Source organism: Streptomyces sp. NPDC052107, assembly GCF_040680215.1.
In the GTDB taxonomy this organism is placed as follows: domain Bacteria; phylum Actinomycetota; class Actinomycetes; order Streptomycetales; family Streptomycetaceae; genus Streptomyces.
This window is the reverse complement of the sequence record NZ_JBFAWG010000001.1, coordinates 115,808-172,780: the sequence shown is the minus strand read 5'-3', so window position 1 is coordinate 172,780 and position 56,973 is coordinate 115,808. Positions and strand designations below refer to the sequence as shown.

Genomic DNA, 56,973 nt, shown 5'->3' with positions numbered 1-56,973 from the left:
GCGGACGACGTACGCCTTCTCCAGGACGACCTTGACGCCGTTGCGGGTGTCGTAGCCGGGTTTGCCGGTGGTGACGGGGATCCGCTTGACGTCCTGGCCGTTCTTGTAGAACGTCAGCTGGTGCGCCGCGGCGTCGGTGACGGCCTCGATCCGGTCACCGATGGTGAGCTTCAGCGGCTTGGACGGGCCGCCCCACAGCCGGTCGCTGATCTTGATGCCGTCCAGGTTGCTGTGCACCGTGATGGTGGCGTGGGTGGGCCAGTACTCCTGGGGCCGGTAGTGGAGTTCCTTGTCGCTCACCCAGTACCAGGCTCCCTGCACGGCCGGCGTGGAGTCCACGCGGAGGGCGCGCTCCACGATGGCGCGCTGCGCCTTGTCCTTGACCTCCTGGTCGAGTTGGGCGGTGATGGGCTGGCCGACGCCGTACTGGCCCGCCTTCGGCCCGAAGGTGACGGTCAGGCGCTTCCTGCTGCTGGGCCGGCTGGTGTCGAACGCGAAGACCTTGCGGCCGGGCGCGCCGTCGTCGTCCTCGGTGCTCACCGCGACCGTGTAGTGGGTGTTGGCGGCCAGCGGGGCGGTGCTGTGCCATCTGCTGCCGTCGGCGGCGAGTTCGCCCGCCACATAGCGCCCTGCGGAGTCCTGGACGGTGACGTCGGTGATGCGGTCGTCACCCTCGGCGGTGATCTCCAGGGGCTTGTCCGGATCGGCCCGCTTCCCCGCTTCGGTGGGGCCGTTGAAGGAGACTATGTCCGCCGCGTCGTACGGCTTGGCCGACAGTGGGTTGCTGTCGTCCGAACCGCAGGCGGTGACGCACGCGCCGAGCGCGGTCACCAGCAGGGCGCAGCTGACGACGGTGCGGGTCCGCGGAGTGTGGTTCATACCATCACGCTATGAGGCGCTGACCCTATTGGCGCGGTGAGTAACCCGTCCGGGCGACCAATACTGTGGCAAACGCACGAAAGCGCCCGTACGACCTGCGGAAAAGCCGGAAGCCCGGACCCTCCTGAGAGAGGGTCCGGGCTTCCGGTGCGTGCACGCGAGTGCTACTGGGTGCGGTTCTCACCGTGGTAGTACTCGAACACCCAGCCGAACAGACCGACCACGATGAACGGGGCGGAGAAGTAGATCAGCCACCAGCCGACCGCGATGCTGAGGAAGGCGATCGCACCGCCGAAGCCCAGCATGAGCGGCTGCCAGCTGTGCGGGCTGTAGAAACCCAGCTCGCCCGCGTCGTCCGCGACGTCGGCCTCCTTGTCGTCCTGGGCGCCCGCGTCGACCCGCCGGGCGGTGAAGCCCAGGTAGAAGCCGATCATGACGCTCAGGCCGAAGGCCAGGAACAGTGCGGTGGTACCGGCCGGCTCCTTCGACCACACGCCATACACGATGGCCATGATCAGGAGGAAGAAGCTCAGCCAGATGAACATCCGGCCCTGGATCTTCACTTGCCGGCCTCCTTGCTGCCCGCGATGGCGGTGCCGTGACCGCTGTGCGCGAGCTGCTCGAGCGCGGCGATCTCAGGGTGGTGCAGGTCGAACGCCGGGGATTCGCTGCGGATCCGCGGCAGGGTGAGGAAGTTGTGCCGCGGCGGCGGGCAGGACGTGGCCCACTCCAGCGAACGGCCGTAGCCCCACGGGTCGTCCACGCCGACCGGCTTGCCGTACTTGGCCGTCTTCCAGACGTTGTAGAGGAACGGCAGGATCGACAGGCCGAGCAGGAAGGAGCAGATGGTGGAGACCGTGTTCAGGGCGGTGAAGCCGTCGGCCGCCAGGTAGTCGGCGTAACGACGCGGCATGCCCTCGGCACCCAGCCAGTGCTGGACCAGGAAGGTGCCGTGGAAGCCGACGAACAGCGTCCAGAACGTGATCTTGCCGAGGCGCTCGTCCAGCATCTTGCCGGTGAACTTCGGCCACCAGAAGTGGAAGCCGGAGAACATCGCGAAGACGACCGTACCGAAGACCACGTAGTGGAAGTGGGCCACCACGAAGTACGAGTCCGAGACGTGGAAGTCCATCGGCGGCGAGGCCAGGATGACACCGGTCAGACCACCGAACGTGAAGGTGATCAGGAAGCCGGTCGCCCAGAGCATCGGCGTCTCGAAGGACAGCGAGCCCTTCCACATCGTGCCGATCCAGTTGAAGAACTTCACACCGGTCGGCACGGCGATCAGGAACGTCATGAAGGAGAAGAACGGCAGCAGCACACCACCGGTGACGTACATGTGGTGGGCCCACACGGTCACGGACAGACCGGCGATCGCGATGGTCGCGGCGATCAGGCCCATGTAGCCGAACATCGGCTTACGGGAGAACACCGGGATGACTTCGCTGATGATGCCGAAGAACGGCAGGGCGATGATGTACACCTCGGGGTGTCCGAAGAACCAGAAGAGGTGTTGCCACAGCAGGGCTCCGCCGTTGGTGGCGTCGAAGACGTGGGCGCCGAACTTGCGGTCCGCCTCCAGGGCGAACAGCGCGGCCGCGAGGACCGGGAAGGCCAGCAGGACCAGGACGGCGGTCAGCAGCACGTTCCACACGAAGATCGGCATGCGGAACATGGTCATGCCCGGGGCGCGCATGCAGATGATCGTGGTGATGAAGTTGACCGCGCCGAGGATGGTGCCGAATCCGGAGAAGGCCAGACCCATGATCCACATGTCGGCGCCGATGCCCGGCGAGCGGACCGCGTCCGACAGCGGGGAGTAGGCGAACCAGCCGAAGTCGGCGGCGCCGTCCGGGGTGAGGAAGCCGCCGACCGCGATCGTCGAGCCGAACAGGTACAGCCAGTAGGCGAACATGTTCAGGCGGGGGAAGGCGACGTCCGGGGCACCGATCTGGAGCGGCATGATCCAGTTGGTGAAGCCGGCGAACAGCGGCGTCGCGAACATCAGCAGCATGATCGTGCCGTGCATCGTGAACGCCTGGTTGAACTGCTCGTTCGACATGATCTGCAGGCCCGGCCGGGCCAGCTCGGCGCGCATGAGCAGCGCCATCACGCCACCGATCAGGAAGAACGCGAACGACGTCGCAAGGTACATCGTCCCGATCGTCTTGTGGTCGGTGGTCGTCAGCCACTTCACCACGACATTGCCGGGCTGCTTGCGCCTGACCGGCAGCTCGTCCGCGAACGCGCCTTCAGCTGCCGCGGCACCCTGGGGTTCGTTGAGGATGCTCACAGGTTGTTCGTCTCCCGGTTCTTCTCGTGGCTCGTCTGCGCGATGCCGGCGGGAACGTAACCGGTCTGCCCCTTCTTGGCGAGGTCCTGGAGGTGCTTCTGGTACGCCGCCGGGGAGACGACCTTCACGTTGAACAGCATCCGGGAGTGGTCGACGCCGCAGAGCTCGGCGCACTTGCCGAGGAAGGTGCCCTCATGGTTCGGGGTCACCTGGAAGGCGTTGGTGTGGCCCGGGATGACGTCCTGCTTCATCAGGAACGGCACCACCCAGAAGGAGTGGATGACGTCACGCGAGGTGAGGATGAAGCGGACGGTCTGGCCCTTGGGCAGCCAGAGCGTCGGACCGGGGTTGCCGGTCTGCGGGTTCCGCGTGGCCGGCGTACCGACGTCGTAGACACCACCGGCGTTCGCCGGGAACTGGTTCTTGAACCGGTCCGGAATGGCGTCCAGGTTCTTGTCGGTCTTGGCGTCGCCGGAGACACCGGGGACGTTCGCGACGTAGTTGAAGCCCCAGCTCCACTGGAAGCCGACCACGTTGACCGTGACGTCGGGCTTCTTGTCGAGGCTGAGGAGCTTCGTCTCGTCCCGGGCCGTGAAGTAGAAGAGCACCGAGATGATGATGATCGGGACCACCGTGTACAGGGCCTCGATCGGCATGTTGTACCGGGTCTGCGGAGGTACCTCGACCTTGGTGCGGCTGCGCCGGTGGAACATGGCGCTCCACAGGATCAGGCCCCACACCAGCACGCCGACGGCGAGCGCGGCAGCCCAGGAGCCCTGCCACAGGGAGAGGATCCGCGGAGCCTCTTCCGTGGTGGGGGTGGGCATGCCAAGGCGGGGGAAGTCCTTGTATGTGCAACCGGTTGCGGTCGCCAGGACCAGGCCCGCGGTCATTGCCTGCAGCAGCTTCCGCCGCATCGGGCGCCGCGGCGAGCGGTCGGAGCCGTTGGGACTCACGTAGCGCCTTCCCGAGAGTCTCGCCCGCGCGGTCGGCTGCGGCCTTCTTCTCGCTGGTCGGTCGCCGCCCTGCGTCGGGCAGGGGTTTGGATGTTTATGCGGACCAAACCCTAGCCCACCCTCTCCGAGGGTTCGCGGGGAGGGGTGCCTACTGGAGTGGGTGGTTCGCTGAATTGGCGGCCGCGGGCCCGTCGCGGCTGGTCGCGCCCCAAGGCGGAGCCGTAATTGACACAGCCCCGCGCCCCTGGGCCGGCTCCCTCCGCGGGGGTCTTAACGTTGCCGTATGGCCTACTTTGACGCTGCCTCCGCCGTTCCTCTCCATCCCGTTGCCCGTCAGGCGCTGTTGGCCTCTCTGGATGAGGGATGGGCGGATCCCGCGCGGCTGTATCGGGAGGGCCGTAAGGCTCGCATGCTGCTGGACGCTGCCCGCGAGGCGACCGCCGAGGCGCTCGGGTGCCGGGCGGACGAGGTGGTGTTCACATCGTCCGGTACGCGGGCCGTACACACGGGTGTCACGGGGGCGTTGGCCGGTCGGCGCCGGATCGGATCCCACCTGATCGTGTCAGCCGTCGAACACTCCTCCGTCCTCCATGCGGCGGAGGTGTTCGAGTCGGACGGTGGGACGGTCACCCAAGTGGCGGTCAACCGGGCCGGAACCGTCGAACCCACCGCCTACGCGGCCGCGCTCCGCCCGGACACGGCGCTGGCGGTGCTCCAGTCGGCCAACCACGAGGTGGGGACCGTGCAGCCGGTCGCCGAGGTGGCCGAGGTGTGCCGGGCCGCCGGGGTGCCGCTGCTGGTGGACGCGGCGCAGTCGCTGGGGTGGGGGCCGGTCGAGGGTGCCTGGTCGCTGCTCGCGGCCAGCGCGCACAAGTGGGGCGGGCCCTCGGGGGTCGGGCTGCTCGTCGTACGCAAGGGGGTGCGGTTCGCCGCCCAAGGGCCCGTCGACGAACGGGAGTCGGGGCGGGCGCCCGGGTTCGAGAACCTCCCGGCGATCGTGGCGGCCGTGGCCTCCCTGCGGGCGGTGCGGGCCGAGGCGGCCCAGGAGGCGGTACGGCTGCGGGCGCTGACGGAGCGGATCCGGACGCGGGTGCCGCAGCTGGTGCCGGACGTGGAGGTCGTCGGCGACCCCGAGCGCCGGCTGCCCGGGATCGTCACCTTCTCCTGCCTCTACGTCGACGGCGAGGCGCTGCTGCACGAGCTGGACCGGGAGGGCTTCTCCGTCTCCTCCGGTTCCTCCTGCACGAGCAGCACGCTGACGCCGAGCCATGTCCTGAAGGCGATGGGCGTGCTGACCGAGGGCAACGTACGGGTGTCCCTGCCGACGGGGACGGCCGAGGAGGACGTGGAGCGGTTCCTGGCGGTGCTGCCGGGGGCGGTGGCGGGGGTCCGGGAGAAGCTGGGCGCACCGGCGGCACCGGCCGCCCGGCAGGGTCCCGGGGAAGTGCTCGTCGACTCCCTGGGCAAGCGGTGCCCGATCCCGGTCATCGAGCTGGCGAAGGTGTTCGGTGACGTGCCGGTGGGTGGGACGGTGCGGGTGCTGTCCGACGACGAGGCCGCCCGCCTGGACATCCCGGCGTGGTGCGAGATGCGGGGGCAGGAGTACGTCGGGGAGGAGCCGGCGGAGAGGGGTACGGCGTATCTGGTACGCCGGGTCAGCTGAGCGCCCGAAGGGGCGGGGGGCTGTGTCGACATGCGGCTACCGCCGCGTGTGCGCGACCAGCCCCCACGCACCCGCACCCGACATCGGCGCGGCCTGGGCCGACGCGTGGTCGGACGCCGGCCTCACCGGAGGTGAGCCCGCACTTCCTCCCCGGCCTCGTCCCCGTACGCCTTCACGAACCGCTCCATGAAGTGGCCCCGCTGCAGCCGGTACTCCTGCGTGCCCACCGTCTCGATGACGAGCGTCGCCAGCATGCAGCCCACCTGAGCGGCGCGCTCCAGCGGGACACCCCAGGCCAGTCCCGACAGGAACCCGGCACGGAAGGCGTCGCCGACACCCGTGGGGTCGGCCTTGCGCTCCTCCTCGGGGCAGCCGACCTCGATGGGGTCCTCACCGACCCGCTCGATGCGCACGCCGCGCGAGCCGAGCGTGGTGACGCGGTGGCCGACCTTGGCCAGGATCTCGGCGTCGCTCCAGCCGGTCTTGGACTCGATGAGGCCCTTCTCGTACTCGTTGGAGAACAGGTACGTCGCCCCGTCCAGCAGCACCCGGATCTCGTCGCCGTCCATCCGGGCGATCTGCTGGGAGAAGTCGGCGGCGAAGGGGATCGCGCGGGAGCGGCACTCCTCCGTGTGGCGGAGCATCCCCTCCGGGTCGTCGGCGCCGATGAGGACCAGGTCCAGGCCGCCCACGCGGTCGGCGACGGTCTTCAGCTCGATGAGGCGGGCCTCGCTCATCGCGCCGGTGTAGAACGAGCCGATCTGGTTGTGGTCGGCGTCGGTGGTGCACACGAAGCGCGCGGTGTGCAGGGTCTCGGAGATCCGGACCGAGTCGGTGTCCACGCCGTGGCGGTCGAGCCAGGCCCGGTATTCGTCGAAGTCGAAGCCGGCGGCACCGACCAGGATCGGCTTGGTGCCGAGCTGGCCCATGCCGAAGGCGATGTTCGCGCCGACGCCGCCCCGGCGCACGTCCAGGTTGTCGACGAGGAAGGAGAGCGAAACCGTGTGCAGTTGGTCCGCGACGAACTGGTCGGCGAAACGACCGGGGAAGGTCATGAGGTGGTCAGTGGCGATGGAGCCGGTGACTGCGATGCGCACGACGGGGAATCTCCTGCGGGAGGCTGGGTTGACAGTTCACGCTACCGGGTCGGCCGCTCACTCTGCAGCTGTCGAAACTACCCGATAGTAGATCTTTCTTCACGACCAGGAGCAGGCCTACGGTGCGGTCATGACGAACCTCAAGTTCCGCCACACCGCCCCCGCCGGCCTCGGGAGCGACCCGGAGGGCGACCTCGCGTCACTGCGCGGCGACTGCGCCCGGATGGCTCCGCACTGGGCGGTCCCCGAGCACGCCGAGCCCCGGCCGGTGCCGCCGTCCCTGATCCACGGCGTGACCGTGCCGGCGCGGTCCGCGCGGCTGCTGGACGCGATGTCCGACTACGGCGACTGACACGCGGGGCGCATTCCGCAGGGAACCGCACGCTCCCCTTGCGCGTCCCATCGCCGTCCCCCAGGCGGGGGAGGCGGGATACGACCAGCGAGGAGCGATGCGGTGAACACCGAGCGACCCGAGAACCGCGAGCACCCCGAGGGCTCCGAGCACACCGAGAACGCGGAGAGCGCCGGGAGCGCGGGGAGCCCGGAGGGCGTCGAGGGCTCCGGGAAGCCCGAGCCTGGGGCCGCTACGGCGGACGGCGCCGGCGCACCCGAGGGCCATGAGGGCGGGCAGGCCGGCCGGCGGCGGTCGCGGCTCGTCGTCGTCTCCGTCGCCGCCGCCGTACTGCTGGTCGGCGGCGGCGGCGCATACCTCGCGGCGAGCGGCGACTCCGGCGGCCGTACGGGCGGTCCGGGCGCGGCCGGCCCCGGCGCCACTCCCCCGCCGCTCGCGCTGGACGGTTGGACCGGCACGGAAGGCATCGCCCCGGGCGAGCCGAACCCGTACGGCGCCACGTACGTCGCCCACGGCGAGCTGCCGGCCGGCCCCGGCTCCGCGGCGGTGTACGTGCCGAAGGGCGAGGTCGGCGAGGACGCGGTGGCCCGGCTGGCCGAGGCGCTGGGCGTCGACGGCACACCGGTGGCCGAGGGCCGGATCTGGCGGGTCGGCGGCAAGGACGGCTCCGGGCCGAGCCTGACGGTGAACCGGGACGCGCCGGGCAGCTGGACGTTCAGCCGGTACGCGCCGGGCACCGACGACTGCGCGAAGGGTGTCCTTTGCACGCACGACCCGATGGGCCCGACCGGCGCCCCGGTCAGCGTGCGGAAGGCGACCGAGGCGGCCGCGCCGGTGCTGAAGGCGGCGGGGCTGGACGACGCGAAGATCGACGCGAGCCAGGCCATGGGGAGCCGGCGGGTCGTGAACGCCGACCCGGTGGTCGGCGGGCTGCCGACGTACGGCTGGACGACCGGCCTGACCGTGGACCAGCAGGGCGAGCTGGTCGGCGGGCACGGGCTGCTCGGGGCACCGGTGAAGGGCGACACGTATCCCGTGCTGAGCGCCGCGAGGACGCTGAAGCTGATGAACGCGGCGCCGAGGAGCGACCACCGCATGGGGATCGGCGGCTGTGCCAGTCCGGTGCCGCTGAAGAACCGGCTGGAGCAGCCCTGCGGCGGGTCCACGGGGGTGCCGAAGCAGGGGGCGGACCCGGGACGGGACGCGATCACCCTGGAGAAGGCGGTGTTCGGGCTGGCCGCGCACTCCGTCGCCGGGCGGCAGACGCTGGTGCCGTCCTGGCTGTTCGAGGTGCGGGAGCCTGCCGGCCAGGGCGCGTCGACGGTTGCGTACCCGGCGGTCGATCCCCGGTATGTGGCGTCGCCGGCCACTCCCTCGGCTCCGCCGGCTTCCGGGACGCCCACGACCCGGACGGTGAAGGTCACCGGCTACACGGCCGAGGACCGGGACCTGACCGTGAGCTTCTACGGCGGGGTGTGTGCCGACTACACGGTGGCGGCGAAGGAGAGCGGCGAGCGGGTGACCGTGAGCGTCGCCGAGCACCGCTGGCCGGACAAGGTGTGCGTGCTGATCGCCAAGGAGTACGTGAAGACCGTGCGGTTGGCTGCGCCGCTGGACGGGCGGGCGGTGGTCGGTGACGACGGCAGCCGCATTCCGCAGGGCAAGCCGGGCGCGTTGCGGGGAGGGCGCTGACGGTTCGCGCCGCGCGGAGGGCGGTGGCGGTCGTCGGGCGTCTGCGGGTTCGTTGTGGCTGGTCGCACAGTTCCCCGCGTCCCTTCGGGGCGCGCTGCGGCTCAGCCCGCTGACATACGCCGACGGCGGCACCCCGGGCAGGGAGCGCCGCCGTCGGCAAACCGTCAGACCTGGGTCCTTCGGCTCAGCTGAAGGAGTCGCCGCAGGCGCAGGAGCCGGTCGCGTTCGGGTTGTCGATCGTGAACCCCTGCTTCTCGATCGTGTCCACGAAGTCGACGGTCGCGCCGCCCAGGTACGGAGCGCTCATGCGGTCCGTGACGACCTTGACCCCGCCGAAGTCCTTCTCCACGTCACCGTCGAGCGAGCGCTCGTCGAAGAAGAGCTGGTAGCGCAGGCCGGAGCAGCCGCCGGGCTGGACGGCGACACGCAGCGCGAGGTCGTCGCGGCCTTCCTGGTCGAGCAGGGCCTTGACCTTGGCCGCGGCGGCGTCGGTCAGGATGATGCCGTCGGTGACGGTGGTGGTCTCGTCCGATACGGACATCTACATCTCTCCCGGGTTGTACGGAGACTGCTTGCCGACGTGTGCAACCGGCGCTTCCGCGGATTCATTCCGGGCCGGGCAGTCACGTTGTCGCGTTTTTACTTCCGTCTTCATGCTCGCATACGGGCGGGAAGGCAGACAGCGGCCCGAAGAGGGAGTTGGCGGGATTCACGTCACATCGACGCTATGACCATCGTCAAACTGACGTGAACCGGTTATGATAGATAGCGTCAGTTAGACGAAAAGTAGAAAGGGTGCGTGTCGTGACCACCGCCCAGACCCCGGAACTCGACGTGCAGCCGACTCCGCTCGCCCTGCTGCTGCTCGGCCGTGAGGCCGACCCGAAGAGCGAGCGGGGCGTCGAGTGCCCCGGTGACCTGCCCTCGCCGTCCGACCCGGACCTGGTCGCGCGCGCCCGCGCGGCCAAGGAGAAACTCGGCGACAAGGTCTTCGTGCTCGGCCACCACTACCAGCGCGACGAGGTCATCCAGTTCGCCGACGTCACGGGCGACTCCTTCAAGCTGGCCCGGGACGCGGCCGCGCGCCCGGAGGCCGAGTACATCGTCTTCTGCGGTGTGCACTTCATGGCCGAGTCGGCGGACATCCTCACCTCCGACGACCAGAAGGTCGTCCTGCCCGACCTCGCCGCCGGCTGCTCGATGGCCGACATGGCGACGGCCGAGCAGGTCGCCGAGTGCTGGGACGTGCTGACCGAGGCGGGCATCGCCGAGCAGGTCGTGCCGGTCTCGTACATGAACTCCTCCGCCGACATCAAGGCCTTCACCGGCAAGCACGGCGGCACGATCTGCACGTCCTCCAACGCCAAGCGGGCGCTGGAGTGGGCCTTCCAGCATGGCGAGAAGGTGCTCTTCCTGCCCGACCAGCACCTCGGCCGCAACACCGCCGTCCGGGACATGGGCATGTCCCTGGACGACTGCGTGGTCTACAACCCGCACAAGCCGAACGGCGGGCTGACGGCGGAGGAGCTGCGAGCAGCGAAGATGATCCTGTGGCGGGGCCACTGCTCCGTCCACGGCCGCTTCAGCCTCGACTCCGTCAACGACGTGCGCGAGCGCATCCCGGGTGTGAACGTCCTCGTCCACCCCGAGTGCAAGCACGAGGTCGTGTCCGCGGCGGACCACGTCGGCTCCACCGAGTACATCATCAAGGCCCTGGAGGCGGCCCCGGCCGGTTCCAAGTGGGCCATCGGCACCGAGCTGAACCTGGTCCGCCGCCTGGCGAACCGTTTCGCGCCCGAGGGCAAGGAGATCGTCTTCCTCGACAAGACGGTCTGCTTCTGCTCGACCATGAACCGCATCGACCTGCCCCACCTGGTCTGGGCCCTGGAGTCCCTGGCCGAGGGCAACCTGGTGAACCGGATCGAGGTCGACAAGGAGACCGAGGCGTTCGCCAAGCTGGCGCTGGAGCGGATGCTGGCGCTCCCCTAGCGCGCACGAAAGGGCCGGGTCTTCGCGAGACCCGGCCCTTTGCCATGCCGTCAGACTCCGGCCGGCTCCAGAACCTTCTCCGCCTTCGCCTCTCGCTTGGCCGCGCGCTTCCTCGCCCGCCGCTCCTTGCGCAGCTCCAGCATCGCGTAGAGGGTCGGGACCAGGAGCAGGGTCAGCAGGGTCGACGTGATCAGGCCGCCGATGACCACGACCGCGAGGGGCTGGGCGATGAAGCCGCCCTCGCCGGTGACTCCCAGGGCCATGGGAAGCAGCGCGAAGATCGTCGCCAGGGCCGTCATCAGGATCGGGCGGAGACGGTGGCGGCCGCCCTCGACGACGGCTTCCACGACGCCGTAGCCCTGCCTGCGGTACTGGTTGATCAGGTCGATCAGCACGATCGCGTTGGTCACCACGATGCCGATCAGCATCAGCATGCCGATCATCGCCGGGACGCCCATCGGGGTGCCGGTGGCGACCAGCAGGCCGATCGCACCCGTCGCCGCGAAGGGGATCGACACCAGCAGGATCAGCGGCTGGGCCAGCGAGCGGAAGGTCGCCACCAGCAGCATGAAGACGATCGCGATCGCCGCCAGCATGGCCAGACCCAGGTTCTTGAACGCGTCGTTCTGGTCCGAGGTCACGCCGCCGATCTCGGCCTTCGCGCCCGCCGGCAGCTTCAGGGCCTCGATCTTCGACTGGAGCTTGGTGCTGATCGCACCCGTGTTGTCACCGGTCGGCTTGGCCGTGATGGTCGCGGCGCGCCGGCCGTCGATCCGGGTCAGCGACACCGGGCCGTCCACCAGCTTCACCGTGGCGATGTCGCCGAGCTTCACCGGGCCGAGGCGCAGCGCCTTCAGCTGGGCCAGCGTGGTCGCCGGCTTCGCCGACCTCACGACGACATCGCGCTCGGTGTCGTCGAGGACCGCCTTCGCCGCCGTCGTACCGCGCACGGCCTGGGCGACCGCCGCGCCGAGCTTCTGGTCGTCGAAACCGGCCGCCGCCGCCTCGGCGCCCGCCTTGACCGAGATCCGGGGCACGCTGGTGGAGAGGTCGCTGGTGACGTCGGTGACGTCGTCGAGGCCGGCGACCGTGGAGCGGACCTGCTCGGCCGCCGTGCGCAGCGCCTCGGGGTCGGAGGCCTTGACCACCACGCTCAGGTTCTGGTTGCCGAAGCCGTCACCGGCCGACACGGTCGTCGTACCGATGCCCTTGAGCCGCTTGAGGCCGTCCTCGATGTGCTTCTGCACCTTGTCGTACGACTTCGAGTCCTTCAGCATCACCTGGTACGACGCCTGGTTGGAGTCCGTGCCGCCGCCGAAGGCCGCCATGAAGCCGGAGGAGCCGACGGTGACCTGGTAGTCCTTGACGCCGTCGGTGGAGGCGAGCAGCTTCTCGACCCGCCTTGCCTGCGCGTCGGTGGCGGCCAGGCTCGTGCCGGGCTTCAGCTCCTGTTTGACCGTGATGACCTCCTGCTCGCCCTGGTCGAAGAAGTTCGTCTTCAGCAGGCCGCCCATGCCGAACGTGACGGCCAGGACCACGACCGCGATCAGCACGCTGGTGAGGCGGCGGCGCGTGGCGAAACGCAGAACGGGGACGTAGGCGCGCTGGAGGCGGCTGTTCGCCTCCTTCTCCTCGGCCCGGCGGCGGGCCTCCGCGGCGTCCTCGGGGGTGCCCTTCGGGGCGCGCAGGAACCAGTACGACAGGACGGGGACGACCGTCAGCGACACCAGCAGGGAGGCCAGCAGCGCCGCCGTCACCGTGATGCTGAACGAACCGAACAGGGCGCCCACCATGCCGCCGACCAGGCCGATCGGCAGGAACACGGCCACTGTGGTGAGGGTGGAGGAGGTGACCGCGCCGGCCACCTCGCGGACGGCGTTGAGGATGGCTTCCTTACGCTCCTCGCCGTAGCCGAGGTGCCGCTTGATGTTCTCCAGGACCACGATCGAGTCGTCCACGACCCGGCCGATGGCGATGGTGAGCGCGCCGAGCGTGAGCATGTTCAGCGACAGGCCGCGCGTCCACAGCACGATCAGGGCCAGCACCACCGACAGCGGGATGGAGACCGCCGTCACCAGCGTCGAGCGGATCGACGCGAGGAAGACCAGGATGACCAGGACCGCGAAGAGCAGACCGAGCGCGCCCTCCGTGGTCAGGCCCTTGATGGACTTCGACACCGCCGGGCCCTGGTCGCTGACGACCGTGAGCTTCGCGCCGGAGCCGAGCTGCTCGCGCAGGTCGGGCAGCTTGTCCTTGACCGCGTCGGAGATGGTGACCGCGCTACCGTCGTGGTCCATCGTCACGTTGACGGCCAGGCTGGGCCGCCCGTCGGTGCGGATGATGGAGTCGGCCGGGGCCGGCTGCTCCTTGACGGCGGCCACGTCACCGAGGCGCACGGGCTTCCCGCCGCCCTCGCCGGTCACCATGAGGTCCTGGATCTGCCGCAGCGAGGTGAAGCCGCCGCCGACCTGGACGGTGCGGCTCACGCCGTCCTCGTCGAAGGAGCCGGCAGGGACGGTCGCGCCGCCCGCCTGGAGGGCCTGGCCGAGCGCGGCGGAGGTGAGGCCGGCCCGCGCGAGCCCGGCGTCGTCCGGGGTGACGCTGACCTGCAGGTCGCGGACGCCGGTGACCTGGACGCGGCCGACGCCGTCGATGTCCTTCAGCGTCGGTACGACGGTCTTGTCCAGCTGGTCCGCGAGCGCCTGCTGGTCCTTGTCGGAGGTGACGGCGAGGACCACGGTCGGCATGTCGTCGGTGGACCCGGAGACGACCTGCGGGTCGACGTCGTCCGGGAGCTGGTTGCGGGCCCGGTTCACGGCCTGCTGGACGTCGGAGACGATCTGCTTGGTGTCGTTGTCGTAGTCGAAGGACGCCATGATCACGGCGTTGCCCTCACTGGCGGTGGAGGTGACTCCGGTGACACCGTCGACGCCCTGGAGGTTGTTCTCGATCGGCTCGACGACCTGCTTCTCGACGACGTCGGGCGAGGCGCCCTGGTACGGCGCGATCACCGACACCATGGGCAGGTTGATGGTAGGCAGCAACTGCTGCTTGATCTGGGGGATCGCGATCAGCCCGAAGACGAGCGCGACGAGCGACATCAGGGCGATCAGGGCCCGTTGCCGGAGGCTGAATCTCGACAGCCAGGACATGGATCAGGGTCTCTCTTCTGTGAGCGGCAGAAGTGCTTCTGTCAGCGCCAGAAGCGGCGAAGGGGCGCAGGCGAGCGCCACGCCACCACCCTTGGCCATCGCCGGGGGCCGATCCGTAAGCCCTGAGTCCATTTCCTTACCGCGGCCCTACTGCGCCCGCAGTACACCCGGGTGGAGACCCGCGGTACGCCCGGGTGGAGATCAGTCCGTCCTCGGACGTACCAGGCCCGACTCGTACGCGATCACCACCAGCTGCGCCCGGTCGCGCGCGCCCAGCTTGGCCATGGCCCGGTTGACGTGCGTCTTCACCGTCAGCGGGCTGACCTGGAGGCGTTCGGCGATCTCGTCGTTGGAGTGGCCGCCGGCGACCTGGACCAGCACCTCGCGCTCCCGCCCGGTGAGCGCGCCGAGCCGCTCGGAGCGGGCGGGGTCACGGTCGTCGTCGCCCTGCGCGAGGAAACGGGCGATCAGCCCCTTGGTGGCGGCCGGCGACAGCAGGGCCTCACCGCCCGCCGCGACCCGGATGGCGTTCAGCAGCTCCTCCGGCTCGCTGCCCTTGCCGAGGAAGCCGGAGGCGCCCGCGCGCAGGGACTGGATGACGTAGTCGTCCACCTCGAAGGTGGTCAGGATGACCACACGGACCTGCGCCAGGGAGGGATCGGCGCTGATCAGCCGGGTGGCGGCGAGCCCGTCCGTGCCCGGCATCCGGATGTCCATGAGGACCACGTCGGCGCCCTGCTCCTTGGCCAGCCGGACCGCCTCGGCCCCGTCGGAGGCCTCCCCCACCACCTCCATGTCGGGCTCGGAGTCGACCAGCACCCGGAACGCGCTGCGCAGCAGTGCCTGGTCGTCGGCGAGCAGGACACGGATCGTCATGCGGGTTCCCCCGGGGCCGTCGTACGGGTCTCGCTTCGGGTCTTGAGGGGCAGGATCGCATGGACGCGGAACCCGCCGCCGTAGCGGGGCCCGGTGGTGAGGGTGCCGCCGAGGGCGGTGACCCGCTCACGCATGCCGAGCAGCCCGTGCCCGCCGCCGTCCCCGGGCACACCGGCCGCGCCCGCGCCGTCGTCCAGCACGGTGACCTCGATGTTCGGTCCGACGCGTACGACGCTGACCTCGGCTTTGGCGTCGGCTCCGGCGTGCTTCTGGGCGTTGGTCAGCGCTTCCTGGATGATCCGGTAGGCGGCGAGATCGACGGCGGCGGGGAGTTCCGTGTCCTGGTCGGCACGGGCCACCTCCACCGGGAGCCCCGCGTTGCGGAAGGTGTCGGCCAGCTCGTCCAGCCGGCTCAGGCCGGGAGCGGGCTCGGTCGGGGCCTCGGGGTCACCGGACTGACGGAGCAGTCCGACGGTGGCGCGCAGCTCCTCCAGCGCCGAGCGGCTGGCCTCGCGTACGTGCCCCAGGGCCTCCTTGGCCTGGTCGGGCCGCTTGTCCATGATGTGCGCGGCCACCCCTGCCTGCACGTTCACGAGGGCGATGTGATGGGCGACGACGTCGTGCAGATCGCGGGCGATGCGCAGCCGCTCCTCGGCGACCCGGCGGCGGGCCTCCTCCTCGCGGGTGCGTTCGGCTCTCTCCGCCCGCTCCCGGATGGCCTGGACGACCGCGCGCCGGCTGCGTACGGCGTCCCCGGCGGTGGCGCCGATGCCGGTCCAGGCGAGCACGCCGAGGTTCTCCTGCGCGTACCAGGGCAGCGGGCCGCCGAGTATGGCGGCCGCCGTGAGCACGGTCATGGTGAGCAGGCCGACGCGCAGGGTGGTGGTGCGGTCGGTGGTCGAGGCGACGGTGTACAGGGCGATCACGGCGGACATCGTGACCGGGGCGCGGGGATCGCCGGTGACGCACTCGATCACGGACAGGGCGCCGGTGACGGCGAGGACCGTCTTGGCGGCGCGGCGACGGAAGACCAGCGTGGCCGCGGCGAGCAGCATCAGGAGGAGGCTGAGCGGGTCGGGGGTGCGGACCCCCCAGGTGACGCCGTTCGCTCCGCGGGGCACGACGAAGGAGCCGGCGACCATGCATGCCAGCACGCCGGCGGCGATGGACGCGTCCAGCGCGAGGGGGTGGGCCTTCACGCTGCAACGGGCGCGGTCGAGTGTGCTCACGTCCTGAACGGTACGGGGCCGGCAAGGTGCCCTGCGCCGCGCTGGTCGGGGGCACGACGGGCCGCAGGCGGCACGGGCAGTTCGGAGGCGCCGGCACCGCAGCCCCCAAGGGGCGCGGAGAACTACGTGAGCGACCACACACGGCACGCAGCCGCCGTACCGCAGAAGCTCCCGAACTCTCAGGTGCCCAAACGCCTCAGCCCGGGATCAGCCCGTCGTCGCTGAGCATCTCCCGGACCTCCTCCAGCGTCGCGTCGGCCGACGGCAGGATCAGCTCCGAGGGTTCCAACGCGTCGTCCGGCAAAGGCGTGCCGAGACGGCGGACGGAGTCGAGGAGGGCGCCGAGCGTGCGGCGGAAGGCCGCCTCGTCGCCGGCCTCCATCTCCTCCAGCAGCTCGTCGTCCAGCTTGTTCAGCTCGACGAAGTGGGAGTCGTCCAGCTTGACCTGGCCCTCCCCCATGATCCGTACGATCACGTCGGCCTCCTCGGCTCGGGTCCCGGCGCCGGACTACTGCTTGTCGAAGCGCGGGGTGTCCTGCGGCTGCTGCTGGGACTGCCCCTGCCCGGTGCCGCCCTCGATGGCCTGCTGCGGGGAGCCTCCGGCCAGCTCGGCCTTCATGCGCTGCAGTTCCAGCTCTACATCCGTACCACCGGAGATCCGGTCCAGCTCGGCGGCGATGTCGTCCTTCGCCATACCGGTCGGGTCGTCCAGGGCGCCGGAGGCGAGCAGCTCGTCGATGGCGCCGGCCCGGGCCTGGAGCTGGGCGGTCTTGTCCTCGGCCCGCTGGATGGCCAGGCCGACGTCGCCCATCTCCTCGGAGATGCCGGAGAAGGCCTCGCCGATCCGGGTCTGGGCCTGGGCGGCGGTGTAGGTGGCCTTGATGGTCTCCTTCTTCGTGCGGAACGCGTCCACCTTGGCCTGCAGGCGCTGGGCCGCGAGGGTGAGCTTCTCCTCCTCGCCCTGGAGGGTCGCGTGCTGCGTTTCGAGGTCCGTCACCTGCTGCTGGAGGGCGGCACGGCGGGACAGCGCCTCGCGGGCCAGGTCCTCGCGGCCGAGCGCGAGTGCTTTGCGGCCCTGGTCCTCCAGCTTGGAGGACTGCTGCTGCAACTGGTTGAGCTGGAGTTCCAGGCGCTTGCGGCTGGTCGCCACGTCGGCGACGCCGCGGCGGACCTTCTGCAGCAGCTCCAGCTGCTTCTGGTACGAGTAATCGAGGGTCTCGCGCGGGTCCTCGGCCCGGTCAAGGGCCTTGTTCGCCTTCGCGCGGAAGATCATCCCCATACGCTTCATGACACCGCTCATGGGCTTCGCGCGCCCCCTTCTGACGGACTCCAGCTCACAGATCCTGCGACAGGACCCACAGTACGGGCCCTGACTCCATTACCGCACTGTTCGGGGACGGATGCGCTCATCCCCGAGGACGACTGCGGACGCTATCGCTCCGGCGTGAGGAGTAGGTGATCCCCCACCGGCCCTCACCGGAACGTCCCCTCTGTCCCCCTACAGACGTCCGGCGTTGCGGGATCGTTCCCCGCGGGGCTGGGGTCCATGCCGGTGAAGCCCGTACCCTTGGGTTTTGTGTTCCGTAGCCGTGCCAAGGACGAGAAGGCCCCGACCGCCGACAAGGCGCAGGTGAACCTCTCCAAGCAGCCCCGTGACCCGCAGGCCCCGAAGGGCAGGCCCACGCCCAAGCGCAGTGAGGCCCAGTCCCAGCGGCGCAGCGTGGCCCATACGCCGACCAACCGCAAGGAGGCCGCCAAGCGCCAGCGCGAGGACCGGCGCCAGGCCCTGGAGCGGCAGCGCCAGGCGCTCGCCACGGGTGACGAGCGCTATCTGCCCGCCCGGGACAAGGGCCCGGTCCGCAAGTTCGCCCGCAACTGGGTGGACTCGCGGTTCAACGTGGCGGAGTTCTTCCTGCCGCTCGCCGTGGTGATCCTGGTGCTGAGCGTGGTGCAGGTGCCGGCGCTCCAGTCGATCGCCCTGCTGCTGTGGCTGGTGGTGATCGTGCTGATCGTGCTCGACGCGGCGTTCAGCGGCTTCCGGCTGAAGAAGCGCCTCCAGGAGCGCTTCCCGGACGAGAACACGCGTGGCGCGGTCGCCTACGCCCTGATGCGCTCCCTCCAGATGCGCCGGCTCCGGCTGCCGAAGCCGCAGGTCAAGCGCGGAGAGCGACCCTGAGCGCAGAGGCCTTCACCGGGGGTGCGGCCGAGGCCTGGCTGAACAAGCTGGGCAGGCTGCGTGATGTCGTACGCCAGGAGCTCGTGGCGCGGCAGCTGGACGAGCAGATAGCCGGCCGGTTCCCGGTCGGGCAGCGGCTGCGGGTGCTCGACGTCGGGATGGGCCAGGGCACGCAGGCGCTGCGGCTGGCCCGGCTCGGCCATCAGGTGACCGGGGTCGAGCAGGACGCGACGATGATCGCCGCCGCGCGGGAGACGCTGGCCGCGCAGCCGGAGGGCATCCGTGAGCGGGTGCGGCTGGTGCAGGGCGACGGGCGGGACACCGGTGTGCACTTCCTGCCCGGGAGCTTCGACGTGGTGCTGTGCCACGGGGTGCTGATGTACGTCGAGGAGCCGGACCCGCTGGTGGCGGGCCTGGCGAGAATGCTCGCCCCCGGCGGACTCCTCTCCCTGCTCGTCCGCAACGGCGACGCGCTCGCCATGCGGCCGGGCCTGTCGGGGGACTGGGCGGGCGCCCTGGCCGCCTTCGACACCACCGCCTATCACAACCGGCTCGGCCTGGACGTACGGGCCGACCGGCTGGCCTCCCTGACCGCCACGCTCGCCGGGATCGCGGCCCCGCTGCACGCCTGGTACGGCGTCCGGGTGTTCACGGACACGGCGGCGGACGACGCGGAGATCCCGCGGGATCTGGAGACGCTGCTCGCGGTCGAGGAGCGGGCCGGGCGCACGGACCCCTACCGCGGGGTGGCGGCGCTGCTGCACCTGTGCGGCGTACGGGGCTGAGACCATTCGGGCCAACAACGCGGGCCGGGTGATCGGCGTGCGGTGAGACTCGGGGTATGGACGCTTTCCTGAGCCCTGCCCTGCGGAGGGCCGCCGCCGCTGCCGTGCTGCTGTGCTGCGTGGCGGTGAGCTGTACATCCCCCGGACCCGAGGCCCGGCAGGACACCGCGCCTACCGGTCGGGCGGCCGTGCCGATGGCCGCGGGCGACCTGCAGAGCCAGTACCAGAAGGTCATCAAGCAGGCCCTGCCGTCGGTCGTGCAGATCCAGGCGAGCCAGGAACTCGGCTCCGGGGTGGTGTACGACGACAAGGGACACATCGTCACCAACGCGCACGTGGTCGGGTCGGAGAAGACCTTCAAGGTGACCACGGCCAACAGCGAGCAGCCGCTCACCGCGAGCCTGGTGTACTCCTACCCCGCGCAGGACCTCGCCGTGATCAAGCTGGACAAGGTGCCGGCCGGGCTGCGGGCGGCGGAGTTCGGCGATTCCGAGAAGGTGGAGGTCGGCCAGATCGTGCTGGCCATGGGCTCGCCGCTCGGGCTGTCGTCCAGTGTGACCCAGGGCATCGTCTCGGCGACCGGGCGGACGGTCAGCGAGGCGCCCGGCGGGAGCACAGGCGCGACGATCGCGAACATGGTGCAGACCTCGGCCGCGATCAACCCGGGCAACAGCGGCGGCGCGCTGGTCAATCTCGCCGGTCAGGTCGTCGGCATCCCGACGCTCGCCGCCACCGACCCCAGCCTCGGGAGCAGCGCGGCGCCCGGCATCGGGTTCGCCATCCCGGCGTCGATGGTGGAGACGATCGCCGGGCAGATCGTCAAGCAGGGCAAGGTGGTCAACTCGGGCCGGGCCGCGCTCGGCATCACCGCGCGGACGGTCGTGGACGAGCGCTACCAGCCCGCCGGGGTGGCGGTGGTCACCGTCAAACCCGGCGGCGCGGCCGACCAGGCGGGCCTGCGCCCGGGCGACATCATCACCAAGGTGGGTGGCCAGTCGATCTCCAACATCACCTCCCTCTCGGTGGCGCTGGCAGCGGGCAAACCGGGCCAGAAGACCTCGGTGACCTACCAGCGGGACGGCGCCGGGAAGACGGTGGAGGTGACGCTGAGCGAGCAGTGACGAGGGATACGGCCCCCACGACCCCTACGCGCCCGGGGCCGCACCCTCCGCGCCGGCTACGCCGCGTCGGCGTGCAGGCTCATCGGCCCGTAGATCTCGGTGTTCTCCTCGAACAGCCGCACCTGGTCGGCGCCGCCCTCCAGGAGCGCCTTCCAGTGCTCGCCGATCCAGGACTCGGCATCCCCCTGCGTGGTGAACTCCTCGGGCTGCACCGCGGGCTGGACCTCCGTCCCGTCGGCCTTCTCGAATCGCCACGTCCACGCCGTCATCTAGGCCTCCTTCGATCCAACACCTGCTGGAAGGGTATGCGCTCCGCGGGTCCGGCCGTTAGAGGCTGTGGATCATCCGCGGGTCCGGCGGTGGCCGGTCGCGCCCACCGGCAAAGCCGCGTACCCGGGCGCCTTTCGGGGCGGCGAAGTGAGCAGTGCCCGTAGGAGCGGGTGAGAATCGGTGCTGTGGAAATCACTCTGCTCGGTACCGGTGCCCCTGCTGGGCTGCCCCGCCCCGACTGCCCCTGCGCCGCGTGTGCGATGGCACTCGGGCCCGACGCGCGGGCGGCCACCGCGGTGTTGGTGGACGGGGCGCTGCTGCTCGACCTGACGCCGGGCGCGGCGTTCGCGGCGGCGCGGGCCGGGCATTCGCTCGCCGGGGTGGGGCAGGTACTGCTGTCGCATCCGCACGGCGGCCCGGCGGTGGAGGTGCCGGCCGGGCTGCCGCAGCCCGGGCGGGTGCCGGACGGCCGGGAGTTGGCGCTGCTGACGGGGCATCGGGTGCGGGCGGTGGCGATGGACGCGGGCGGCACCGGGTACGCGGTGACCGGGCCGGACGGGCAGCGGCTGCTGTACCTGCCGCCGGGCGGGGCGCCGGCGGGCCTGGAGGAGGCGACGGCGGAGTCGTACGACATGGTCCTCGTGGACGTGGTGGGCCGCCCCGACGCGCTGGCGCGGCTGCGGGCGGTCGGCTCGGTCGGCCCGACGACGGATGTGCTGGCGGTCCACCTCGACCACGACGTGCCGCCCGGCGCGGAGTTGCGGCGCCGGCTGGCGGCGGCCGGGACGCGGGCGGTGCCGGACGGTACGACGCTGGCGGTCGGCGCGTACGAGGAGGTGCCGGACGTGCCGCGCCGGACGCTGGTGCTGGGCGGGGCGCGCTCGGGCAAGTCGGTGGAGGCCGAGCGCCGGCTGGAGTCCTTCCCGGACGTGCTGTACGTGGCGACCGGTGGGTCACGGGGCGGGGACACCGAGTGGGCGGAGCGGGTGGCTCTGCACCGGGAGCGGCGGCCGGGGTCGTGGCGTACGGCGGAGACGACGGATCTGGTGCCGTTGCTCCGCGAGGACGGGCCGCCGCTGCTGATCGACTGTCTGTCGCTGTGGCTGACGGATGTCATGGACTCCGTGGGGGCGTGGGACGACGCGGAGTGGGCGGGCGGGGGTGAGAAGTCCCTGCGGGAGCGGGTGCGGGAGTTGACGGAGGCGGTGCGCCGGACACGGCGGACCGTGGTCGCCGTGTCCAACGAGGTGGGCTCGGGCATCGTGCCGGCGACCGCGTCCGGCCGTCGGTACCGGGACGAACTCGGGCGGCTGAACGCGGCGTTCGGTACGGAGTGCGAGCAGGTGCTGTTGGTGGTGGCGGGGCAGCCGCTGGTGCTCCGGGGCTGAGGGGCGCCCGGCGCTGTACCGGCCGGGGGTCGGGCCGCTCGCCCGCGCTCGCGGGGTGCCGCTGCGCCCACCCGTGCCGCCCCTAGCGGCACGACTGCCCGCGGCTACGCGGCTACGCGGCTACGCGGCTACGACAACCGCTACCGGGCGCGCCGCCGCCCCAGCGGCACAACCGCCCACAGCCATGCGGGCGCCGCCTCGGCGGTACGACTGCCCGCGGCGGCGGGGCCATGCGGCCAGCGGGGCTGCAACTTCCCAGGGGCGCGGGGAACTGCGCGGTCGGCGCCCGCGCGGTCGCGGTCAGACGACGGCCTTGCGGGCCACGATTCGGTACGCGTTCGAGAAGCGGGTTCGGCGGAGGAAAGGGGCCAACGCGCGGTCCAGGGCGGATGTGGCGGTGATGAGAGGGGCCGCTGCTCTGCGGAGTGGCGCGCGGGTGTGCGTCAGGGCGATGGTGAGCGCCGCTGAGAGGTCGTAGGGGGTGTGCGGGGCGCGGCGGTCCGTCGTGAGGATCTCGCAGCCCCGGGCCGCCAGTTCCGCGCACAGGTTGGCCATCGGCAGCAGATGCAGATGGCGGGGCTGGCCGTAGGGAAGCCACCATCTGCCGAGGAGCGCCGCGAACGCGCAGCGCGGATCCGCCAGTTCGATGAGCAGGTGCCCGCCGGGCCGCAGGACGGCCAGGGCCGCGCGGAGTTCGGCACGCGGGTTCGGCGCGTGCTCCAGGTGGTGGATCATGCTGACGACGTCGTAGCGGGAGCGCAGCCGGGCCAGGACCCAGGGATCCGTGAGGTCGCCGATGTGCGCCTCCTCGACGCGTTCCTCCTGGAGGGCCTGTTCGACGCGGGGGGTCGGATCCAGGCCGTCGAAGGACGTGTAGGGGAAGAGCTCCTTCGCCGTCTCCGGGAAACGGGCGTGTCCGGTGCCCACGTCCAGCCAGCTCTCCGGTTCGGCGGCCAGTGGCAGGATCGTGCGGGCCGCGGCCAGGTACCGGCGACGCACCGCCCGGGTGGACAGGCTCTGCTCGGCGAAGTCCTCCAGCCGGCCCGCGAAGAAGTCCAGCTCGTGGAAGGCGAGGCCCTCCGCCGTGAGCCGCGGGTTCTGGAAGGCGTGCCGGCACTCGCGGCACTCGTCCACGACGAACAGGCCGGGATCGCGCAGCCCCGGGGCGGCGGCCCGCGCCCGCGTGCGCAGGCTCCCGGAGCCGCACCAGGGGCAGTTCTCACGGCGCGGCTCCTGGAACAGGTCGGCGACCCGGGGTGTGGTGGGGGGCGAGGTCGGCATGGGCGGCTCCCTGAGCGACATTCCGCTGCAAACCGGAACGTATGGGATCCCGATCTTGGGTGCAATGACGTCGTGGGGGTGTGGTGGCCATGTGGCGCGGAAGCGTTCGTTCTCTGGCGGTACTGTTCGGCGAATGAGCAGGCTTAATCTGGACGACTTCACCGATCTGATCGAGCGCCCGGACGGGGGCGTGCGCCGTGACGCCGAGGCCCGGCGGGAGCGCCAGATCGTGCCGCCCGGGGCGCTGGGCCGCCTCGACGAGCTGGGCGAGTGGCTGGCCGCCGCGCAGAGTGCCGTACCGGTACGGACCGTGGAGCGGCCGAAGGTGATCCTCTTCGCCGGTGACCATGGCATCGCCGAGCTGGGCGTCTCGGCGCGTCCCGCCGGCGGTGCGGAGCAGCTGGTACGGGCCGTTCTGGAGGGTGCGAGCCCGGTGTCCGTGCTCGCACGGCGGCAGGAGGTGCCCGTGCGGATCGTGGACATGGCCCTGGACTGCGCGCCGGACGCCTTCCCGGAGGACGTCGTACGGCACCGGGTGCGGCGCGGCAGCGGCCGTATCGACATCGAGGACGCGCTCACCCTGGACGAGGCCGAGGCGGCGCTGCGCGCGGGTGTCGCCGTCGCCGACGAGGAGGCCGACTCGGGCACGGACCTGGTGGTGCTCGGCGACGTCAGCGTCGGCGGCACCACGGCCGCGGCGGTGCTCATCGCCGCGCTGTGCGGGACCGACGCGTCGGTGGTCACCGGGCGTGGCGGGCTCGCGATCGACGACCTGGCGTGGATGCGCAAGTGCGCGGCGATCCGGGACGCGCTCCGACGGGCGCGACCGGTGCTCGGGGACCAGTTGCAGTTGCTGGCGACCGTGGGCGGGGCGGACCTGGCGGCGATGACCGGGTTCCTGCTGCAGTGCGCGGTGCGGAAGTTGCCGGTGATCCTCGACGGGGTGGTGGCCGCCGCGTGTGCGCTGGTCGCGCAGCGGGTCGCCTTCCGGGCGCCGGACTGGTGGCTGGCCGGGCACGACAGCGGGGAGCCGGGGCAGGCGAAGGCGCTGGACCGGATGGCCCTGGAGCCGCTGCTGGCGCAGGGGGTGAAGGTCGGCGAGGGCGCGGGTGCGCTGCTGGCGCTGCCTCTGATCCGGGCCGCCGCCGCGCTTGCCGCGGAGCTTCCCGAACGGGAGCCGGAGGAGGAGAAGGAGTAATCCGCCGAGCCGGGCACGAAAGACGCCGGACGCAAAAGCCTGCGCACAGCACACGCACAGCTCGATGTGCGGTTCGCCAGGGCGGCCCCCATATGATCCTTCCCCATGGGAGATGCCCGAAATGCCGTGCCGCAGCAAGCCGAACCGGGGCGTCCGGCCGAGGAGGGGCGGCGGTCCACCGGGACCTCCCGGCGGGCCGCCGCCTTCGCCGTCTGGTATCTGCGGACGGTCGCCTTCATCAACTTCCTCAGCGCGGTCTGGGTCTCGCTCGGCCAGGACGTGCGCCGGCACAACCAGGACGACTTCTTCACCCCGTACCTGCTGACGGCCGGCTTCGCCTCGGGTGTGTTCACCGCGTTCCTGGCGATCACCATGCGACGCAGAAAGCGCGCCGCCTGGATCCTCAACCTTGTGATCAGCGGGGCCTTCCTCGCGCTGTTCGCGTTCGCCATGGCGTTCCCGGAGATCCGACGGTACGCGCAGAACTGGATCTCGCTGGCGCTCACGGCCGTGTTCGTCGGCGCGCTGCTCGTGGGCCGCCGGGAGTTCTACGCCAAGGGCGACCGGTCCAACCCCCGGCTCGCGGCGACGGTCGCCGTCGGCGGCGGGCTGGCCGCGAGCCTGCTGGCCGGGCTGCTGGTGACGGTCACCAACCAGGCGCCGGACGCGGCCCGTTCGACCTTCCTGGAGCGCTGGCACTACGGCGCCCTGCGCCTGGTGTCGGTGGCCGCCGACGAGAACCGCTTCCCTGGCATCGCCCCGCCGAACTGGGCCAACGTCGCCGTCAACGTGCTCAGCACGGCCCTCGTCCTGGCCGTGTTCTACGCCGCGTTCCGCTCCCGGCGCGCCGTGGACCCGCTCACCGAGGACGACGAGAAGCAGCTGCGGGCCCTGCTGGAGCGGCACGGCGAGCGGGACTCGCTGGGCTACTTCGCGCTGCGGCGGGAAAAGAGCGTGGTGTGGTCGCCCACGGGCAAGGCAGCCGTCGCCTACCGGGTGGTCGGCGGGGTGAGCCTGGCCTCCGGGGATCCGCTCGGGGATCCGGAGGCCTGGCCCGGCGCGATCGTGCCGTGGCTGGCGGAGGCGCGGGCGCACGGGTGGATCCCGGCGGTGATGGGGGCGAGCGAGGAGGCGGGGACGATCTACGCCCGGCACGGCCTCAATGCCCTGGAACTCGGCGACGAGGCGATCGTGGAGGTCGCCGACTTCACACTGGAGGGCCGGGCGATGCGCACGGTCCGGCAGGCGTACAACCGGGTGAAGCGGGCCGGGTACGAGGTGCGGATCCGGCGGCACGAGGACATCCCGGCGGACGGGATGGCGTATCTCGTCGAGCGTGCGGACGGCTGGCGGGACGGGGCGACCGAGCGCGGGTTCAGCATGGCGCTCGGCCGGCTCCGGGACCCCGAGGACGGGCAGTGCGTGATGCTGGAGTGCACGGACGCCGAGGGGAGGCTGCGCGCGCTGCTGTCCTTCGTGCCGTGGGGGCCGCACGGGCTGTCGCTGGACCTGATGCGCCGGGACCGGGACTCCGACAACGGGCTGATGGAGTTCATGGTCATCGAGCTGCTGCGGCGGGCCGACGAGATCGGGATCACGCAGGTCTCACTGAACTTCGCGATGTTCAGGTCGGTCTTCGAACGTGGCGCGCGCCTCGGTGCCGGTCCGGTGCTGAGGCTGTGGCGGTCGCTGCTCAGCTTCTTCTCCCGCTGGTGGCAGATCGAGTCGCTGTACCGCGCCAACGCCAAGTACCGGCCCATCTGGGAGCCGCGGTTCCTGCTCTTCGAGAAGAGCGCGGACCTGATGCGCATCGGCCTCGCCTCGGCCCGCGCGGAGGGCTTCCTGGAGGCGCCGGGACTGCCGAAGTGGCTGCACCGCAGGCACCTGGACACGCATCGATGAGGACCGTCCGATGAGAGCGCTCGCCCGCTGGGCCCGTGAGGAGTGGGGGCTGCTGTACGTCACCGTACGCACGGCCCTGCCGGAGCGGCGCCTGCGGGCGGTGCCGATGACGCTCGGCGCGGTGTGTCTGACAGCCCTGTTGCAGTACGTGCAGAACCGGCCGTGGGGTTATCAGTTCGTGCAGGACGCGGGCGCCGTACGGGCCGAGGACCCGTTGTGGCTGGCCCTGCTGCGCACGCCCCTGTCGCTGTTCGTGCCGGCGCTGGATCTGCCGGTGTGGGGCGCGCTGGTGCAGACCCTGCTGGTGTTCGGGATCTCCGAGATCTGCATCGGCTGGTGGCGGACCCTGGTCATCGCGTACGCCGCCACGCTCGCCGGGACCCTCTACGCGCGCATCGGCATCTCGCTCGGCGCGCACGCCGCGTTCGGGCTGCCGTGGACGGACGCGCAGGTGGTGGACACCGGTCCGTCGGCGGCCGTGGTAGGGCTCGCCGTGTTCGTGAGCTGGCGCTACGGCGCGTACGTCACCTCCGGCGCGGTGACCCTGTCGATGGTCGCCGAGGTGCTGCTCAAGGAGAACCTGGCGGGCAAGGAGCACCTGGCCGCGCTGATGGCCGTCGGGCTGATCTGCCTCGCGGTGGCGGTGCGGCACCGGTACGGCCACGGGCTGCGGCTGGGGACGGTGCACACGTACGGACGCCTGCTGCGGCGCGCTCAGCGGCGGCCGGGCAGCCGGGCCGGGCGAGGGTCCGGCTTGCCACCGATCCAGTCCTGAACGGCGCGGGTCCGCCGGGCCCAGCGGCGGTCGTGCCGGTAGACGCGCAGCGCGGCCTTGGCGCGGGCGCGGGGCCGGCGGCCGTAGAAGCGGCGGGCCCACGGCGAGCCGGGGCGGGCCAGCCGGACGGCGCCGACCAGCGCGACCAGCGGCACGATCGCCCCGAAGACCGCGATGCGCGCCTTGCCCTTGCTCAGCGCGACGAGGGAGAAGAGGAAGTTCATGGCGATGGTGCTGAGGGCACCGCCGCGGTCCTGCAGTTCCTGCGCGGACAGGTCGTTGACGCCGAACGGGGCGAACCCGGCGAGCAGCAGCCCGACGAGCGCGGCGGTGAGCACGACGATCTCGACGCTCTTGCGGCCCTCCTCGGTCCAGTAGACGTCGTCCAGATGCAGGATCAGCGCGAACTCGTCCAGGACCAGTCCGACACCCATCCCGAACAGCACGGCGGCGATGGCACCGCCGGCGCCGTGCCGGTCGCTGGCGACAGCGCCGAACCCGCCGACGACGGTGAGGACGACCCCGGGCACGACGTGGTGGATGTGCAGCCCGCCCGCCTTCACGTTCCCGAACGGGCCCTTGCCGGCCCGGATCAGCCGGGTGATCACCCGGGTGACGACAAACGTGAACAGGAAGGCGGCGAGGGCGAGCAGCAGCGGGAGCTTGCCCGGTTCGACGATGTTCCGTACCCACCAGTGCCCCATATGCGCACCTTATCCCCGGGTGCGGAAAGCGGCTCCGCGACCGCCGGGTAACCTGCGCCGGTGCTCAAGTCCTCTGCGCTCCACGGCCTCCGCTTCGCCTTCGGCACCCTCACCGTGCTGCCCGTCCGGGTGCACCGCTGGGACCGCGAGGCCGCACGCGGAGGAATGCTGACCGCCCCGGTCGCCGGACTGGTCGTGGGCGCCTGCGCGGCCGGACCCGGACTGCTGCTGCTCCTCCTCGGCGCCGGCCCGCTGCTCGCCGCCGTCGCCTCCGTCGCCGTACCCGCCGCCCTGACCCGCGGACTGCACCTCGACGGCCTCGCCGACACCGCCGACGGGCTGGGCAGCGGCAAGCCCGCGGAGGACGCGCTGCGGATCATGAAGCAGTCGGACATCGGCCCGTTCGGCGTCATCACCCTGGTCCTGGTGCTACTGGCCCAGGTCGCCGTCCTGGCCCAGCTGTACGGCGACTCCTGGGCCCGGGGTGCCCTGGCGGCCGTCGTCTCGGCGATCACGGCCCGGCTCGCCCTCACCCTGGCCGCACGGGCGGGAGTCCCGGCCGCCCGGCCCGAGGGCCTGGGGGCGGCGGTGGCCGGAGTCGTACCGGTGCCGGGCGCGGTGGCCGTCACGGCGGCCTTCACGATCGGTTCGGCGGCCTGGGGGACGGCCTTCGGCCCGTACGGCGCCGTACGCACGGCGGCAGCGGTCCTGCTGTCCCTGGCCGTGACCGAACTCCTGCTGCGCCGCTGCGTCAGCCGGTTCGGCGGGGTGACGGGGGACGTCTTCGGCGCGCTGGAGGAGACGGCGGCGACAACGTCATTGATCGTGTTGTCTCTGGGCCGCTGAGGCCGCCGCTCCCTCGCCGACCGGCTGGCCGGCACCTCCGTCGTGGGCGCCTTTCAGCGGGCGGAGTCCAGCCCGATGGGCAGCGTGCCCCAGGGGTGAGCGCCCGCGCCGGGCACCCCGGAGGGTGGACGCGGGGGTGCGGGAGCGCGTGGCGGTATGTCGCCCAGGGGCCCTCGAAGGTGACGAGGAGGTCGGCGGGCGCCGCGTACGCGGGGTGCGGCGCGGTGCCGTGGTTCAGCACGAGCGGGCCGCAGCCGAGGGCGCGGGCGACGGCGGCCAGCCGTTCGTAGGGCCCCAACTCCCCCATCCCCGGGGCTGACTTGGTCCAGGGAGGCTCATATCCCGCGTGCGGGTGAACGAAGGAGGGAGTGGCCGGTGGCACGCAACCGTGGAAAAGGGCGTGAACTGCGCGCTGTGGACGCTCCCTTCACAGTGGCCGCGTCGTCGGGAGCACGGATCCGTGATCGGCTGCGACTGGAGGCGGCCGATGAGAAGGTCCTCCGGCTGGTCGGCGAACACCTGGGGCACCGTCAGCGTGCCGACCTGGCCGAACGCGTGGCCATCGGGCAAACTCCGACGAACCAGTACCAGCCCGGCCTGCGCTGCCTGTACGACGAGGTCGCCTCCCTGCGCCGCGCTATTCGCGTAATCGAGCGGCGTCTCGCCATGCCATGCGGGAAGTTCCGGTCGCCCGGAAATCGCCATCAGCGGCCGACGGTTACTGAAGTCCCGAAGAGCAGTGGCGCCAGCAGTGGCAGGCTTCCCGGCTGTCCTGACCGCCGACGGCGAGTCCGCGGCCCCATTCGGGAACTGCACCATCACCGTCGACCCGCATGACGGCACCATCACGCTCGTGCTGCCCGAGCCCCTGCGACACCTGGCCGACACGCCCCGAGGCCGCTACCGGCTGCAGCGCGCCCACACCTTCCACCACCGACGCGCGGAATGGCCCGACCGCATCACCGCGAACCGCGCCGTGCGCTACGACGTCGTCCACGCCCCCGCAGGGCCGCTGGTACCTGGATGCCTCCTGGTCGTCGGACAACGCCGCCCCGCCCACAGCGGCAGAGATCAGGGCATCGGGCACCCGCCTGCTCGGCGTCGGCCTCAATGCCGACCATCCCGCCGCCACCATCCCACTCGACCTGACCGGCCCCACCACCACACCGGATGGCTGTCTCCGCACAGCCATCAGCACCCTGACCAGCCTCGCTCACGAGCACGGCGGCGCCGCGATCGTGATCGAGGACCTCGGCTTCACCGACGCCCGCACCACCGTCACCCGGCACCACGGGGCCGCCGTGGCGATCGGCAGGCGCGGGCCGCTGTCCAGCGGTGCGCGGGGTGCGTCGCGAACAGGTTTCCCTGCCCCCGGAAGACCCACTGCGGTGGGCGGACGCAAAAGCCCGTCGGAACGCCGCGACGACTGTCGCTCGTTCCCCGGTGGGCGAGGAGGGCGGAAGTGACCACGACGCCACACACAGGTGAACGCCCGCAGGAATGAGCGAACGCGCGCACGCGCGTAGTCTCGTCCCGGGTGTTCGCCGACAGTGTGAAGGCCCCGGTTGCCACCTGCACCCAGGCATGGACCTAGGGTCGGCTCTCGGGCCGGTCGACCTACCCCACTGCGGCGGTCGTCCCACGAGGACGACCGAGGATCGCAACGGCCACAGCAACTTCACATCGGAAGCGAGATTTCACCACCGTGACTGCTCTGACTCTCAGCACCGCCGCGGCGCCCGGCCTGCGGGCCGACGCGATCGTGATCGGTGTCGCCAAGGGCACCAAGGGCCCCGTCGTAGCGCCGGGCGCCGAGGCCGTGGACAAGGCGTACGACGGCAAGCTGGCCGGCGTCCTGGAGACCCTCGGCGCCTCGGGTGCCGAGGGCGAGCTGACGAAGCTGCCCGCTCCGGCCGGCTTCAAGGCACCGCTCCTGGTGGCGGTCGGCCTGGGCGCGGAGCCGGACGCCAAGACCGAGGGCGAGGGCGGCGAGGGCTACGACGCCGAGGCGCTGCGCAAGGCCGCCGGTGTGGCCGCCCGCGCGCTCGCCGGCTCCAAGAAGGCCGCGTTCGCGCTGCCGGTCGACAGCCCGGGCGCCGTCGGTGCGATCGCCGAGGGCATCCTGCTCGGCGCGTACTCCTTCGACGTCTACAAGGAGAACGGCAAGGACGCCAAGGCCAAGAACGGCAAGGCGCCGCTGGCCGAGGCCGCGCTGCTCGGCGGCAAGCCGCGCGACACCGCCCACAAGGGGGCCGTCGCCCGCGCCGTCGCGGTCGCCGAGGAGCTCAACCGCGCCCGCGACCTGATCAACACCCCGCCGAACGACCTGACCCCGGCCTCCTTCGCCGGCATCGCGCAGACCGCGGCCAAGGAGCACGGCATCAAGGTGCAGGTGCTCGACGACAAGGCCCTGGCCAAGGGCGGCTACGGCGGCATCCTCGGCGTCGGCGGCGGCTCCTCGGCCACGCCGCGCCTGGTGAAGCTGTCGTACACCCACCCGAAGGCGGACAAGCACCTGGCCTTCGTCGGCAAGGGCATCACCTACGACTCAGGCGGCATCTCGCTGAAGCCGGCCGGGCACAACGAAACGATGAAGTGCGACATGAGCGGTGCCGCCGCCGTGTTCGCCGCCGTCGTCGCCGCCGCGCGTCTCGGCCTGGAGGTCAACCTCACCGGCTGGCTCGCGCTGGCCGAGAACATGCCGTCCGGCTCCGCGGTGCGCCCGGGCGACGTGCTGCGCATGTACAGCGGCAAGTCAGTGGAGGTCCTCAACACCGACGCCGAGGGCCGGCTGGTGCTCGCGGACGCGCTGTGGGCGGCCTCGCAGGAGAACCCGGACGCGATCGTGGACGTCGCGACCCTCACCGGCGCGATGATGCTGGCCCTCGGCAGCCGGACGTTCGGTGTCATGGCCAACGACGACGCGTTCCGCTCCGCGGTGCACGAGGCGGCGGAGGAGGTCGGCGAGCCGGCCTGGCCGATGCCGCTGCCGGAGCACCTGCGCAAGGGCATGGAGTCGCAGGTCGCCGACATCGCGAACATGGGCGAGCGGATGGGTGGCGGGCTGGTCGCCGGTCTGTTCCTGCGCGAGTTCGTGGGCGAGGGGATCACGTGGGCGCACCTCGACATCGCCGGGCCGGCCTTCAACGAGGGGGGTCCGTTCGGTTACACGCCGAAGGGTGGCACCGGGTCGGCTGTGCGTACGTTGGTGCGGCTGGCGGAACTCACGGCTGCGGGTGACCTGGGGTAACGGTCGCCCGTCAGCTCGGGTCGCACTGCCGTACGGCGGCTTTCGGGGCGTGGGGGGCTGGTCGCGCAGCTCCCCACGCCCCTTTCCGTCGGCTGCTTCCCCCTTCGTTTCAAGTGAACGTGGGACGTCTCACACACCGGCCCGGCGTCTCGATCGCCTCCGACAAGTGCAAAGATGGAGCCCGGCAGGACAGGGCCCCCACCGAAGGGCCGAAGCATCAAGCGGCCGGACACCAGCCGCCTGCCGGTCACCGAAGACCGGCGTACGGCGCACATGCATGGAGGACGTGACGTGGCGAACGACGCCAGCACCGTTTTCGACCTAGTGATCCTCGGCGGTGGTAGCGGTGGTTACGCCGCGGCCCTGCGCGGGGCGCAGCTGGGCCTGGACGTCGCCCTGATCGAGAAGGACAAGGTCGGCGGCACCTGCCTGCACCGGGGTTGCATCCCCACCAAGGCCCTGCTGCACGCGGGCGAGATCGCCGACCAGGCCCGCGAGAGCGAGCAGTTCGGCGTCAAGGCGACCTTCGAGGGCATCGACGTCCCGGCCGTCCACAAGTACAAGGACGACGTGATCTCCGGCCTGTACAAGGGCCTGCAGGGTCTCATCGCGTCCCGGAAGGTGACGTACATCGAGGGTGAGGGGCGTCTGTCCTCCCCCACCTCCGTCGACGTGAACGGCCAGCGCATCCAGGGCCGCCACGTCCTGCTGGCGACCGGCTCCGTGCCGAAGTCGCTGCCGGGCCTGGACATCGACGGCAACCGGATCATCTCCTCCGACCACGCCCTCGTCCTGGACCGCGTGCCGAAGTCCGCGATCATCCTGGGCGGCGGTGTCATCGGCGTCGAGTTCGCCTCGGCGTGGAAGTCCTTCGGCTCGGATGTCACGATCATCGAGGGCCTGAAGCACCTCGTCCCGGTCGAGGACGAGAACTCTTCGAAGCTTCTTGAGCGCGCGTTCCGCAAGCGCGGCATCAAGTTCAACCTCGGCACCTTCTTCCAGAAGGCCGAGTACACCCAGGACGGCGTGAAGGTCACCCTGGCGGACGGCAAGGAGTTCGAGGCCGAGGTCCTCCTCGTCGCCGTCGGCCGTGGTCCGGTCTCGCAGCGCCTGGGCTACGAGGAGGCCGGGGTCGCCATGGACCGCGGTTACGTCCTCGTCGACGAATACATGCGCACCAACGTTCCGACCATCTCCGCCGTGGGTGACCTCGTCCCGACGCTGCAGCTCGCGCACGTCGGCTTCGCCGAGGGCATCCTGGTTGCGGAGCGTCTGGCCGGTCTGAAGGTCGTTCCGATCGACTACGACGGTGTCCCGCGGGTGACGTACTGCCACCCGGAGGTCGCCTCCGTCGGTATCTCCGAGGCCAAGGCCAAGGAGATCTACGGCGCGGACAAGGTCGTCGCTCTGAAGTACAACCTGGCGGGCAACGGCAAGAGCAAGATCCTGAAGACCGCGGGCGAGATCAAGCTCGTCCAGGTCAAGGACGGTGCCGTGGTCGGCGTCCACATGGTCGGCGACCGCATGGGTGAGCAGGTCGGCGAGGCCCAGCTGATCTACAACTGGGAGGCGCTGCCGGCAGAGGTCGCCCAGCTCATCCACGCCCACCCGACGCAGAACGAGGCGCTCGGCGAGGCGCACCTTGCCCTGGCCGGCAAGCCGCTGCACTCCCACGACTGAGCCTTCGGTCAACGGGCGCGACGACACAGACTTCCGCAATTCGTTAGGAGCAACCGAAACCATGGCGGTTTCCGTAACCCTTCCGGCGCTCGGAGAGAGCGTCACCGAGGGCACTGTCACCCGCTGGCTGAAGGCCGAGGGCGAGCGCGTCGAGGCCGACGAGCCGCTGCTCGAGGTGTCGACCGACAAGGTCGACACCGAGATCCCCTCGCCCGTCTCCGGTGTCCTGTCCTCCATCAAGGTCGCCGAGGACGAGACCGTCGAGGTCGGCGCCGAGCTGGCCGTGATCGACGACGGCACCGGCGCCCCCGCGGCCGCCCCGGCCCCCGCCGCTGCCGAGGCACCGGCTCCGGCCGCCCCCGCCCCGGTCGCCGAGGCCCCCGCGGCTCCGGCCGCCCCGGCCCCCGCCACCGCCCCGGCCGGTGGCGCCACCGGCACGGACGTGGTCCTGCCCGCGCTCGGTGAGTCCGTCACCGAGGGCACCGTCACCCGCTGGCTGAAGTCGGTCGGCGACTCCGTCGAGGCCGACGAGCCGCTGCTCGAGGTCTCCACGGACAAGGTCGACACCGAGATCCCGGCGCCCGCCTCGGGCGTGCTGCTGGAGATCGTGGTGAACGAGGACGAGACCGCCGAGGTCGGTGCCAAGCTCGCCGTCATCGGTGCCCCGGGTGCCGCCCCGGCCGCCGCTCCGGCTCCGGCCGCCCCGGCGCCCGCCGCCGCTGCCCCGGCCGCTCCGGCCCCGGCTCCGGCTGCCCCGACCGCGCCCGCCGCCCCGGCTCCGGCTCCGGCCCCCGCCGCTCCGGCCGCGCCCGCCCCGGCCCCGGTCCAGCCCGCGGCTCCGGCGCCCGCCCCGGCTCCGGCTCCGGTCACCCCGGCCACCGCGCCGACCCACCCGACCGCCACCCAGGCGACCGACGAGGGTGCCTACGTGACCCCGCTGGTGCGCAAGCTCGCCGCCGAGAACGGCGTCGACCTGGCCACCGTCAAGGGCACCGGCGTCGGCGGCCGTATCCGCAAGCAGGACGTCCTCGCCGCCGCCGAGGCCGCGAAGGCCGCCGCCGCCCCGGCTCCGGCCGCCGCTGCCGCTCCGGCCGCCAAGAAGGCGCCGACGCTGGAGGTCTCCCCCCTCCGCGGCCAGACCGTCAAGATGCCCCGCATCCGCAAGGTCATCGGCGACAACATGGTCAAGGCGCTGCACGAGCAGGCCCAGCTGTCGTCGGTCGTCGAGGTCGACGTCACGCGCCTGATGCGTCTGCGCGCCCAGGCCAAGGATTCGTTCGCCGCGCGCGAGGGCGTCAAGCTCTCCCCGATGCCGTTCTTCGTGAAGGCGGCGGCCCAGGCGCTGAAGGCCCACCCGGTCATCAACGCCAAGATCAACGAGGCCGAGGGCACGATCACCTACTTCGACTCCGAGAGCATCGGGATCGCGGTGGACTCCGAGAAGGGCCTGATGACCCCGGTCATCAAGCACGCCGGCGACCTCAACATCGCGGGCATCGCCAAGGCCACGGCGGAGCTGGCCGGCAAGGTCCGCGCCAACAAGATCACCCCGGACGAGCTGTCCGGCGCGACCTTCACCATCTCCAACACCGGTTCGCGTGGCGCGCTGTTCGACACGATCATCGTGCCCCCGGGCCAGGTCGCGATCCTCGGCATCGGTGCCACCGTCAAGCGTCCGGCCGTCATCGAGACCGAGGAGGGCACGGTCATCGGCGTCCGCGACATGACCTACCTGACCCTCTCCTACGACCACCGCCTGGTCGACGGCGCCGACGCGGCCCGTTACCTGACGGCGGTCAAGGCGATCCTGGAGGCGGGCGAGTTCGAGGTCGAGCTCGGCCTCTGATCTTGCTGATCAGGCAGTACGGCGAGAGCCCCCGTCCGGAGTCTTCTCCGGGCGGGGGCTCTGCTCGTACGAGCGGGGCGCGGTGCCGCCGACTCTCTCGAACACGACCGCGGACACGGCGAGATGGAGCAGGCGTCGGCCGGCCCGCCGACGGCACCGAGGACAAGCCGAGCGCGGCTCTCACCGCCGGGGGAGCGATCAGCCACAAACCTGCCCGCACCCGCCCGACGGCACACCGCATCGGGTCCCCTCAGGCGCCCCAGGCACCATGTGCGCCTCGTCTCACCTGCACCAAAGCACCCCCGCGCGCCCTACCCACGGAGCGAACCCGCCGTATTGTCTAAGCGTCAGCCCTCCCGAAGGAGCCCTCAATGACCGCGCCCGTCGTCCACTCGCTGCGCGAACAGATCCGCGAGCACATCGTGGAGGGAATCGTCAGCGGGCGCTGGCAGCCGGGTGAGCGGATCGTGGAGCGGCGGATCGCGACCGAGCTGGAGGTCAGCCAGACGCCGGTACGGGAGGCGCTGCGCGAGCTGGAGTCGCTGCGGCTGATCGAGTCCGCGCCGAACAAGGGCGTCCGGGTGCGGAACCTGACCGCGGCGGACCTGGAGGAGAGCTACCCGGTGCGCGCCGGGCTGGAGGCCATCGCGGCGGAGTTGGCGGCCGAGCGTCTCGCGGAGGACTGCTCGGCTCTGGAGCCGCACGTCCTGGCGCTGTACGAGGCCGACCGCAAGGCCGATGGCACCGCACAGGTGCGCCACACCGTCGGCTTCCACCGCGAACTGGTGCGCGCGGCGCACAACTCGGTGCTGCTGCACACCTGGGAGGGCCTGGGCATCGAGGTCTTCACCGCGCTGTCCATCCGCTGGCTGGGCACGGTCCAGCAGTCGTACGCGGAGGAGCACGAGGAGCTCGTGGCCGCCTTCAAGAGGCGGGACCCCCGCATCCCCGAGATCGTGAAGGCGCACGTCCTGGGCTGCGCGCCACGGGCCTGACGCGGGCTTGATTCAGGCGAGCAGGCCTCCGCTCAAACGCCGCCCCACCTGCGAAAACAAGGCGATTTGGCGTCACCCGGTGCCATCTGTCAAGGCACCGCGTGCCTACTTTCTCGGAATCGAGACTTTTTCTCCCTCGCCCCTTTGATCGATCATCGATCAGGGAGTTACAGTCGCCGACGGACTTCCACCGAAGTCCTCGCCCTGTCCTGCCAAAGACCTAGGGCACCCCCGAACCCTTACCGATGAGGGAACCCCCTTCGACTGAGGAAGGCGGCGACATGACCGACCCCAACGCCATCCAGCCGAGCGCGCTCGACCAGCTCCCCGACCGCGACCCGGAGGAGACCGCCGAGTGGCAGGCCTCCCTCGACGCCGTCGCCAGGGAGGCCGGGCCGCACCGCGCCGCGTACCTGATGCGCCGCACGCTGGAGCGCGCCGAGGCGGGCGGCATCGCGCTGCCGAAGCTCCTCGAGACGGACTACGTCAACACCATCCCCACCTCCGCCGAGCCGGGCATGCCCGGCGACCCGGAGATGGAGGCCCGGATCACCGCGTGGAACCGCTGGAACGCGGCCGCGATGGTGACCCGTGGCAGCAAGTACGGCGTCGGCGGCCACATCGCCACCTTCGCCTCCGCCGCCTGGCTGTACGAGACCGGCTTCAACCACTTCTTCAAGGGCAAGGAGGGCGACGGCTCCGGCGACCAGCTGTACATCCAGGGCCACGCCTCCCCCGGCATCTACGCCCGCGCCTTCCTCGACGGCCGCCTGAACGAGGCGCACCTGGACAACTTCCGCCAGGAGGCCGGCGGCAACGGCCTGCCGTCGTACCCGCACCCGCGCCGCCTGCCCTGGCTGTGGGAGTTCCCCACCGTCTCCATGGGCCTCGGCCCGCTGTCGGCGATCTACCAGGCGCGCTTCAACCGCTACCTCACCAACCGCGGCATCAAGGACGTCTCCGCCTCGCACGTCTGGGCCTTCCTCGGCGACGGCGAGATGGACGAGCCCGAGTCGACCGCGGCCATCGCGCTCGCCGCCCGTGAGGAGCTGGACAACCTCACCTTCGTCATCAACTGCAACCTGCAGCGCCTCGACGGCCCGGTCCGCGCCAACTTCAAGATCGTGCAGGAGCTGGAGGCCCAGTTCCGCGGCGCCGGCTGGAACGTCGTCAAGACGCTGTGGGGCACGGCCTGGGACGAGCTGTTCGCGCTCGACACCACCGGCGCGCTGGTACGCCGCCTGCGCGAGGTGCCGGACGCGCAGGTCCAGACGTACCAGACCCGCGACGCCGCCTACATCCGCGCCGACTTCTTCGGCAAGGACCCGGCGCTGGCCGAGATGGCGAAGCTGCTGAGCGACGACAAGATCCTGGAGTGCTTCCACCTCTCGCGCGGCGGTCACGAGGCCCGCAAGGTCTACGCCGCGTACAAGGCCGCCGTCGAGCACAAGGGCGCGCCGACCGTGATCCTGGCCCAGACGGTCAAGGGCCACACCCTCGGCGAGGGCTTCGCGTCGAAGAACGCCAACCACCAGATGAAGAAGCTGACGGTGGACGAGTTCAAGGCGATGCGCGACCGCCTCGACCTGCCGATCAAGGACAGCGACTTCGTCGACGGCGTGGTCCCCTACGGCCACCCGGGCGCCGACTCCCCCGAGGTCCGCTACCTCCAGGAGCGCCGAGCGGCCCTCGGCGGCCCCGCCCCGGCCCGCCGTACACACGCGCCGGCCCCGCTGCCCGCCCCGGCCGAGAAGGCCTTCGCCGCCTTCGACAAGGGCTCCGGCTCGCAGAACGTGGCCACCACGATGGCCTTCGTGCGCCTGGTCAAGGACCTGGTCCGCGACAAGGAGACGGGCAAGCGCTGGGTGCCGATCGTCCCGGACGAGGCGCGCACCTTCGGCATGGAGAGCCTGTTCCCGTCCCTGGGCATCTACTCCCCCAAGGGCCAGACGTACGAGCCGGTCGACCGCGACCAGCTGATGTACTACAGGGAGGCCAGGAACGGCCAGATCCTCAACGAGGGGATCACCGAGGCCGGTTCGATGGCCGACTTCATCGCCGCGTCCACCGCGTACGCGACGCACGGCGAGGCGATGATCCCGTTCTACATCTTCTACTCGATGTTCGGCTGGCAGCGCACCGCCGACCAGATGTGGCAGCTCGGCGACCAGCTCGGCCGCGGCTTCCTCGTCGGCGCGACGGCGGGCCGTACGACCCTCACCGGTGAGGGCCTGCAGCACGCCGACGGTCACTCCCCGGTCATCGCCGCCACCAACCCGGCCGCGCTGACGTACGACCCCGCGTTCGCCTACGAGATCGCGGTGATCGTCCGTGAGGGTCTGCGCCGGATGTACGGTGAGGCCAAGCCGGGCGAGGACCAGAACGTCTTCTACTACCTGACGGTCTACAACGAGCCGCTGCCGCAGCCGGCGAAGCCGACCGGCCTCGGCATCGACGAGGGCGTCGTCAAGGGCCTGTACCGCTTCAACACGGCGGAGTCCGCGGGCCTGTCCCCGGCCGCCAACGCCCCGCGCATCCAGCTGCTGGGCTCCGGTACGGCGATCCACTGGGCCCTCGAAGCCCAGAAGCTGCTCGCCGAGGAGTGGGGTGTCGCGGCCGACGTCTGGTCGGCGACCTCCTGGTCCGAGCTGCGCCGTGACGCGATGGAGGCGGACGCCGCCCTCCTGCGCGGCGAGGAGCGGGTGCCGTACGTCCGCCAGGCCCTGCAGGGCGCCGAGGGCCCGGTCCTCGCGGTCTCCGACTACATGCGCCAGGTCCCGGACCAGATCGCGCAGTGGGTCGAGCAGGACTGGTCCTCGCTGGGCGCCGACGGCTTCGGCCTGTCGGACACCCGTGAGGCCGCCCGCCGCCACTTCGGCGTCGACGCCCGGTCGATCGTCGTCGCGGCCCTGGCCCAGCTCGCCCGACGCGGCGAGGTGAAGGCCACGGCGGTCAAGGAGGCCCGGGAGAAGTACGGGCTGTAAGCACAGGGCCCGCGCACCGGGGTCCTGAGGAAGGGGTACGGCGACCTGCCGTGCCCCTTCCTCTGTCAGTGGCCCCCGGCATCATGAACGCATGCGTGCCGCCCGGCTCATCAAGATGGTGCTCCTCCTCCAGTCCCGGCCCGCCATGACCGCGACCGAACTCGCCCGCGAGCTGGAGGTGTCGGAGCGGACGGTCACCCGGGACGCGCAGGCGCTGTCGGAGGCGGGGGTGCCGGTGTACGCGGACCGCGGGCGGGCCGGCGGCTACCGGCTGGTGGGCGGATACCGGACGCGGCTGACGGGGCTGGCCAGGAGCGAGGCGGAGGCGCTGTTCCTGAGCGGGGTGCCGGGGGCGCTGCGGGAGATGGGCCTCGAGGATGCCCACTGCGCCGCCCGGCTGAAGGTGTCCGCGGCACTGCTGCCGTCGCTGCGGGACGCCCCGGACAGCGCCGCCCAGCGGTTCCATCTGGACGCGCCGGCCTGGTTCCGGGAACCGGAGACGCCCGCGCTGCTGCCGGCGGTCGCGGAGGCGGTGTGGGACGACCGCCGCGTCGCCGCCCGCTACCGGCGCGGCGAGGGTGAGGTGGAGCGGGCGCTGGAGCCGTACGGGCTCGTGCTGAAGGCGGGTGTCTGGTACCTGTGCGCGCGGGTGGCCGACGGGGGCTCCTTCCAGGCCTACCGGACCTACCGGATCGACCGGTTCAGCGCCGTGGAACCGCTGAAGGAACGGTTCGCGCGTGATCCGGACTTCGATCTGCCGGGCCACTGGGCCGAGCAGGCCGAGCGGTTCGCGCGCTCGCTCCTGCGCGCCGAGGTCGTCGTACGGCTGTCGCCGGAGGGTGTGCGCATGCTGCGGTACGCCGTCGATCCGCTGTCGGCGCGGGAGGCGCTGAGCGGGCCGGCCGAGCCGGACGGGACCGGCTGGGTGACGGTGACGCTGCCGGTGGAGTCCGAGGAGGTGGCACACGCCCAGCTGATGGCGCTCGGCCCGGAGGCGGAGGTGCTGGCCCCGGAGAGCCTGCGAGGGCGGTTCGCGGGGGACGCGGCGCGGCTGGCCGCGCTGTACGGCGGTCCGCGCCCGCACGGCCGTACGGACGCCGGATCGCACACCGGATAACGATCCGCCGTACTCCGGCGTACTCCGCGTGCGTCCCACCGATGGAGGCCCGATGCTGGTGGCGTGATGGACGAGACGGAGTTCTGGGAGCTGATCGACGCCGCCCGCGAGGCCGCCGAGGGTGATCCCGAGGAACAGGCGGACGTGCTCGTGGACCGGCTCCTCCTGCTGGACCCCGATCTGATCCTGGACTTCGCCCGTCACTTCGAGGCCCGCTACAACCGCGCCTACCGCTGGGATCTGTGGGGCGCGGCCTGGGTGCTGCTGGACGGGGCCAGCGACGACGCGTTCGACTTCTTCCGGTGCTGGCTGATCGGCCAGGGCCGGGAGGTCTACGAGGGCGCCCTGCACGATCCCGACGCGCTGGCGGAGTTGCTGGACCCGTTCGACGAGGAGATCGACGGCGACGGCGAGGAACTCGGCTACGCGGCGGACGAGGCCTACGAGCAGCTGACCGGCACCGTCGCGCCCGACCTGGGCATCGCCCCGGCGCCCGCCGAACCGGAGGGCTCGCCGGTTGACTTCGAGAACGAGCGCGCGCTCGCCGCACGCTTCCCCAGGCTGTGGGACCGCTTCCGGGAATAGCCCGCCCCGGCTCAGCCGGCCGAACGCCTGCGGAGGCTGTCGGCCGGCAGACAGGCCTGGGGCTGGTCGGCCCGAACCGCGTGGTGCAGCGGCGCGGCATTGGCCTGGTCGAGGGCGGACGCGGTGGCCGCGGCCGGTCCGAGGACGACGGTCGCGACCGCGCAGAGCACCGCCCAGGGGCCCCGCGCGGTCCGCGTCCCCTGCGCCCGCTCCGTGCGCTCGGCCGTGTCCTTCGCATGGGTACGACTGCTGTTCATGATCCCCACCTCCAGTCGGCTTGTGCTGTCCACGACCGTAGGACGCGGGGCTCGGAGCGGGCTGCGTGGCGGCTAAGGGGTTCCTATGGGCCATGCCAGAGTCGTCCGGCCCTGCAGGCGCGCGGCCTGCTCCCTGATCTCGGGGAGCCGGGCGGTGAGCGCGGCGCCGGGGCAGCTGGTCATGAACCCGGCGTTGTGGCCGGCCAGGACGGGCAGGGTGACCGGGGTGCCGGCCTGGTAGCGGCTGAGGCTGTTGCTGGAGACCAGCCGGATCCTCGCGCGCGGATCGATGCCGGCGAGTCCCAGCTTCCAGGCGGCCAGCGCCGCGATCGCGTCGATCATGGCCCGGGGCACGGGCACGCCCGCGGTGAAGGTGCCGATCGCGGCGATGCCTGCGGTGCGGTGGTTGAAGCCCTGGGTGTGGGCGCCGGTGACGGCCCGGTCGGTGCCTCCGGCGCGGCCTTCGTAGATGGTGCCGCAGCGGTCGACGAGGAAGTTGTAGCCGATGTCGTCCCAGCTCCGGGCGCCGGTCTGACCGGCGTACAGGCGGCGGATGATCTCCGGCGCGTCGCGGCAGTCGTAGTCGCCCGGCGAGTCGGTGTGGTGCAGGAAGACTGCGACCACCTTGTCGTCGTAGCGCGGCGGCGGCTGGGTGCGCCCGGCGGTGCCGAGCCAGACGGCGCGGGGCACGATGTGCGGCCGGGGGGCGCGGTGGGTGGCCGGGGAGGCGCGGCCGAAGTGGACCGCGACGGAGCTCTCGGCGCTGCGGGCGCTCAGGGCGAGCACGGGGACGGCGACCAGCCCGGGCAGACAGCCGAGCAGCACCAGCAGGACGCCGGGTATCCGCCGGACGGACCGCAGCCATGCCCATGGCCACCGCGGCGATCTCGGCTTCTGCGGGCTGTCGAGCGTCGCCTCGGTCTCCGGGGGCACCGACGTCTGCGGCTCGGGGTGTCTGCTGAAGCTCAGGAGGCCCAGGAGCCGTCTCGGTATCTCCGAGGAGAGCCGGGCCCGAGAGGTGGCCCACGTCGCTGTCCTCCGGGACATCCGAGCGGTCTCCGCCGGCTCCGGCGCGCCCGGTGTCCCCCCGGCGGTCTCCGATATTTCCTGAGTCCCCGGCGTCCCGGCGGTCTCCGGCATTCCCTGAGTCCCCGGCGCCCCGGTGGTCTCCGGCGTATCCAGCGCGCCCGGGGCCTGTGGGTTCCCGGGCGTCTCCGGTGTTCTTCGGACGGCGTGCATGGTCCCACTCTCCGGCGGTCGGGTCATGCCCGCGATGTGCACTCTGCCACCTGGCGGAACCATCATCCCGGTCCAGTACGTTTCTGGGGGTACATACAAGCGTGGCCGGTTCACTGTCCGGTGGCCGTCCCCGTGTGTCTGTGACTGATCACCGGGCCCGTCCCGTCCGTACTGAGGGGTCCGAGAGAAAGGCGGCTCCGTGGACCTGCTCGACCTGGTACTCGTGCTGGTGATGCTCGTCTACGCGGTGTCCGGTTACCGGCGCGGGCTGGTGGCCGGCTGTGTCTCGCTGGCCGGGTTCGTCGGCGGTGCCGCCGTCGGCGTGTGGGTGCTGCCCTGGGTGACCGGCCTGGTGGAGCGCGGTACGACGCAGGCGACGGCGCTCGCGGTGGTGACGGTGCTGGTGCCCGCGGTGGTGGGGCACGAACTGGCGGGCCGGCTGGCGCTGCGGCTGCGCGGGGAGCTGGACCGGGGCCCGCTGCGGGTGCTGGACGGGATAGGGGGCGCGGCGGCGAACGCGGTCGCGGTGCTGATCGTGGCCTGGGTGGCGGCGAGCGTCCTGGGCGCGGCCCCGTCGCAGGCGCTGAATCAGGCGATACGGAACTCGACGCTGCTGGGCACGGTGCAGGGTGCGATGCCGGACACCACGCCCGCATGGTTCTCGCGGGCCACGTCGGCGCTGGCCGAGGCGGGTTTCCCGCAGGTCTTCAACCCGTTCGAGAACGAGTCGACGGCCCAGGTGGCCCGGCCCTCCGGTGACAGCGTCACCCCGGCCGCGACGAGCGCAGCGAAGCTGAGCACGGTGAAGATCGAGGGCGTCTCGGGCAACGAGGGCCGCGAGGGCAGCGGTTTCGTCTTCGCCGCCCACCGTGTGATGACCAACGCGCACGTGGTGGCGGGCATCGACCACCCGAGCGTGCGGGTCGGCGGCGTCGGGCGGTCGTACGCGGCCCGGGTGGTGCTCTTCGATCCCGACCGGGACGTGGCGGTGCTGTACGTGCCCGGGCTGCGCGCCCCGGTGCTGAGTTTCGACACCAGCGCGACACGCGGGGACTCCGCGGTGGTCGCGGGCTATCCGCAGGACGGCGGCCTGAACCTGCAGGCGGCGACGGTGGCGAGCCGGGTGCGGGCGACCGGGCAGAACATCTACAGCGACGGCGCGGTCACCCGGGACATCTACTCGATCCGGTCCACGGTCCGGCCGGGCAACTCCGGCGGCCCGTTGCTGACCACGGACGGCAAGGTGTTCGGCGTGGTCTTCGCGCGCTCCACCTCGGACGCCGAGACGGGGTACGCGCTGACGGCGGACGAGGTGACGGGCGACGCCCAGCGCGCGGCCACGGCGACGGTGTCGGTGGACACGGGCCAGTTGGTCAGCTCCTGACGGTCACAGGCGCCGGCCCATGAGCACGTCGTCGACGTAGGCGCCGTCGAGGAGGAACTCCTCCGGCTGCACTCCCTCGACGGCGAACCCCTCGGACTCGTACAGCGCGCGGGCCGGGGCGTTGTGCCCGAGGACGCGCAGGGTCAGCCGCCGTGCACCGCGCCCGCGCGCCTCCTCGACGGCGGCCCGGATCAGCGCGCGCCCGAGGCCCCGCCCCCGCGCCTCCTCGGCGACGGCGAGGCCCTGGATCTGCAGGACGTGCGTGTTGGAGGCGAGCGGGGTCGGGCGGCCGATGCGGACGTAGCCGACGACCCGCCCGTCGACCTCGGCGACCAGGTAGTCCTCCGGGAGGTGGCGCTCGTCGAAGAACGGCCCCTCCGGCGGGGGCGACACGGCGTGCAGGGTGGACCAGGTGGACCGGTCGAGGAGGGCCAGTTCCTCTTCGTCGGCGGGCTCGGCGATGCGTATGGACGGCTCGGACACGACGATCACCCTACGGCGGCGGGCCGCGGCGCCTCACCGGGATTTCGGGCCGGATGCCGGTTGGCTTCCGGGCGGGACTCGGGCCGGATTCCCGCGGGTCGTACGGCCGCGCCGCGGGCATGGTGTGCGGGCCCTGCGGTCATGCTGGGGGCATGGAACGTCTCCGTATCGCGGTGGCCGGCGCGTCCGGGCTCATCGGCAGCGCCCTGGTGCGGTCCCTGACCGCGGACGGGCACGAGGTGGTACGACTGGTGCGCCGGGCGGCCGCGGGCCCGGACGAGGTCTGCTGGGACCCCGAGGGCCAGTACGTCAACGCGAGCGGGCTGACCGGCTGTGCCGTGGTGGTGAACCTGGCCGGGGCCGGGATCGGCGACCGGCGCTGGACGGCGTCGTACAAGCGGCTGCTGCGGGACAGCCGGGTGCTGGGCACCGCCGCGCTGGCGGAGGCGGTGGCGGCGCTGCCGGAGCCGCCGCGGGTCTTCGTCAGCGGCAGTGCAATCGGCATCTACGGCGACACCGGCGACCGGGCGGTGGACGAGGACGCCCCGCCGGGGGACGGCTTTCTGCCCTCGCTGTGCGTGGAGTGGGAGGAGGCGGCGGCGCCCGCGCAGGAAGCCGGCGTGCGGACGGTGTTCCCGCGCACGGGGCTGGTGGTGGCGCGGGGCGGCGGTGCCTGGGGGCGGCTGTTCCCGCTGTTCCGGGCGGGGCTCGGGGGGCGGTTGGGCGACGGGCGGCAGTACTGGTCGTACATCGCGCTGCACGACGAGGTCGCCGCGATCCGCCATCTCATCGACGACGACCGCCTCTCCGGGCCGTTCAACCTGACGGCCCCGCAGCCGCTGACGAACCGTGAGATCACGGCCGCGATGTCCCGGGTACTGCGCCGCCCGGCTCCGTTCGCGGTGCCGGCGCCCGTCCTGCGGGCGGTGCTGGGCGAGCTGGCCGGGGATGTGCTGGGCAGCCAACGCGTGCTGCCGAAGCGGTTGTCGGAGTCGGGGTTCCGGTTCGCGTTTCCGGGAATCGAGGAAGCGATCCGGGCTGCCTGACGTACGCACGAGGTCGTGCGCACAGATCTCCTGCGCCCTCCTGCAACCTCCTGAGAGCTGTTGTGACCGCATGCGACCTCCATGCGACCGTGCCCTGTTGATGCGCGACTGCTTGTGACCGATCACGGACCTAACCTCGACACGAACTCGGGTATCCCCGGAGCCTGTTGGGGGCATGACGTCTCCACCGGCCGCGCAACCACAGGAGGGGCCTCGTGCTTGAGCCCGCGTACCAGGTGGACGTCGTCATCGTGGGAGCCGGAATCGCCGGACTCTCGGCGGCTCATCGGCTGACCAGCGCAGGAATCTCGACCGCAGTCCTCGAGGCCGCACCTTACGTCGGCGGCCGCATGTCGACCGAGAAGGTCGACGGCTTCCGGCTCGACCGCATCGGACAGCTGCTGTCCACGTCCTACCCCGAACTCCGCACGACCCCCGGCCTGGACTCCCTGGTCCTGCGCACCTTCGCGCCCGGCGTCCTGCTGCACCGCGACGGACGCACCCAGCGCGCGGGCGCACCGGCGGCCGGGAGGAGCACAAGGGGCGCACTCCATGTGGTGCGCGCCCTCGCGAGCGCCCCCAGGGGACCGGCGGCCACCCCCGGCCGCGTCGGCGCGCCGATGGGCGGCGCCGTCGACCAGGCCCGGCTCGGCGCCGCGCTGGGCCGGATCGCCGCCACCCCGGTCGAGCGCATCCTGGCCCGGCCCGAGATGCCCGCCCACCAGGCCCTCGCCCAGCGCGGGATGCCGCCGCGCACGGTCGACGGCTTTCTGCGCCCGTTGCTCGCCACGCTGCTGTGCGACCGGGAGCTGACCACCTCCAGCCGGTGCGCCGACCTCGCGCTGCGCGCCTTCGCGAGCGGCCGGCTGTGTGTGCCGGAGGGCGGCGCGGAGATGCTGCCGGAGCTGCTGGCGCGGGCACTGCCGCCCGGCACCGTGCACACGGGGGTACGGGTCACCTCGGTCTCCACGACGTCCGTCGCCACCGCCGAGCACGGAGAGATCCGCTGCCGGGCGGTGCTGCTGGCGACCGACGCGCGGGCCGCGGCGGAGCTGCTGCCGGGCCTTCGGGTGCCGGACTTCCACCCGGTGACCGTGGTCCACCACACTACCGACGACCCGTCGGCGGCCTTCTCGACCGGCACCTCGCTGCTGCTGGACGCCGACCGGGGCGGGCCGGTGGCACACACGGCCGTGCTGAGCAACGTGGACCCGAGCCGGGCCCCGGGCGGCCGGGTACTGATCTCCTCGACGGTGCTCGGCACACCACCCGAAGGGGTGGACACGGCGGTCCGCATCCACCTCTCCCGCCTCTACGGCACCTCGACGCGCCGCTGGGAGACGCTGGCGGTCCACCACACCCCCGAGGCCGTCCCCGCCATGCGCCCGCCCCACGACCTGCGCCGCCCGGTACGCCTCCTGGCCGGCCTGTACGTCTGCGGCGACCACCGCGACACCAGCACGGTCCAGGGCGCCCTGCACTCGGCCCACCGGGCGACGGCGGCGGTTCTGGCCGACCTGGGCGCGGCGGGTTCGTTGAATCGCGCAGATCCGGCACCCACTTTGCCAAGGGCGGCGTAAGGCGCCCCCGAAGGGGCGCGGGGCTGTATCGACATGCGGCTCCGCCGCGTGGGCACGACCAGCCACGACGGCGCGTCACCAAGCGAACAACCGCAACCCACAACGGCGGGTGGCTAACCCAACGCCGCCACCTTCTCCCGATACCCCCGCACCGGTGCCGCGTCCCGATACGGCTCCAGTCGGCGTTCGAAGTCCCGCACGTACTCGATCGCGCGAGCGGACCGCATCTCCGCGGCCTGACCCGCCGCCTCGGCGGCGAGCGCGCACGCCTGGTCGAGTTCGCCGAGGCCGAGGCGGGCCGTGGCGAGGACGACGCGGCAGAAGAGCCGGCTGCGGGCGTAGGAGGGCGCGCGGAGCTGGAGCGAGCGTTCGGCATGCTGGGCGGACGCCCGGAACTGCTGCAGATCCCGGTGGCAGTGCCCGAACTCGTCGGCGAGCTGCGCCTCGTCGAAGAACCTGGCCCAGTACGGCACCTCGTCCCCGGGCCGGGCCGCCTCCAGGGCGCGCTCGGCCCGCACGAGCGCCGCCGTGCACGCCCGCACCTCGCCGAGCACGCCGTGCGCCCTCGCCTCGGAGGCGTGCAGCAGCGCCTGCACGACCGGCGTGCCGCCCGTGCCCATGCCCTGCTGGGCCACCCGGGCCAGCTGCACGGCCTCCCTGCCGTGGCCGAGATAGACGGCCTGGCGGCTCATGGTGACCAGGACGTAGGAGCCGTACGCCCGGTCGCCGGCCGCCTGGGCGAGCCGCAGGGCCTGCACGAAGTAGCGCTGGGCGAGTCCGTGCGCGGCGATGTCGTACGAGGTCCAGCCGGCGAGCCGGGTGAGGTCGGCGGCCGCGGCGAACAGCTTGCGGCCGGTCTGCTCGTCGTAGCTGCCGCGGAGCATCGGCTCGCACTCGTGCTCCAGGTAGCGCACCAGGGCCTGCCGGGCATGGCCGCCGCCGTACCGGTCGTCGAGGGTGCGGAACAGCTCGCCGACCGAACGCAGCGCGTTGATGTCGCCGCCCGTGACCTTGTGACCGGGGGCGCGCTCGGCGTGCCCGCGCGCCCGGGGCGGGATCGCGAGCGCCGGCCGGCCCTGGGGTTTGGCCGGGGCCGGACGGCTCTGCGCGGGCACCCGGGATGCCGGTTCGCGAGCCACCTTGTCGTCGGCCTTGCCGATCAGCCAGTCCCGGCTGGGCACCACGAGCCCCGCCGGGGTGAAGGCGATCTTGCGCAGCTCGGCGTGGCTGCCGGAGTCCTTGCGCCACAGCCCGCTGACGATGTCGACGGCCTCCTCCGGCGTGGCCGCGAACTCCAGCCCGGCGTACACCGGCGCGCAGGCGTCCAGGCCGAGATCCTGGGCCGTGAGCCGGCGCCCGAGCCGGCGCGCGAAGACCTCGGCGATCAGGGCGGGTGTCGTCCCCCGCGGCTGCTGTCCGCGCAGCCAGCGGGTGACCGAGGTCTTGTCGTATCTGAGGTCCAGCCCGTGCTCCAGGCCGAGCTGGTCGACGCGACGAGCCAGACCCGCGTTGGAGAACCCCGCCTCTGCGATGAGCGCGGCGAGCTGGCGGTTGGGGGTGCGCTGCGCGGGTCGGTCCGTCATCTGCGGTGCGGTCTCCTGCCTTCCGGGCTGCTGAAGTGCCCGGTTTGCCTTTGAGCAGCCCTTATGGCCTCACGAACGGCGCGAATGTAGCGGAGAGTGAGCAGGCGATCGCACATTCCGCCTGGCATTCATCCGATCGTGTGAGAAACGCCCGCAGGGCTGACGTACGCCGGTCGGACGTACAGTGGCGTGGGCGCGTTACGTGCCTGACACACCGGTCGCTGAGGGAGGCGCTTGCCGTGAGTGAGTTGCGGTTCGTCCGCATAGGGTTCGGTGCGGATGCCGTCGATTACCAGGAGGCCTGGGACGAGCAGCGCCGCGTGCACGCGGCCCGGTTCGCCGACGAGGTCCCGGACACCGTGATCCTCCTGGAGCACCCCCCGGTGTACACGGCGGGCCGCCGCACCGAGGACAGCGAGCGTCCGCTGGACGGCACCCCGGTCATCGACGTGGACCGCGGCGGCAAGATCACCTGGCATGGCCCCGGCCAGCTGGTGGGCTACCCGATCCAGAAGCTCCCGCGCCCGGTGGACGTGGTCGCGCACGTACGGCGCCTGGAGGAGGCGCTGATCCGCACCTGCGCCGACTTCGGCCTGGAGACCACCCGGGTCGAGGGCCGCAGCGGCGTGTGGGTGCTCGGCGACCCGGTCGAGCAGCGCCCCGCGCTCGGCGGGCTGTCCCTGGACTTCGACCCGCGGCTGCAGGACGAGGAGTTCGACCCCCGCCTCAACGGCCCCGAATACGCTCCCTCCAACGCCGGCCAGCGCCGCGAGGACCGCAAGATCGCCCAGATCGGCATCCGGGTGGCCAAGGGCGTCACCATGCATGGCTTCTCGTTCAACGTGAACCCCGACATGAAGTGGTTCGACCGGATCATCCCGTGCGGGATCCGGGACGCGGGGGTCGCCTCCCTCGCCGCCGAGCTGGGCCGGGACATCACCATCGAGGAGGTCCTGCCGGTGGTCGAGAAGCACCTGAAGGACATCCTGGAGAACGCGGAACCCAAGCCGCGGGTGATCGAGAAGGCATCCGCCTGAGCCGTCGGCCGTCCCGGGGGGAATGCGCCCTGCGACCGCGAGGTTGATCTCGTCGGCAGGGCGCTATGAACACGGGCGTACCCTTGTGTACGCCGAAGAATCGAAGCTACAGGGAGCCGGTCGTGTCCGCAGTCGCACCCGACGGACGCAAGATGCTGCGCCTGGAGGTCCGCAACAGCCAGACCCCCATCGAGCGCAAGCCCGAGTGGATCAAGACCCGGGCGAAAATGGGTCCCGAGTACACGAAGATGCAGAACCTCGTGAAGAGCGAGGGCCTGCACACGGTCTGCCAGGAAGCCGGCTGCCCGAACATCTACGAGTGCTGGGAGGACCGCGAGGCGACCTTCCTCATCGGCGGCGACCAGTGCACCCGGCGCTGCGACTTCTGCCAGATCGACACCGGCAAGCCCGAGGCCCTGGACCGCGACGAGCCCCGCCGCGTCGGCGAGTCCGTGGTCACGATGGACCTGAACTACGCCACCATCACCGGCGTCGCCCGCGACGACCTGGAGGACGGCGGCGCCTGGCTGTACGCCGAGACCGTGCGCCAGATCCACCGGCAGACGGCGGACCGGGAGGGCGGCCGTACGAAGGTCGAGCTGCTCGCCCCCGACTTCAACGCGGTCCCGGAGCAGCTCGAAGAGGTCTTCTCCGCCCGCCCCGAGGTCTTCGCGCACAACGTCGAGACGGTCCCCCGGATCTTCAAGCGGATCCGCCCCGGCTTCCGCTACGAGCGCTCCCTGAAGGTCATCACCGAGGCCCGCGACTACGGCCTGGTGACCAAGTCCAACCTGATCCTCGGCATGGGCGAGACCCGCGAGGAGGTCAGCGAGGCGCTGAAGCAGCTGCACGACGCCGGCTGCGAGCTGGTCACCATCACCCAGTACCTGCGCCCCTCCGTCCGGCACCACCCCGTCGAGCGCTGGGTGAAGCCGGAGGAGTTCGTGGAGCTGAAGGAGGAGGCCGAGCAGATCGGCTTCTCCGGTGTGATGTCGGGTCCGCTGGTGCGGTCTTCGTACCGTGCCGGGCGCCTGTACCAGATGGCCATCGAGAAGCGTGGTTCGTTCGTCGCCACCCAGGCGGTGTGAGCCCGGCGCATGCGCCGAGCGTGTGAATTCGGGCACAAGTAACTACTGGCCAGTAATGGCCGAGTCGACGCGGTCCTGACCGTCCTCGCTGATGAGGGCCACCGTCAGGGCCGCGTCAGCGTTTCAGCGCTCTGTATCAAGGCTTCATTGGTGTTTGACCGGTCGGACACGCCCTGGTAACACCAATCAGTGACTCTGGTATCACCGCTCGTACACCATCCGATCCGAGGGGGGACCTCGATCATGCAGGCCGCGCCCGTACGCGCCACCGCCATCCCGTCCTTCACCGATGCTCTCCGCGCCGTCGAGTCCCTGCTCATGAGCGGCGGTCAGCGCACCGCCCGGCGCAACGCCTGGACCTCCGTACTGGAGGACCGCCGGCGTGCCAAGGACCGGGTCGAGGCGCAGCGCTTCCTGGAGCAGGCCGCCGGCCGCTCCTGAACCCTCCCGACCGCTTTCCCCCGGGCACTGCCGTCGTCCGCACTCCCGGGGCCACGTAGACTTCCTGGCATGGCGAGGAAGGAAACCGCGGCGGACGCCGCGAACGCAGGGCGACTGAAGCAGATCGCTCTCACCTACAAGATGACCCGCAAGGTCGACACGAAGATCGGTCTTGTACTCGGGGCCGTCGGCATCGGCACCCTCGCTGTCTTCCTTGTGATCGGCTTCTTGATCGGCCACCCCTACTTTCTGGGCGTCTTCGGCCTGCTGATCGCGCTGCTGGCGATGGCGATCGTGTTCGGCCGCCGGGCCGAGCGTGCCGCCTTCGGCCAGATGGAGGGTCAGCCGGGCGCCGCGGCCGCCGTACTGGACAACATCGGCCGGGGCTGGACGACGACTCCGGCGGTGGCGATGAACCGCAGCCAGGACGTGGTGCACCGGGCCGTCGGCAAGGCCGGCATCGTGCTGGTCGCCGAGGGCAACCCGAACCGGGTGAAGAGCCTGCTGGCCGCCGAGAAGAAGAAGATGAACCGGATCGTCGCGGACGTACCCGTGCACGATGTGATCGTCGGCAACGGCGAGGGCCAGGTCGAGCTGAAGAAGCTGCGCACGACCATGCTGAAGCTCCCGCGCGTGCTCACCGGCCCCCAGGTCACGGCCACCACCGACCGGCTGCGGGCCCTGGGCGACCTGATGAGCAACATGCCGCTGCCGAAGGGTCCCATGCCCAAGGGCATGCGGATGCCGAAGGGCCGCTGAGCCCCTTGGTGCCGGCCTGTCAGGACAGGCGCCGGAACTCCCGCTCGCAGTAGACCATCGGCGAACCCTCGCCCAGCCGCACTCCCGTTACCCGGCCGATCAGGATCGAGTGATCCCCGGCCGGGTAACGCGCGTATGCGGCACAGTCCAGCTGTACGGGCGCCTGCCGCACCGTCGGCAGTCCGGAGGGGCTCGGCTGCAGCAGGGCGTCGGAGAACTTGTCCGCGCCCTTGGTGGCGAACAGCAGGGCCAGCGGCTGGTGCTCGGGGGCCAGCACGCTCACCGCGAAGTGCTCGCACCGCGCGAAGACCGCCGCCGAGTCAGCCGCGTCCGCGAGACACACCAGGACCAGGGGTGGCTCCAGGGAGACGGAACAGAAGGAGCTCGCCGTGAAGCCGCGCGGGGTGCCGTCCTCGCAGCAGGCGGTCACCACCACCACGCCCGAGGGGAAGCGCGCCATGGCGTCCCGGAACTCCTCCGGTGTCACCTCGGCCGCCATCACATCCTGAGCATCGGTCATACCGCGACGATGCAGCCGGCTGTGTGACCGGGCAACCGGATGGGGGCATCCGGGCCATTGCCGGGTGCGGGGAGGCAGGGGTTGCTCACCCGCAGCCGAGAACGGTCAGACCCGGACCTCGACGGTCTTCGCGAGCCTGTCGTGCAGCCCGCGCCCGTCGCGGTCCCAGATCAGTGCCGGGACGGCGAGACACAGCAGGACGGTGCGGAACATGGACCGCAGCGGATTGACCGTGCCGGTCTCCAGGGCCACCACCCGGATGCCGAACAGGCGCTTGCCCGGGGTGAAGCCGATCGTGCCCACGGTCAGCACACTCATGACGAAGAAGACGCCGAGCGCCCAGTTACTCGTCGCAGGAACCCTGTATCCGTCCGTGATCAAGCCGTATGCGATCAGGACACTCAGCCCCCAGTCCACGGCCAGCGCGCCGAGCCGGCGGCCGGGCCGGGCGATGGAGTTCGGGCCCTCCTCCGGGAGGCCGAGCTGCTCGCCCCGGTAGCCGAAGTCCGCGCCGGCCTCTTCCATGGCCGCGCGGGGCCCGGAGAGCCACGATCCGAGTGCTTGCCTGTTGTCCACCCGTCAACGGTACTGTGCCCGGTTTCGCGCACTGTGCCGAGGGGTGTGTCAGGGCTACGGTGGACACGTGGCCGGTTAACTTCTGCGAAACAAACGGGTCACGCCCGAGAAATCACCCGTCCCTAGGGTCGAGGCCAGCGTGTGCCACCGCACTGGCCGCACGAACGATCTACCACCCCGGCGAGGACGGTCGGGAGTAGGAGGAGCTGGATGTTCCAGAACGCCGACGAGGCCAAGAAGTTCATCGCGGACGAGGACGTCAAGTTCATCGACGTCCGCTTCTGCGACCTGCCGGGCGTCATGCAGCACTTCACGGTGCCCGTTGAGGCGTTCGACCCGGACGAGGAGCTGGCCTTCGACGGATCGTCGATCCGTGGTTTCCAGGCCATCCACGAGTCCGACATGGCCCTGCGCGCGGACCTGTCCACCGCCCGTGTGGACCCGTTCCGCCGGGACAAGACCCTCAACATCAACTTCTTCATCCACGACCCGATCACGGGCGAGCAGTACTCCCGCGACCCGCGCAACGTGGCGAAGAAGGCCGAGGCCTACCTCGCGTCGACCGGTATCGCGGACACCGCGTACTTCGGCCCCGAGGCCGAGTTCTACGTCTTCGACAGCGTCCGTTTCGCCACCACGGCGAACGAGAGCTTCTACCACATCGACTCCGAGGCGGGCGCCTGGAACACCGGTGCCCTCGAGGACAACCGTGGTTACAAGGTCCGCTACAAGGGCGGCTACTTCCCGGTCCCGCCGGTCGACCACTTCGCCGACCTGCGCGCCGAGATCTCCCTGGAGCTGGAACAGGCCGGCCTGAAGGTCGAGCGCCAGCACCACGAGGTGGGCACCGCCGGCCAGGCCGAGATCAACTACAAGTTCAACACGCTGCTCGCCGCCGCCGACGACCTGCAGCTGTTCAAGTACATCGTGAAGAACGTGGCCTGGCGCAATGGCAAGACCGCGACCTTCATGCCGAAGCCGATCTTCGGTGACAACGGCTCGGGCATGCACGTGCACCAGTCGCTGTGGAGCAACGGCGACCCGCTGTTCTACGACGAGGCCGGTTACGCGGGCCTGTCGGACACCGCCCGCTACTACATCGGTGGCATCCTCAAGCACGCCCCGTCGCTGCTGGCCTTCACCAACCCGACGGTGAACTCGTACCACCGTCTGGTGCCGGGCTTCGAGGCGCCGATCAACCTGGTGTACTCGCAGCGCAACCGCTCCGCCGCGATGCGTATCCCGATCACCGGCTCGAACCCGAAGGCCAAGCGCGTCGAGTTCCGCGCCCCGGACTCCTCCGGCAACCCGTACCTGGCCTTCTCGGCACTGCTGCTGGCGGGTCTGGACGGCATCAAGAACAAGATCGAGCCGGCTGAGCCGATCGACAAGGACCTGTACGAGCTGGCTCCCGAGGAGCACGCGAACGTCGCCCAGGTCCCGACCTCCCTGCCGGCCGTCCTCGACTCGCTCGAGGCCGACCACGAGTTCCTCCTCCAGGGCGACGTGTTCACGCCGGACCTGATCGAGACGTGGATCGACTTCAAGCGCACCAACGAGATCGCGCCGCTGCAGCTGCGTCCGCACCCGCACGAGTTCGAGCTGTACTTCGACGTGTGATATCGCCCCAGGTCAGAGCGGGTAACCGCGCTCCTGGGCCGTCTGTGGGCCGTCGGCCGGCTCTCCCAGCGCGGGAGAGCCGGCCGACGGCTTTTCGGCTCCGGCTCTCGGGGCCTGCTCAGGCTGCGTCGTCCTGGCGCTCTTTGAATGCCTGGTCGATGGCTTTGCGGGCTCGATCCTGGCTGTTCGGCAACAGGTGCGTGTAAGTGCGCAGCGTGAAGCCGGGGTCCGCGTGCCCGAGGTACTCGGCCAGGGCCTTCACGTTCTCCCCCGCGTCCAGCAACACCGACGCGTAGTAGTGCCTCAGGGCGTGCATGCCGTGCTCGCGCGCCTCCCTGAACCGCTCCCCCGGCGACCGCTCAGGGATCACGCCTGCGGAGACCAGGGCGGGCATCCAGAGGTACATGTTGAAGTAATTGCGATTCAACGCCTTCCGTTCCCGCGAGTAGAGAAAATCCTCCCGGCCAGAAGGCGAACCGACGGGTCAGAGATCTTCCAGCAGCAGTGCTTACAGTGAAGTCTTCTCAGCAAGGTGATGGTTGCGTAGCGTGATGTAGCGCCGGACCGCAGGACGGTGAGCTGGCGTCAGACAGAGTGAAGCCCCTGATGGAAACAGGTCTGCCAAGATCACGTTCGGTACAACCAGAGGCTTCACGTGTCGTCCAGTATCACCTACACCCCCGTCCTCGATGTCCGCGGGGGGACCGCCGACCACCTCGCAAAGCTGCTGCGCGGACACCGCGAGCGACTCGGGACTCGCAAGGGCACCCGCGCACTGGGCGTCTTCAGGCAGGCCGTGCTCGTGCTGCGCTGGTTCGTCGACGGCACCCGGTTGGCCCAACTTGCCCGGGACAACGGCATCTCGGTCCCGAACGCCTACCGCTATCTCCACGAGGGCCTGACCGTGCTGGCCGACCACGCGCCCGACCTGTCCACGGCGCTGGAGCGCGCGGCGGCGGCCGAGGACCTGGTCCAGGAGACGCTGGAGCGGGCTTGCCGCACATGGCGGAGGATCGCCGTGGCGGACGCTCCGGACGCCTACGTACGGCGGATCATGGTGAACCTGGCCAACGACCGCTGGCGCAGGTTCCGCAGGACCGTTCCCGACCGTGGCGACCGGGTCGCCCCGGGGAACGAATACGGACAGGTCGGCATCCGCGACCAATTGGTGCATGCCTTGCGGCAACTGCCCATGAGAATGCGGACGGTGGTGGTGCTGCGCTACTTCCACGACCTCTCCGACGCCGAGATCGCGGCCGACCTCGACATCTCGCCGAGCACCGTGCGCTCGTAGCTCGCCCGTGGCATCGGCAAGCCCAGAAGCCATATCCCCGCGCTCTCCAGCCCCTCACCACGGCAGCCCACGGAAGGAGTCCGACGACTTCCTACGACTCACGGCCCTTCGACGGTGCCGGTCGGACATCCTTCGAAGAGGAACTGGCCCCTATCTCGAAGGCGCCCTCGGAGTGGAGCCACAGCCTGACCGCTCCCGAGCCCGGACACCCGATGACCTCCACAGCCACCGGGCACCAAGCCCTGCCCACACCCACCCTGACCTGCTGCTATTTACGCGGCAGAGGCACTTTCTGCTTTCCTGACCGCCTGCCGGACAGCCCGCTTCGTGAAAGCGCGAGGCTAGTAATCGCTCTACGCCTGTCGTCGCCATCCCCCCCTAAAGTCCGAGATTCGGCACCAGGGACGCCGAAAGGTCGGTCGAGTGGAGCTCGCCAAGCGTTTCGTCACAATCAGCGCCACTGCGACGGCGGCGATTCTCTTCAGCGCCGGCGGCGCCCAGGCTCAGACAATTGCGGGACACGGCGACGACGGAAAGCAGACCAGCACCAACACCAACAGCGGGGGCGGGCCCAACAACAATAACGGCTACCCCCCGGTTCAAAGCGGCAGCACCCAGACCAAAGCCCTCGACGCCCAGGCTCCAGAGTGCGCCACAGGAACTCTCGAGCCTCTGTGCAGGTCACTGATTAACTTCCAGGTCTGTTACCCGAAGGGGCAGGACGGGTCGATCAGCACGCTCAGCGGCAATCAGAACCACAACTGCCACCAGAGCTGAGGCGCGACGCCCGCACCAAAACAGCCCGGAGGCCGGTGAATTTAGACCACCGGCCTCCGGGCTGTGAAGTTCAGCCGTTGTTGTTGTTATTGTTGTTGTTGTTCCCGTCGTCGCCGTTGTTGTTGTTATTGTTGTTGTTGTTCCCGTCGTCGCCGTTGTTGTTGTTATTATTGTTGTTGTTCCCGTCGTCGCCGTTGTTGTTGTTATT

49 protein-coding genes and 2 pseudogenes (1 of these 51 running past the window's edge) are annotated in these 56,973 nt (G+C 71.1%); 29 read left to right on the top strand and 22 right to left on the bottom strand.

Translation table 11 applies throughout. The features are described 5' to 3' along the window. From AB0M27_RS00795 to coxB, 4 genes are all read right to left on the bottom strand, one after another. A protein-coding gene (locus tag AB0M27_RS00795) for an Ig-like domain-containing protein (RefSeq protein WP_365716460.1) crosses the window boundary here: on the bottom strand, window positions 1-879 show its 5' portion. 384 nt of this gene lie to the left of the window's left edge; the window shows 879 of its 1,263 coding nt (coding positions 1-879); it begins with the start codon at window positions 877-879; its stop codon lies off the left edge, out of view. Between the two features lie 164 nt (window positions 880-1,043). Beyond that, on the bottom strand, window positions 1,044-1,442 hold the full coding sequence (locus tag AB0M27_RS00790; protein WP_365716458.1) for a cytochrome c oxidase subunit 4: 399 nt from the start codon (window positions 1,440-1,442) through the stop codon (window positions 1,044-1,046). Continuing rightward, a complete protein-coding gene (gene ctaD / locus AB0M27_RS00785; RefSeq protein ID WP_365716456.1) occupies window positions 1,439-3,172 on the bottom strand; it encodes a cytochrome c oxidase subunit I in 1,734 nt (577 codons plus the stop codon). Before ctaD ends, AB0M27_RS00790 begins: the two co-directional genes overlap by 4 nt. Further along, entirely contained in the window at window positions 3,169-4,128 is a 960-nt protein-coding gene (gene coxB, locus AB0M27_RS00780) for a cytochrome c oxidase subunit II (protein WP_365716454.1), read from the bottom strand. Before coxB ends, ctaD begins: the two co-directional genes overlap by 4 nt. 283 nt (window positions 4,129-4,411) lie before the next feature. On the opposite strand from coxB, the gene AB0M27_RS00775 reads away from it, so the two are divergent. Continuing rightward, a complete protein-coding gene (locus AB0M27_RS00775) occupies window positions 4,412-5,791 on the top strand; it encodes an aminotransferase class V-fold PLP-dependent enzyme (RefSeq protein WP_365716452.1) in 1,380 nt (459 codons plus the stop codon). Window positions 5,792-5,913: 122 nt separating this feature from the next. Here the strand turns inward: AB0M27_RS00775 and AB0M27_RS00770 are convergent, their stop codons facing one another. Continuing rightward, a complete protein-coding gene (locus tag AB0M27_RS00770; protein ID WP_365716450.1) occupies window positions 5,914-6,888 on the bottom strand; it encodes a carbohydrate kinase family protein in 975 nt (324 codons plus the stop codon). Window positions 6,889-7,018: 130 nt separating this feature from the next. On the opposite strand from AB0M27_RS00770, the gene AB0M27_RS00765 reads away from it, so the two are divergent. Both AB0M27_RS00765 and AB0M27_RS00760 read left to right on the top strand, forming a co-directional pair. Further along, complete coding sequence (locus tag AB0M27_RS00765; protein WP_365716448.1) at window positions 7,019-7,240, top strand: hypothetical protein; 222 nt, start codon at window positions 7,019-7,021, stop codon at window positions 7,238-7,240. A 102-nt stretch (window positions 7,241-7,342) separates the two neighbouring features. Further along, window positions 7,343-8,932 carry a hypothetical protein gene (locus AB0M27_RS00760; RefSeq protein WP_365716446.1) on the top strand — a complete coding sequence of 530 codons (1,590 nt, stop codon included), beginning with the start codon at window positions 7,343-7,345 and terminating at the stop codon, window positions 8,930-8,932. 184 nt (window positions 8,933-9,116) lie between these two features. On the opposite strand, the gene AB0M27_RS00755 is transcribed toward AB0M27_RS00760, so the two are convergent. After that, window positions 9,117-9,473 carry an iron-sulfur cluster assembly accessory protein gene (locus AB0M27_RS00755; protein ID WP_023551351.1) on the bottom strand — a complete coding sequence of 119 codons (357 nt, stop codon included), beginning with the start codon at window positions 9,471-9,473 and terminating at the stop codon, window positions 9,117-9,119. 263 nt (window positions 9,474-9,736) lie between these two features. Between AB0M27_RS00755 and nadA the strand changes: the two genes are divergently transcribed. Next, complete coding sequence (gene nadA / locus AB0M27_RS00750; protein ID WP_365716444.1) at window positions 9,737-10,921, top strand: quinolinate synthase NadA; 1,185 nt, start codon at window positions 9,737-9,739, stop codon at window positions 10,919-10,921. 50 nt (window positions 10,922-10,971) lie between these two features. Here nadA and AB0M27_RS00745 read toward each other — a convergent pair whose 3' ends face one another. The 5 genes from AB0M27_RS00745 to AB0M27_RS00725 all read right to left on the bottom strand — a co-directional run bounded on the left by AB0M27_RS00745 (window position 10,972) and on the right by AB0M27_RS00725 (window position 17,478). Further along, entirely contained in the window at window positions 10,972-14,073 is a 3,102-nt protein-coding gene (locus AB0M27_RS00745) for an efflux RND transporter permease subunit (RefSeq protein WP_365716442.1), read from the bottom strand. Between the two features lie 201 nt (window positions 14,074-14,274). After that, entirely contained in the window at window positions 14,275-14,949 is a 675-nt protein-coding gene (locus AB0M27_RS00740) for a response regulator transcription factor (RefSeq protein ID WP_365716440.1), read from the bottom strand. Next, entirely contained in the window at window positions 14,946-16,178 is a 1,233-nt protein-coding gene (locus tag AB0M27_RS00735) for a histidine kinase (protein WP_365716438.1), read from the bottom strand. Before AB0M27_RS00735 ends, AB0M27_RS00740 begins: the two co-directional genes overlap by 4 nt. A gap of 196 nt (window positions 16,179-16,374) precedes the next feature. Continuing rightward, the gene (locus AB0M27_RS00730; protein WP_365716436.1) at window positions 16,375-16,653 is read right to left on the bottom strand and encodes a hypothetical protein; all 279 of its coding nucleotides are present in this window, start codon (window positions 16,651-16,653) and stop codon (window positions 16,375-16,377) included. A gap of 33 nt (window positions 16,654-16,686) precedes the next feature. Further along, a complete protein-coding gene (locus AB0M27_RS00725) occupies window positions 16,687-17,478 on the bottom strand; it encodes a PspA/IM30 family protein (protein ID WP_351798562.1) in 792 nt (263 codons plus the stop codon). A gap of 246 nt (window positions 17,479-17,724) precedes the next feature. On the opposite strand from AB0M27_RS00725, the gene AB0M27_RS00720 reads away from it, so the two are divergent. The 3 genes from AB0M27_RS00720 to AB0M27_RS00710 all read left to right on the top strand — a co-directional run bounded on the left by AB0M27_RS00720 (window position 17,725) and on the right by AB0M27_RS00710 (window position 20,260). Beyond that, the gene (locus tag AB0M27_RS00720; protein ID WP_365716434.1) at window positions 17,725-18,354 is read left to right on the top strand and encodes a DUF3043 domain-containing protein; all 630 of its coding nucleotides are present in this window, start codon (window positions 17,725-17,727) and stop codon (window positions 18,352-18,354) included. An 83-nt stretch (window positions 18,355-18,437) separates the two neighbouring features. After that, a complete protein-coding gene (locus AB0M27_RS00715) occupies window positions 18,438-19,139 on the top strand; it encodes a methyltransferase domain-containing protein (RefSeq protein WP_365716432.1) in 702 nt (233 codons plus the stop codon). 56 nt (window positions 19,140-19,195) lie between these two features. Then, the gene (locus tag AB0M27_RS00710) at window positions 19,196-20,260 is read left to right on the top strand and encodes a trypsin-like peptidase domain-containing protein (RefSeq protein WP_365716430.1); all 1,065 of its coding nucleotides are present in this window, start codon (window positions 19,196-19,198) and stop codon (window positions 20,258-20,260) included. A gap of 56 nt (window positions 20,261-20,316) precedes the next feature. On the opposite strand, the gene AB0M27_RS00705 is transcribed toward AB0M27_RS00710, so the two are convergent. Next, window positions 20,317-20,529: a hypothetical protein gene (locus AB0M27_RS00705; RefSeq protein WP_055709718.1), complete on the bottom strand. Its 213-nt coding sequence runs from the start codon at window positions 20,527-20,529 to the stop codon at window positions 20,317-20,319. Window positions 20,530-20,715: 186 nt separating this feature from the next. Between AB0M27_RS00705 and AB0M27_RS00700 the strand changes: the two genes are divergently transcribed. Beyond that, window positions 20,716-21,918 carry a bifunctional adenosylcobinamide kinase/adenosylcobinamide-phosphate guanylyltransferase gene (locus AB0M27_RS00700; RefSeq protein ID WP_365716428.1) on the top strand — a complete coding sequence of 401 codons (1,203 nt, stop codon included), beginning with the start codon at window positions 20,716-20,718 and terminating at the stop codon, window positions 21,916-21,918. A 300-nt stretch (window positions 21,919-22,218) separates the two neighbouring features. Here the strand turns inward: AB0M27_RS00700 and AB0M27_RS00695 are convergent, their stop codons facing one another. Beyond that, window positions 22,219-23,199 (bottom strand): class I SAM-dependent methyltransferase, encoded by a 981-nt coding sequence (locus AB0M27_RS00695; protein WP_365716426.1) that lies wholly within the window; start codon window positions 23,197-23,199, stop codon window positions 22,219-22,221. A 133-nt stretch (window positions 23,200-23,332) separates the two neighbouring features. Between AB0M27_RS00695 and cobT the strand changes: the two genes are divergently transcribed. The 3 genes from cobT (at window position 23,333) to AB0M27_RS00680 (ending at window position 27,074) form a co-directional block, all read left to right on the top strand. Continuing rightward, window positions 23,333-24,397: a nicotinate-nucleotide--dimethylbenzimidazole phosphoribosyltransferase gene (gene cobT, locus AB0M27_RS00690; protein WP_365716424.1), complete on the top strand. Its 1,065-nt coding sequence runs from the start codon at window positions 23,333-23,335 to the stop codon at window positions 24,395-24,397. A gap of 105 nt (window positions 24,398-24,502) precedes the next feature. Beyond that, window positions 24,503-26,299, top strand: a complete 1,797-nt coding sequence (locus AB0M27_RS00685; RefSeq protein ID WP_365716422.1) for a phosphatidylglycerol lysyltransferase domain-containing protein — start codon at window positions 24,503-24,505, stop codon at window positions 26,297-26,299. Window positions 26,300-26,309: 10 nt separating this feature from the next. Next, window positions 26,310-27,074 (top strand): hypothetical protein, encoded by a 765-nt coding sequence (locus AB0M27_RS00680; protein ID WP_365716420.1) that lies wholly within the window; start codon window positions 26,310-26,312, stop codon window positions 27,072-27,074. Here the strand turns inward: AB0M27_RS00680 and AB0M27_RS00675 are convergent. After that, window positions 27,014-27,778, bottom strand: a complete 765-nt coding sequence (locus tag AB0M27_RS00675) for a hypothetical protein (protein ID WP_365716418.1) — start codon at window positions 27,776-27,778, stop codon at window positions 27,014-27,016. The genes AB0M27_RS00680 and AB0M27_RS00675 overlap by 61 nt on opposite strands. A 60-nt stretch (window positions 27,779-27,838) precedes the next feature. On the opposite strand from AB0M27_RS00675, the gene AB0M27_RS00670 reads away from it, so the two are divergent. Continuing rightward, complete coding sequence (locus AB0M27_RS00670; protein ID WP_365716416.1) at window positions 27,839-28,624, top strand: adenosylcobinamide-GDP ribazoletransferase; 786 nt, start codon at window positions 27,839-27,841, stop codon at window positions 28,622-28,624. A 53-nt stretch (window positions 28,625-28,677) separates the two neighbouring features. On the opposite strand, the pseudogene AB0M27_RS00665 reads toward AB0M27_RS00670, so the two are convergent. Further along, a pseudogene (locus tag AB0M27_RS00665) lies at window positions 28,678-28,913 on the bottom strand (hypothetical protein); the annotation flags it as partial. Between the two features lie 1,416 nt (window positions 28,914-30,329). On the opposite strand from AB0M27_RS00665, the gene AB0M27_RS00660 reads away from it, so the two are divergent. The 7 genes from AB0M27_RS00660 to AB0M27_RS00630 all read left to right on the top strand — a co-directional run bounded on the left by AB0M27_RS00660 (window position 30,330) and on the right by AB0M27_RS00630 (window position 41,081). Next, window positions 30,330-31,874: a leucyl aminopeptidase gene (locus AB0M27_RS00660; RefSeq protein ID WP_365716414.1), complete on the top strand. Its 1,545-nt coding sequence runs from the start codon at window positions 30,330-30,332 to the stop codon at window positions 31,872-31,874. A 291-nt stretch (window positions 31,875-32,165) separates the two neighbouring features. Then, complete coding sequence (gene lpdA, locus AB0M27_RS00655) at window positions 32,166-33,554, top strand: dihydrolipoyl dehydrogenase (protein WP_365716412.1); 1,389 nt, start codon at window positions 32,166-32,168, stop codon at window positions 33,552-33,554. A 61-nt stretch (window positions 33,555-33,615) separates the two neighbouring features. Continuing rightward, a complete protein-coding gene (sucB, locus tag AB0M27_RS00650; protein WP_365716410.1) occupies window positions 33,616-35,400 on the top strand; it encodes a 2-oxoglutarate dehydrogenase, E2 component, dihydrolipoamide succinyltransferase in 1,785 nt (594 codons plus the stop codon). A gap of 371 nt (window positions 35,401-35,771) precedes the next feature. Then, window positions 35,772-36,395: a GntR family transcriptional regulator gene (locus AB0M27_RS00645; protein WP_365716408.1), complete on the top strand. Its 624-nt coding sequence runs from the start codon at window positions 35,772-35,774 to the stop codon at window positions 36,393-36,395. A 281-nt stretch (window positions 36,396-36,676) separates the two neighbouring features. Next, window positions 36,677-39,379 carry a pyruvate dehydrogenase (acetyl-transferring), homodimeric type gene (gene aceE, locus AB0M27_RS00640; RefSeq protein WP_365716406.1) on the top strand — a complete coding sequence of 901 codons (2,703 nt, stop codon included), beginning with the start codon at window positions 36,677-36,679 and terminating at the stop codon, window positions 39,377-39,379. A gap of 91 nt (window positions 39,380-39,470) precedes the next feature. After that, on the top strand, window positions 39,471-40,496 hold the full coding sequence (locus AB0M27_RS00635; protein ID WP_365716404.1) for a YafY family protein: 1,026 nt from the start codon (window positions 39,471-39,473) through the stop codon (window positions 40,494-40,496). Between the two features lie 66 nt (window positions 40,497-40,562). Next, window positions 40,563-41,081: a DUF4240 domain-containing protein gene (locus tag AB0M27_RS00630; RefSeq protein ID WP_365716840.1), complete on the top strand. Its 519-nt coding sequence runs from the start codon at window positions 40,563-40,565 to the stop codon at window positions 41,079-41,081. A gap of 11 nt (window positions 41,082-41,092) precedes the next feature. Here the strand turns inward: AB0M27_RS00630 and AB0M27_RS00625 are convergent, their stop codons facing one another. Continuing rightward, the gene (locus AB0M27_RS00625) at window positions 41,093-41,338 is read right to left on the bottom strand and encodes a hypothetical protein (protein WP_365716402.1); all 246 of its coding nucleotides are present in this window, start codon (window positions 41,336-41,338) and stop codon (window positions 41,093-41,095) included. A 72-nt stretch (window positions 41,339-41,410) separates the two neighbouring features. Further along, window positions 41,411-42,385: a peptidoglycan recognition protein gene (locus AB0M27_RS00620; protein ID WP_365716400.1), complete on the bottom strand. Its 975-nt coding sequence runs from the start codon at window positions 42,383-42,385 to the stop codon at window positions 41,411-41,413. A gap of 391 nt (window positions 42,386-42,776) precedes the next feature. Here AB0M27_RS00620 and AB0M27_RS00615 point away from each other — a divergent pair, with 391 nt between their 5' ends. After that, entirely contained in the window at window positions 42,777-43,961 is a 1,185-nt protein-coding gene (locus AB0M27_RS00615) for a MarP family serine protease (RefSeq protein ID WP_365716399.1), read from the top strand. A gap of 3 nt (window positions 43,962-43,964) precedes the next feature. Here the strand turns inward: AB0M27_RS00615 and AB0M27_RS00610 are convergent, their stop codons facing one another. Next, window positions 43,965-44,444 carry a GNAT family N-acetyltransferase gene (locus tag AB0M27_RS00610; RefSeq protein WP_365716397.1) on the bottom strand — a complete coding sequence of 160 codons (480 nt, stop codon included), beginning with the start codon at window positions 44,442-44,444 and terminating at the stop codon, window positions 43,965-43,967. Between the two features lie 152 nt (window positions 44,445-44,596). Between AB0M27_RS00610 and AB0M27_RS00605 the strand changes: the two genes are divergently transcribed. Together AB0M27_RS00605 and AB0M27_RS00600 are read left to right on the top strand one after the other, a co-directional pair. Then, entirely contained in the window at window positions 44,597-45,490 is an 894-nt protein-coding gene (locus AB0M27_RS00605; RefSeq protein WP_365716395.1) for a TIGR01777 family oxidoreductase, read from the top strand. Between the two features lie 215 nt (window positions 45,491-45,705). Then, on the top strand, window positions 45,706-47,070 hold the full coding sequence (locus AB0M27_RS00600; RefSeq protein WP_365716393.1) for an NAD(P)/FAD-dependent oxidoreductase: 1,365 nt from the start codon (window positions 45,706-45,708) through the stop codon (window positions 47,068-47,070). A gap of 113 nt (window positions 47,071-47,183) precedes the next feature. Here AB0M27_RS00600 and AB0M27_RS00595 read toward each other — a convergent pair whose 3' ends face one another. Beyond that, entirely contained in the window at window positions 47,184-48,653 is a 1,470-nt protein-coding gene (locus tag AB0M27_RS00595; protein ID WP_365716391.1) for a regulator, read from the bottom strand. A 239-nt stretch (window positions 48,654-48,892) separates the two neighbouring features. Here AB0M27_RS00595 and lipB point away from each other — a divergent pair, with 239 nt between their 5' ends. From lipB to AB0M27_RS00575, 4 genes are all read left to right on the top strand, one after another. Continuing rightward, window positions 48,893-49,690: a lipoyl(octanoyl) transferase LipB gene (gene lipB, locus AB0M27_RS00590; RefSeq protein ID WP_365716389.1), complete on the top strand. Its 798-nt coding sequence runs from the start codon at window positions 48,893-48,895 to the stop codon at window positions 49,688-49,690. A gap of 122 nt (window positions 49,691-49,812) precedes the next feature. Next, on the top strand, window positions 49,813-50,778 hold the full coding sequence (gene lipA, locus AB0M27_RS00585) for a lipoyl synthase (RefSeq protein ID WP_365716387.1): 966 nt from the start codon (window positions 49,813-49,815) through the stop codon (window positions 50,776-50,778). Window positions 50,779-51,021: 243 nt separating this feature from the next. Further along, complete coding sequence (locus tag AB0M27_RS00580) at window positions 51,022-51,219, top strand: hypothetical protein (protein ID WP_208901281.1); 198 nt, start codon at window positions 51,022-51,024, stop codon at window positions 51,217-51,219. 69 nt (window positions 51,220-51,288) lie between these two features. Further along, window positions 51,289-51,978, top strand: coding sequence for a DUF4191 domain-containing protein (locus AB0M27_RS00575; RefSeq protein ID WP_365716385.1), 690 nt, complete (start codon window positions 51,289-51,291; stop codon window positions 51,976-51,978). A gap of 19 nt (window positions 51,979-51,997) precedes the next feature. Here the strand turns inward: AB0M27_RS00575 and AB0M27_RS00570 are convergent, their stop codons facing one another. Together AB0M27_RS00570 and AB0M27_RS00565 are read right to left on the bottom strand one after the other, a co-directional pair. Then, complete coding sequence (locus AB0M27_RS00570) at window positions 51,998-52,498, bottom strand: flavin reductase family protein (protein WP_365716383.1); 501 nt, start codon at window positions 52,496-52,498, stop codon at window positions 51,998-52,000. A 105-nt stretch (window positions 52,499-52,603) separates the two neighbouring features. After that, a complete protein-coding gene (locus tag AB0M27_RS00565; protein WP_365716381.1) occupies window positions 52,604-53,074 on the bottom strand; it encodes an RDD family protein in 471 nt (156 codons plus the stop codon). A gap of 210 nt (window positions 53,075-53,284) precedes the next feature. Between AB0M27_RS00565 and glnA the strand changes: the two genes are divergently transcribed. Further along, window positions 53,285-54,694 (top strand): type I glutamate--ammonia ligase, encoded by a 1,410-nt coding sequence (glnA, locus tag AB0M27_RS00560; protein WP_365716379.1) that lies wholly within the window; start codon window positions 53,285-53,287, stop codon window positions 54,692-54,694. A gap of 118 nt (window positions 54,695-54,812) precedes the next feature. On the opposite strand, the pseudogene AB0M27_RS00555 reads toward glnA, so the two are convergent. Next, window positions 54,813-55,133: pseudogene (locus AB0M27_RS00555) on the bottom strand (tyrosine-type recombinase/integrase); the annotation flags it as partial. Window positions 55,134-55,418: 285 nt separating this feature from the next. Here AB0M27_RS00555 and AB0M27_RS00550 point away from each other — a divergent pair. Further along, on the top strand, window positions 55,419-55,988 hold the full coding sequence (locus AB0M27_RS00550) for a sigma-70 family RNA polymerase sigma factor (protein WP_365716838.1): 570 nt from the start codon (window positions 55,419-55,421) through the stop codon (window positions 55,986-55,988). A 423-nt stretch (window positions 55,989-56,411) separates the two neighbouring features. Continuing rightward, window positions 56,412-56,765: a hypothetical protein gene (locus tag AB0M27_RS00545; protein WP_365716377.1), complete on the top strand. Its 354-nt coding sequence runs from the start codon at window positions 56,412-56,414 to the stop codon at window positions 56,763-56,765. Window positions 56,766-56,973: the final 208 nt, after the last annotated feature.

Excerpts from the sequence above, each read along its gene's own strand:
- sucB (WP_365716410.1), top strand. The coding sequence starts at position 33,616 with ATGGCGGTTTCCGTAACCCTTCCGGCGCTCGGAGAGAGCGTCACCGAG.
- AB0M27_RS00705 (WP_055709718.1), bottom strand. The coding sequence starts at position 20,529 with ATGACGGCGTGGACGTGGCGATTCGAGAAGGCCGACGGGACGGAGGTC.
- AB0M27_RS00570 (WP_365716383.1), bottom strand. The coding sequence starts at position 52,498 with ATGACCGATGCTCAGGATGTGATGGCGGCCGAGGTGACACCGGAGGAG.
- AB0M27_RS00630 (WP_365716840.1), top strand. The coding sequence starts at position 40,563 with ATGGACGAGACGGAGTTCTGGGAGCTGATCGACGCCGCCCGCGAGGCC.
- AB0M27_RS00765 (WP_365716448.1), top strand. The coding sequence starts at position 7,019 with ATGACGAACCTCAAGTTCCGCCACACCGCCCCCGCCGGCCTCGGGAGC.
- AB0M27_RS00745 (WP_365716442.1), bottom strand. The coding sequence starts at position 14,073 with ATGTCCTGGCTGTCGAGATTCAGCCTCCGGCAACGGGCCCTGATCGCC.
- aceE (WP_365716406.1), top strand. The coding sequence starts at position 36,677 with ATGACCGACCCCAACGCCATCCAGCCGAGCGCGCTCGACCAGCTCCCC.
- AB0M27_RS00680 (WP_365716420.1), top strand. The coding sequence starts at position 26,310 with ATGAGAGCGCTCGCCCGCTGGGCCCGTGAGGAGTGGGGGCTGCTGTAC.
- AB0M27_RS00675 (WP_365716418.1), bottom strand. The coding sequence starts at position 27,778 with ATGGGGCACTGGTGGGTACGGAACATCGTCGAACCGGGCAAGCTCCCG.
- AB0M27_RS00720 (WP_365716434.1), top strand. The coding sequence starts at position 17,725 with ATGCCGGTGAAGCCCGTACCCTTGGGTTTTGTGTTCCGTAGCCGTGCC.
- AB0M27_RS00775 (WP_365716452.1), top strand. The coding sequence starts at position 4,412 with ATGGCCTACTTTGACGCTGCCTCCGCCGTTCCTCTCCATCCCGTTGCC.
- AB0M27_RS00645 (WP_365716408.1), top strand. The coding sequence starts at position 35,772 with ATGACCGCGCCCGTCGTCCACTCGCTGCGCGAACAGATCCGCGAGCAC.
- cobT (WP_365716424.1), top strand. The coding sequence starts at position 23,333 with ATGAGCAGGCTTAATCTGGACGACTTCACCGATCTGATCGAGCGCCCG.
- glnA (WP_365716379.1), top strand. The coding sequence starts at position 53,285 with ATGTTCCAGAACGCCGACGAGGCCAAGAAGTTCATCGCGGACGAGGAC.
- AB0M27_RS00685 (WP_365716422.1), top strand. The coding sequence starts at position 24,503 with ATGGGAGATGCCCGAAATGCCGTGCCGCAGCAAGCCGAACCGGGGCGT.
- AB0M27_RS00575 (WP_365716385.1), top strand. The coding sequence starts at position 51,289 with ATGGCGAGGAAGGAAACCGCGGCGGACGCCGCGAACGCAGGGCGACTG.
- AB0M27_RS00580 (WP_208901281.1), top strand. The coding sequence starts at position 51,022 with ATGCAGGCCGCGCCCGTACGCGCCACCGCCATCCCGTCCTTCACCGAT.
- AB0M27_RS00625 (WP_365716402.1), bottom strand. The coding sequence starts at position 41,338 with ATGAACAGCAGTCGTACCCATGCGAAGGACACGGCCGAGCGCACGGAG.
- AB0M27_RS00725 (WP_351798562.1), bottom strand. The coding sequence starts at position 17,478 with ATGAGCGGTGTCATGAAGCGTATGGGGATGATCTTCCGCGCGAAGGCG.
- AB0M27_RS00620 (WP_365716400.1), bottom strand. The coding sequence starts at position 42,385 with ATGTCCCGGAGGACAGCGACGTGGGCCACCTCTCGGGCCCGGCTCTCC.
- AB0M27_RS00710 (WP_365716430.1), top strand. The coding sequence starts at position 19,196 with ATGGACGCTTTCCTGAGCCCTGCCCTGCGGAGGGCCGCCGCCGCTGCC.
- AB0M27_RS00635 (WP_365716404.1), top strand. The coding sequence starts at position 39,471 with ATGCGTGCCGCCCGGCTCATCAAGATGGTGCTCCTCCTCCAGTCCCGG.
- AB0M27_RS00755 (WP_023551351.1), bottom strand. The coding sequence starts at position 9,473 with ATGTCCGTATCGGACGAGACCACCACCGTCACCGACGGCATCATCCTG.
- AB0M27_RS00740 (WP_365716440.1), bottom strand. The coding sequence starts at position 14,949 with ATGACGATCCGTGTCCTGCTCGCCGACGACCAGGCACTGCTGCGCAGC.
- AB0M27_RS00595 (WP_365716391.1), bottom strand. The coding sequence starts at position 48,653 with ATGACGGACCGACCCGCGCAGCGCACCCCCAACCGCCAGCTCGCCGCG.
- AB0M27_RS00695 (WP_365716426.1), bottom strand. The coding sequence starts at position 23,199 with ATGCCGACCTCGCCCCCCACCACACCCCGGGTCGCCGACCTGTTCCAG.
- AB0M27_RS00605 (WP_365716395.1), top strand. The coding sequence starts at position 44,597 with ATGGAACGTCTCCGTATCGCGGTGGCCGGCGCGTCCGGGCTCATCGGC.